Annotated in this window: 40 protein-coding genes and 1 riboswitch (1 of these 41 cut by a window edge); of the genes, 28 read left to right on the top strand and 12 right to left on the bottom strand. The window is 40.4% G+C overall.

The window, feature by feature from the left end; genetic code table 11:
* The first annotated feature begins 158 nt into the window (after positions 1–158).
* The 3 genes from ACFVSW_RS13890 to ACFVSW_RS13880 are packed head-to-tail and all read left to right on the top strand — an operon-like array spanning position 159 to position 3687.
* Positions 159–1493 carry a spore germination protein gene (locus ACFVSW_RS13890; protein ID WP_387316921.1) on the top strand — a complete coding sequence of 445 codons (1335 nt, stop codon included), beginning with the start codon at positions 159–161 and terminating at the stop codon, positions 1491–1493.
* A 23-nt stretch (positions 1494–1516) separates the two neighbouring features.
* A complete protein-coding gene (locus ACFVSW_RS13885) occupies positions 1517–2590 on the top strand; it encodes a GerAB/ArcD/ProY family transporter (RefSeq protein WP_387316919.1) in 1074 nt (357 codons plus the stop codon).
* A complete protein-coding gene (locus ACFVSW_RS13880; RefSeq protein ID WP_387316916.1) occupies positions 2587–3687 on the top strand; it encodes a Ger(x)C family spore germination protein in 1101 nt (366 codons plus the stop codon). The genes ACFVSW_RS13885 and ACFVSW_RS13880 overlap by 4 nt, the downstream gene beginning before the upstream one ends.
* 40 nt (positions 3688–3727) lie before the next feature.
* Here ACFVSW_RS13880 and ACFVSW_RS13875 read toward each other — a convergent pair whose 3' ends face one another.
* Positions 3728–4882, bottom strand: a complete 1155-nt coding sequence (locus tag ACFVSW_RS13875) for a TIGR04053 family radical SAM/SPASM domain-containing protein (protein WP_387316946.1) — start codon at positions 4880–4882, stop codon at positions 3728–3730.
* A gap of 513 nt (positions 4883–5395) precedes the next feature.
* Between ACFVSW_RS13875 and ACFVSW_RS13870 the strand changes: the two genes are divergently transcribed.
* The 6 genes from ACFVSW_RS13870 (at position 5396) to ACFVSW_RS13845 (ending at position 10008) form a co-directional block, all read left to right on the top strand.
* Positions 5396–6016, top strand: coding sequence for a TVP38/TMEM64 family protein (locus ACFVSW_RS13870; RefSeq protein ID WP_387316914.1), 621 nt, complete (start codon positions 5396–5398; stop codon positions 6014–6016).
* 350 nt (positions 6017–6366) lie between these two features.
* Positions 6367–7014 carry a PAQR family membrane homeostasis protein TrhA gene (gene trhA, locus ACFVSW_RS13865; RefSeq protein ID WP_387316912.1) on the top strand — a complete coding sequence of 216 codons (648 nt, stop codon included), beginning with the start codon at positions 6367–6369 and terminating at the stop codon, positions 7012–7014.
* Positions 7015–7271: 257 nt separating this feature from the next.
* On the top strand, positions 7272–8114 hold the full coding sequence (locus ACFVSW_RS13860) for an FAD binding domain-containing protein (RefSeq protein WP_387316911.1): 843 nt from the start codon (positions 7272–7274) through the stop codon (positions 8112–8114).
* Positions 8115–8151: 37 nt separating this feature from the next.
* Positions 8152–8607, top strand: a complete 456-nt coding sequence (locus ACFVSW_RS13855) for a (2Fe-2S)-binding protein (RefSeq protein ID WP_387316909.1) — start codon at positions 8152–8154, stop codon at positions 8605–8607.
* A gap of 290 nt (positions 8608–8897) precedes the next feature.
* On the top strand, positions 8898–9041 hold the full coding sequence (locus tag ACFVSW_RS13850) for a hypothetical protein (protein WP_387316906.1): 144 nt from the start codon (positions 8898–8900) through the stop codon (positions 9039–9041).
* A 574-nt stretch (positions 9042–9615) separates the two neighbouring features.
* Positions 9616–10008 (top strand): hypothetical protein, encoded by a 393-nt coding sequence (locus ACFVSW_RS13845; protein WP_387316903.1) that lies wholly within the window; start codon positions 9616–9618, stop codon positions 10006–10008.
* A 34-nt stretch (positions 10009–10042) separates the two neighbouring features.
* Here the strand turns inward: ACFVSW_RS13845 and ACFVSW_RS13840 are convergent, their stop codons facing one another.
* The 3 genes from ACFVSW_RS13840 to ACFVSW_RS13830 are packed head-to-tail and all read right to left on the bottom strand — an operon-like array spanning position 10043 to position 13703.
* Entirely contained in the window at positions 10043–10525 is a 483-nt protein-coding gene (locus tag ACFVSW_RS13840; RefSeq protein ID WP_387316902.1) for a (2Fe-2S)-binding protein, read from the bottom strand.
* Positions 10522–11361: an FAD binding domain-containing protein gene (locus ACFVSW_RS13835; protein WP_387316899.1), complete on the bottom strand. Its 840-nt coding sequence runs from the start codon at positions 11359–11361 to the stop codon at positions 10522–10524. Before ACFVSW_RS13835 ends, ACFVSW_RS13840 begins: the two co-directional genes overlap by 4 nt.
* Positions 11358–13703, bottom strand: a complete 2346-nt coding sequence (locus ACFVSW_RS13830; protein ID WP_387316896.1) for a xanthine dehydrogenase family protein molybdopterin-binding subunit — start codon at positions 13701–13703, stop codon at positions 11358–11360. Before ACFVSW_RS13830 ends, ACFVSW_RS13835 begins: the two co-directional genes overlap by 4 nt.
* Before the next feature lie 278 nt (positions 13704–13981).
* On the opposite strand from ACFVSW_RS13830, the gene ACFVSW_RS13825 reads away from it, so the two are divergent.
* The 8 genes from ACFVSW_RS13825 to pssA all read left to right on the top strand — a co-directional run bounded on the left by ACFVSW_RS13825 (position 13982) and on the right by pssA (position 22148).
* Entirely contained in the window at positions 13982–15505 is a 1524-nt protein-coding gene (locus ACFVSW_RS13825; protein WP_387316893.1) for a carboxypeptidase M32, read from the top strand.
* A 284-nt stretch (positions 15506–15789) separates the two neighbouring features.
* Positions 15790–16578: a TerC family protein gene (locus tag ACFVSW_RS13820; RefSeq protein ID WP_387316890.1), complete on the top strand. Its 789-nt coding sequence runs from the start codon at positions 15790–15792 to the stop codon at positions 16576–16578.
* A gap of 290 nt (positions 16579–16868) precedes the next feature.
* Positions 16869–18329, top strand: a complete 1461-nt coding sequence (locus ACFVSW_RS13815; protein ID WP_387316888.1) for a sensor histidine kinase — start codon at positions 16869–16871, stop codon at positions 18327–18329.
* Positions 18326–19009, top strand: coding sequence for a response regulator transcription factor (locus ACFVSW_RS13810; RefSeq protein ID WP_387316886.1), 684 nt, complete (start codon positions 18326–18328; stop codon positions 19007–19009). Before ACFVSW_RS13815 ends, ACFVSW_RS13810 begins: the two co-directional genes overlap by 4 nt.
* An 86-nt stretch (positions 19010–19095) precedes the next feature.
* Complete coding sequence (gene uptA / locus ACFVSW_RS13805) at positions 19096–19695, top strand: undecaprenyl phosphate transporter UptA (RefSeq protein WP_387316884.1); 600 nt, start codon at positions 19096–19098, stop codon at positions 19693–19695.
* Positions 19696–19788: 93 nt separating this feature from the next.
* Complete coding sequence (locus ACFVSW_RS13800; RefSeq protein ID WP_387316883.1) at positions 19789–20589, top strand: COG4705 family protein; 801 nt, start codon at positions 19789–19791, stop codon at positions 20587–20589.
* A 144-nt stretch (positions 20590–20733) separates the two neighbouring features.
* Positions 20734–21396 (top strand): phosphatase PAP2 family protein, encoded by a 663-nt coding sequence (locus tag ACFVSW_RS13795; RefSeq protein WP_387316881.1) that lies wholly within the window; start codon positions 20734–20736, stop codon positions 21394–21396.
* Positions 21397–21431: 35 nt separating this feature from the next.
* The gene (gene pssA / locus ACFVSW_RS13790) at positions 21432–22148 is read left to right on the top strand and encodes a CDP-diacylglycerol--serine O-phosphatidyltransferase (RefSeq protein WP_387316879.1); all 717 of its coding nucleotides are present in this window, start codon (positions 21432–21434) and stop codon (positions 22146–22148) included.
* A gap of 74 nt (positions 22149–22222) precedes the next feature.
* On the opposite strand, the gene ACFVSW_RS13785 is transcribed toward pssA, so the two are convergent.
* The 6 genes from ACFVSW_RS13785 to ACFVSW_RS13760 form a co-directional block, all read right to left on the bottom strand.
* Complete coding sequence (locus ACFVSW_RS13785; protein ID WP_387316876.1) at positions 22223–23620, bottom strand: sensor histidine kinase; 1398 nt, start codon at positions 23618–23620, stop codon at positions 22223–22225.
* Positions 23617–24291 carry a response regulator transcription factor gene (locus tag ACFVSW_RS13780; RefSeq protein ID WP_387316874.1) on the bottom strand — a complete coding sequence of 225 codons (675 nt, stop codon included), beginning with the start codon at positions 24289–24291 and terminating at the stop codon, positions 23617–23619. The genes ACFVSW_RS13785 and ACFVSW_RS13780 overlap by 4 nt, the downstream gene beginning before the upstream one ends.
* A 184-nt stretch (positions 24292–24475) precedes the next feature.
* The gene (locus tag ACFVSW_RS13775; protein WP_387316871.1) at positions 24476–24874 is read right to left on the bottom strand and encodes a PepSY domain-containing protein; all 399 of its coding nucleotides are present in this window, start codon (positions 24872–24874) and stop codon (positions 24476–24478) included.
* A 127-nt stretch (positions 24875–25001) separates the two neighbouring features.
* Positions 25002–25526, bottom strand: coding sequence for a hypothetical protein (locus ACFVSW_RS13770; RefSeq protein WP_387316870.1), 525 nt, complete (start codon positions 25524–25526; stop codon positions 25002–25004).
* Between the two features lies 1 nt (position 25527).
* Complete coding sequence (locus ACFVSW_RS13765) at positions 25528–26286, bottom strand: ABC transporter permease (protein ID WP_387316868.1); 759 nt, start codon at positions 26284–26286, stop codon at positions 25528–25530.
* Position 26287: 1 nt separating this feature from the next.
* Positions 26288–27043: an ABC transporter ATP-binding protein gene (locus ACFVSW_RS13760; RefSeq protein ID WP_387316865.1), complete on the bottom strand. Its 756-nt coding sequence runs from the start codon at positions 27041–27043 to the stop codon at positions 26288–26290.
* Positions 27044–27265: 222 nt separating this feature from the next.
* Between ACFVSW_RS13760 and ACFVSW_RS13755 the strand changes: the two genes are divergently transcribed.
* The 5 genes from ACFVSW_RS13755 (at position 27266) to ACFVSW_RS13735 (ending at position 33190) form a co-directional block, all read left to right on the top strand.
* Complete coding sequence (locus ACFVSW_RS13755; RefSeq protein WP_387316863.1) at positions 27266–27571, top strand: iron-sulfur cluster assembly accessory protein; 306 nt, start codon at positions 27266–27268, stop codon at positions 27569–27571.
* A gap of 135 nt (positions 27572–27706) precedes the next feature.
* Positions 27707–29422 (top strand): ABC transporter ATP-binding protein, encoded by a 1716-nt coding sequence (locus ACFVSW_RS13750; RefSeq protein ID WP_387316861.1) that lies wholly within the window; start codon positions 27707–27709, stop codon positions 29420–29422.
* Between the two features lie 225 nt (positions 29423–29647).
* On the top strand, positions 29648–31774 hold the full coding sequence (locus tag ACFVSW_RS13745; RefSeq protein WP_387316859.1) for a TerD family protein: 2127 nt from the start codon (positions 29648–29650) through the stop codon (positions 31772–31774).
* Positions 31775–32111: 337 nt separating this feature from the next.
* The gene (locus ACFVSW_RS13740; protein WP_387316857.1) at positions 32112–32867 is read left to right on the top strand and encodes a Cof-type HAD-IIB family hydrolase; all 756 of its coding nucleotides are present in this window, start codon (positions 32112–32114) and stop codon (positions 32865–32867) included.
* Positions 32868–32989: 122 nt separating this feature from the next.
* Complete coding sequence (locus ACFVSW_RS13735; RefSeq protein WP_066086058.1) at positions 32990–33190, top strand: cold-shock protein; 201 nt, start codon at positions 32990–32992, stop codon at positions 33188–33190.
* 43 nt (positions 33191–33233) lie between these two features.
* Here the strand turns inward: ACFVSW_RS13735 and ACFVSW_RS13730 are convergent, their stop codons facing one another.
* Together ACFVSW_RS13730 and ACFVSW_RS13725 are read right to left on the bottom strand one after the other, a co-directional pair.
* Positions 33234–33431: a YwbE family protein gene (locus ACFVSW_RS13730; RefSeq protein WP_387316855.1), complete on the bottom strand. Its 198-nt coding sequence runs from the start codon at positions 33429–33431 to the stop codon at positions 33234–33236.
* Entirely contained in the window at positions 33424–33627 is a 204-nt protein-coding gene (locus ACFVSW_RS13725) for a hypothetical protein (RefSeq protein ID WP_387316853.1), read from the bottom strand. Before ACFVSW_RS13725 ends, ACFVSW_RS13730 begins: the two co-directional genes overlap by 8 nt.
* A 272-nt stretch (positions 33628–33899) precedes the next feature.
* Here ACFVSW_RS13725 and katA point away from each other — a divergent pair, with 272 nt between their 5' ends.
* The 6 genes from katA to cbiB form a co-directional block, all read left to right on the top strand.
* Positions 33900–35363, top strand: coding sequence for a catalase KatA (katA, locus tag ACFVSW_RS13720; protein WP_387316851.1), 1464 nt, complete (start codon positions 33900–33902; stop codon positions 35361–35363).
* 159 nt (positions 35364–35522) lie between these two features.
* Complete coding sequence (locus ACFVSW_RS13715) at positions 35523–35993, top strand: GyrI-like domain-containing protein (RefSeq protein WP_387316849.1); 471 nt, start codon at positions 35523–35525, stop codon at positions 35991–35993.
* A 230-nt stretch (positions 35994–36223) separates the two neighbouring features.
* Positions 36224–36416: riboswitch (cobalamin riboswitch) on the top strand.
* Positions 36417–36589: 173 nt separating this feature from the next.
* Positions 36590–37552: an ABC transporter substrate-binding protein gene (locus tag ACFVSW_RS13710; protein WP_387316847.1), complete on the top strand. Its 963-nt coding sequence runs from the start codon at positions 36590–36592 to the stop codon at positions 37550–37552.
* Positions 37518–38579, top strand: coding sequence for a FecCD family ABC transporter permease (locus ACFVSW_RS13705; RefSeq protein ID WP_387316845.1), 1062 nt, complete (start codon positions 37518–37520; stop codon positions 38577–38579). Before ACFVSW_RS13710 ends, ACFVSW_RS13705 begins: the two co-directional genes overlap by 35 nt.
* A gap of 3 nt (positions 38580–38582) precedes the next feature.
* Positions 38583–40049, top strand: a complete 1467-nt coding sequence (locus ACFVSW_RS13700; protein WP_387316844.1) for an adenosylcobinamide amidohydrolase — start codon at positions 38583–38585, stop codon at positions 40047–40049.
* Positions 40046–40885, top strand: the 5' portion of a protein-coding gene (cbiB, locus tag ACFVSW_RS13695; RefSeq protein ID WP_387316842.1) for an adenosylcobinamide-phosphate synthase CbiB. It continues 126 nt past the right edge of the window; 840 of the gene's 966 nt are visible here — the first part of the coding sequence; its start codon is at positions 40046–40048; its stop codon lies beyond the right edge, outside the window. The genes ACFVSW_RS13700 and cbiB overlap by 4 nt, the downstream gene beginning before the upstream one ends.

Genomic DNA, 40885 nt, shown 5'->3' with positions numbered 1-40885 from the left:
CCGCAGGCGCTTTAGCGCCGAGGAGGCTCACCGCCCGCCCCGCGGAAAGCGAAGCGCCTGGAACGGAAATCAACATTCACTTTTAACAGAGCCTTAGAATAAAATACCAATCATTGAGGGAAATTAGGTTGAAAGTAGTTCGTTAAAGAGGTAGATAAATGGCAACTAATCAAGTCCAATTAATCAAAGACAGTCTCAAAAATAAAATTCGCCCGGCAGAAGATGTCGTATTTAAGGAATTTCATACGAAAGAAAAGTATATTGAAGCTTTATATATAAAAACGATTAGTGACGAAACGATTATTCAAGATAAATTGCTTAAACCTTTTTTTGAAATAACTAGTCCAGACTTATTTTTAGATTATCTTCAATCGAGCCCGCTAGTAATATCATTTGAAAGCGAACAGAAAACACTCGATGAGGTAATAAAAGGTACGGCGATTCTTTTTTTTCAGAATGCCATCTATCTATTTGATAGTAAAGTGGATCGTAATAACTCCGTTTTAGATACAACAGTGGAGACGACGATTCAAGGCCCGCAATCGGGGTTTAGTGAAAGTTTGTCGACAAACCTCGGGCTCATTCGCAAGCGTTATCCGCAAACTTCATTAAATGTCGAGTCAACAACGGTTGGAACCGTTTCAAAGACAGATGTGATGATTCTTCATGATACAATGCGCGTTGACCCGGATACATTAACTAGAATTAACGAATTTTTAGCTTCCATTGATGTGCATATGTTTCAAACTGGCGAGCAGCTATTAGATATTATTAAAAAAAGCAACAGGGCCCTCGTTCCCGTAATGCTTGTCACCGAAAGACCTGATAGGGTAGCGGTGAATTTAGCTGCCGGGAAAATCATTATCCTCGTCAGCGGCTCACCATTTGCGGTTGTTTTACCAACCGTCATGAAGGATTTTATGTCATCAATGGAAGATATCTATCAAACCTATTGGGTGACCAAATTCTTACAAATACTCAGGTATATCGGCTTTTTGACCAGCCTTGTCCTCCCAGGGTTATATGTAGCCGTCACCAGCTATAATCCGGAGTTATTCAGGGTTCAATTAGCCTTGAGCATTGCAGGCAGCCGGATGAGTGTTCCATATCCTTCTTTCATAGAGGTATTACTCATGTTGGTTATGATGGAAATGCTGACGGAAGCTAGTATACGCCTGCCAAAAGCCATCGGACCGACTGCAACGACTGTAGGGGGCTTGATTTTGGGACAAGCTGCAACGGAAGCCGGTCTGGTCAGTAATATTATGATTATCATTACATCGGCAGTTGCCATTTCTAATTTTGTCATTCCCATTAACGCATTCAGCTTTACGCTTAGGATCATGAAATACTTTGTCTTAGCACTAGGAACGCTATTCGGACTAGTTGGTGTTGTTGTTGGGTTCTTCATGCTGATCGCCTATATGGTTAAACTTGACAGCTTCGGCGAGCCATTTCTTACTTTAATTCAAAGTAAACCAAGTAAAGAATAGGAAACTGTTTGGAGGGGAGGGTATTGAATCGTTATTATATCTATTTGGTTTTATTGAACATGCTCGCTAATGTGGTTATTTTTGTGCCAAAAATTTTGATTGAATATCGCTATAAGGGTGCTGTAATGGGTATATTAATCGCCATTCCGATTGGGATTGTCCTTAATTATTTTTATACCAAGACCATTACCAGGTTCCCGGAACAAGGTTTGCCTGAGATCACAGCCGATTCTAAGCATAGATGGTTGAAAATACTCCACTTTGGCGGCATTCAAATCATCTGGTTCTCAGCCGGATTAATTACCCTGATTGGCTTTATCGATATTTTAAGCCGATTTGTAAATCCGGAAATGCCAAAGTTATCATTGCTTGCGATTTATTTGGCGGCAATTTTTCTCATCATTCAACTTCCAACAGATCGGGTCATGTATTTTCTTGAAATTGTCCTATTCCTCAATCTCCCATTAATTGGATTTATTATTTTTAAAGCATTTACAAATGAATTTCTAAACTGGGACTCAATACTAGAGGTTGGAACGCATATCTTTGAAAGACCAAGTCTCAAGTCTATCGCTGCTGCCACCTATTGTTTTTCTGGTTATACAAACTTGATTATTTTTAATCGCGTGATAAAGGGAAAATTAAAGATTTGGAATTTTATCGTTATCTTTTTTATTGGTTTATTAAATTTATTTACCACCTTCCTGATTCCAATTGGTTTTCATGGATCAGATGGAGCACAGCAATATCTTTATCCATGGATATCGACAGCTGATTCACTAAGGTTGACGTATAATCCAATCGAACGGGTCATCTTCTTATTTCTAATGTTCTACATGAGTATTACACTCATGAGTGTCGCAGTTTATTGGCATGTTGCTTTCGAATTATTGAAGGGAACGTTTAAGGAAAAAGTGAGCGTCAAAAAGAATTGGCTCGTCCTCGCATTCTTTGCTGGTTGTTCAATTGCCGGAGTTATTTTTCTAAATGCGCTGCTCTTAGATAAACTCACGGTTTATTGGATGATATTTCGTCTCGGGTTCGAAATCATTCTTGTCGGTTCATTCTTCTTTTGGGCTAGGAGGCGGGCTGCTTGAAATCATTCGGCAAATGGGGATGGATGGTCATTATTCTTCTCTCAATATTTTTTTTAAACGGCTGCGGCTTTAAAGACATCGATAAGCGATTTTTTGTTGTCAGTATTGGTGTGGATCTTGCGAAGGATAGTCCTAAGAAATACCTTGTCAGTCTAAAATTTGCTGTTCCAAGTCCATCAAAAGATAATCCAAATGAGTTCGCTATTGTCACAGAAAGTGCAGATTCCATGTCTGAAGCGGTAAGAATCATTAAAACAAAAGTGGATAAAGAGGTTGATTTCAGTCATGCAAAAGTCATTGTGTTAAGTGAAGAGGTCGTCAAAAAAAAGGGAAATGCAGGAATATACTATTGGTTTGCGAGAAGAAGAGATATTCAGGCGATTGCCTGGACAGCAATTGCAAAGCCAAGCGCGCTTGATGTTTTAAAAGTAAAGCCCAAAGGAGAGAGTATGCCATCAAATGCCTTACTTCTTGCATTAGGGAAAGAGGGGTCAGAAACGCCTTATGTCATCTCGGAATTCATGTTTGATATGAAATATAAATTAATCGAAAGGGGCATCGATCCAATCCTGCCAATTATTGAAGCGAAAAAGGATCATTTTGAAATTAATACGGTGGGACTTTTTAATAAAAGCCATATGATGTTGAAACTAAATCCAGAAGAAACCAAAATCCTTAATTTTTTAAGAGGACGGGAGGAAAAGAGTGCAAGTAAAGTTACTAAAGGAAACACAACGATCGTCATCGACACACACAAAGTAAAAACGAAATATAAAATTCATACTCCTAAAGGAAAAGCGCCATTTATTAAGGTAAAGGTTTCGGTGGAGGGCACAATGGAGGAAGCGACCCACCGTGTACCAAACGAAAAATTATCAACCTATGAGAAAGCCATTGAAAAGTCGTTAGATCGGGAAGTCGAGAAGGTACTTGTGAAAATTCAAAAAGCGAATCTCGACCCGATTGGCTTTGGCCTCCGCTACCGTTCCCGTCATTTCAATAATGATGATTGGGAACAATGGAAACGGATTTATCCTGCTATCACCTTTAAGGTCCAAACAAAAGTTCAAATTGCTGATACGGGGTTAATTGAATAAATAAGAAGGCATTCCACGGATGCATGGAATGCCTCTTTTATTAGACTGTTGGCGCCGTTTCTTTATTGCGCATTGCCTGCGGTATATAAACGCAAAAAGGTTCGCTTTCTAAATAGTCACCAGTTACCGCATAGGTTCTTGAGCGGGAACCTCCGCAAATTTTGTTATATTCGCAGATACCGCATTTGCCTTTGTAGTTGTCGGGCAGGCGCAGTTCTTTAAACACTTTTGCCTCACGATAAATTTCTGCGAGCGGAGTATCGCGAATATTCCCGCCAACAATTGGAAGCAACCCGCTTGGCAAAACATCTCCAATATGCGAAACGAAGGCAAAGCCGTTTCCATCGTTTACCCCTTTAGGAGCACGCTTCAAGCCGTCATGCATCGAGGCAAAATCAGTTGTTATTGTATCCTCGTAATGAATTTCACCTTTATCAATTAAATGGTCACGCGTTTTCTGCTGTAGTACGACTCTGCGGTAATGCTGTGCCGCCGTTGTTTTAATATCGTATGGAGCAGTTTTGCTTAGTTCATATAACCAGCGGAATACCTTTTCATGTTCGGCTGGCGTTATGCAGGCATCTAATTGCCCGCGGCCGGTCGGTACAAGCAGGAAGATGTACCACATGACGGCACCCAGCTCCCCAACCAATTTGGACATTTCTTCAAGGGAGTCATAATTATAACGAGAAATAACCGTATTAATTTGCAGCGGCATATCCAATTCGTTTAAATATTTTATTTTTTCAAGGGTTAACTCGAATGAACCTGGTGTTCCGCGGAAATGGTCATGGATTTCCGGAGTAGGACCGTCGAGGCTGAAGCCCCAGCGTGAAAGACCTACTTCTTTTGCCTGTTTCATTTTTTCTTTTGTTACGTTTGCGGTGGCACTTGGTGTCATCGAAACACGCATCCCTTTTTTGATTGCATAATCTGCTAGTTCAAAAAGGTCCTCCCGCATCATGCAATCTCCGCCTGTGAACACAAGCATTGGATTATCCATTTCATAGATTTGATCGATGAGATTGATTCCTTCATCGTGTGACAGCTCCCGTGGGTCTGGAGTCAGCTGTGCATCAGCCCGGCAGTGGACGCACTTAAGCTGACAAGCTCTTGTTACCTCCCAGATGACAATAAATGGGTTTACGTCATAATCAATGCCCTTACCCATTCCCTTTGCATGAGGGTGTCCCATAGCATGGGGATGGCCTTTTCCAATTCCTTGCATCTTCATCACCAAAATTCATTATTATTTTTAAAACCTTATAAAATGTTTCTATAGGTTAATTATAATTTTGTCAGATTCCAGTGGATGGGAGGTTTGTTACAATATTTCTACATTCTTAGCAAGAATTTTTGAACAAATAGAAGGGATAAATCGATAAAATTACTTTTTTGAAGGCTGTGTTAAAGCACATTGTTGATTTTGAGCACAATGTTGATTGGAGTGGAAGGCGCGAGACTCCTGCGGGAGCAGCAGGACAGGTGAGACCCCGCAGGCGCTTTAGCGCCGAGGAGGCTCACCGCCCGCCCCGCGGACCGCTCGCGCCTGGAACGGAAATCAACATTCATTTTTAACACAGCCTTTTTGAAAAATCAAAAAAATGTTTATGTATGATTGTTTTCCCGATATACTTAAATGGGTAATAATAGAATAGTGAAAATACTAACGGTTTAATTATTTAAATAATATTTTAGGGGCGTATCGATGTTTAAGAAATTTATAAGTATATCAATTGTGCTTTTAATAATTGCGATTGGTTTTTTTCAAAAGGATGAATTGATTGTTCTAATTAAACAAGGTGGAAGCTTATCCATTTTTCTCAGCATGCTATTAGTGGCGATTTGTGTCTTTTTTCCTATCATTCCGTTCCCCATTTTAGCGGGAATCATTGGTGCTGTTTTTGGTACGGCACAAGGAGCGGCTATTTCATTAGCTGGTGCTATGGCAGGTACAATGGGGTTCTTTTTTTTAAGCCGCTATGGTTTTCGGGATTATGCCCAGGAAAAATTAAAGAAATATCCGAAGGTCCAGGAATACGAAGGGTATTTGAATCGCCATTCCTTTTTGGCGATTTTGACCTGCAGGTTGATTCCGGTTATTCCTGCTCCGGTTGTCAATCTTATTTGCGGTTTAAGTAATGTTAGATGGCTCGCTTTTTTCACCGCGTCGACCATCGGGAAAATACCTAATATTCTTATTTTGTCCTTTGCGGGAGCGTCATTTAGCAGCAACAAAATGTTTTCGTTTGGATTATATGGACTATATTTACTCATCATTTTCTTGATTAACTTTGTCATTGTTTATCGAAGGGCACGAAAAAATTAGGTTGACTGAAATAAACTCATTTTGATGACTGGCGGCGCTCAGCAAAAAAAATTACCCGGCAGCATGTACCGGGCATTCAAACTAATCTATATTAAGGGGGGCGGAGGTTAAAGGTTCATCTGTGAACCTATTTCTATCTTAACGAAGAAATATGAACAAACTATGAAAGAAAGATTAATAGTTTAAGAAAGGTGACTAATTTAAATAATGAATTAGTCTTTTTTTAATGGATATGATAAACGTCCATTGTTTCCAACTCATCACCGTGTTATTTTCATGAATATCATTTAATTGATTTGGAAGTCTACCTTTTAGGAAGATTATTGCACTATTTGAAAGGGGAATTATCAGTGGCTGCGACACACACATTTTCTAAGCATGAGGAAATGGCTAATTCGATTACGCATGGAATTGGGGCAATACTGAGCATTTCTGCCTTAGTTATCTTAATTGTTTATTCATCCCTTTACGGGAACGCCTGGCATGTTGTCAGCTTCACGATTTTTGGGGGAACGATGTTTATTCTGTATATGTCCTCCACATTGCTACATAGCTTCCCAGAAGGCAGGGCGAAAGACGTTTTTGAAATTTTGGATCATTCGTCCATTTATTTTTTTATTGCCGGAACCTATACACCGTTTTTATTAGTAGTGATTAAGGGGACAATGGGCTGGACATTATTTGGCATTGTTTGGGGTCTGGCGTTTGCCGGCACTGTTTTTAAATGCTTCTTTGTCAAAAAGTTTCTTGTATCCTCAACAGCGCTCTATGTCGTTATGGGCTGGCTAATTGTTTTTGCCTGGAAACCGTTAGTAAATAATCTTTCTTCTGATGGGATGATATATTTAGTGATTGGCGGCGCCCTCTATACGCTCGGAGCCATTTTCTATGTTTGGCGGGGCTTTAAGTACCATCACGCAGTTTGGCACCTGTTTGTGATTGGCGGCAGCGCGGCACACTTCTTTTGTGTGTTATTTTATGTTTTGCCGATTAAATAAATGAAACAGCACTCATTTTTGGGGTGCTTTTTTTTCATTGAAAAGGAGTGTTTTCCTTTCTTCGACAGTTCCACTAAAAATAAATTAAGCATTCTAGGAATAGCATACGTCTTAATATAAATAAGGTAGGAATGTATGTGTCTGAAGTGTGGGAGGTTTGAACATTGGAGGTAATGTCAACAGCAGCTGGTGTTTCGCTTCATAATTTGCCGCTGATTCCAGAATTGATTTGGAAAGCAAAGGAGGCGAACAAGTGAATGCTTCCGTTTGATTTTGATTATTATAAACCGGAAACGCTGCAAGAGGCAGTCGAGCTCTATCAATATTTAGACGAACAGGGTAAACAGCCAATGTTTTTTTCCGGTGGGACCGAATTAATCACCCTTGGCAGAATAGATTTGGCCTATACCGAAGCGGTCATTGATATAAAGGAGATAGCTGAATGCAGGGTAATGCAGGTAAGCGGGAATCATCTACTGATTGGAAGCACGCTTACCCTCACTCAAATCGAAGAAGCAAATCTTTTTCCGTTATTAACAAAAACAGCAAGCGAAGTAGCTGACCATTCTGCTCGTGGAAAAATTACCTTGGGCGGCAATATATGTGCCCGTATTTTTTACCGTGAAGCCGTTCTGCCGTTTTTACTCGCAGATAGTCAAGTGGTCATCGCCGGACCTGATGGGGGAAAGGTGGCAGCAATCCATGATGTTTTTCAAGGTGAGTTGAAGCTTAAGAGTGGAGAATTTCTCGTTCAAACAGCGACGGAAAACCGATTTATCAGGGCGCCATTTTTTAGCGTCAAACGGCGCCAGCAATGGGATACCGGCTATCCGTTAATTACAGTTGCCGCGTTAAAAATAGATCAAGAGGTACGTGTGGCTGTCAGTGGCTTATGTCCGTTCCCATTTCGTTCTAGAGAAGTCGAGGCCTCCCTAAACAAAAGCGGTCAATCGGCCGCGGCAAGGGTAGACGGGGCGCTTGCGGTTCTGCCAAAGCCTATCCTCAATGATGTCGAAGGGTCGGCGGAATACCGTTTATTTGTCTTAAGGAATTTGTTATTAGATGTATTGGCAGCCTTGGATGGTGTGAGGTTTAGATAGTTTTGCAGTTTGTTTTTTTTAGGGGGGAGGAAGAAACTTGCAATCCCACACAATTACGTTAAATATTAATGGAGAAAGCCATATTGTCACAGTCAGGGCGGCTGATATTCTTTTGAATACCATAAGAAGTAAACTGGGGCTGACAGGTGCCAAGCCCGGCTGTTTAAATGGTGACTGCGGGGCATGCACAGTGAATGTTGATGGCTGGCCGATGAAGTCGTGTTTGATGCTTGCAGTAGAGGCGGTTGGGAAAAAAGTTACCACGATTGAGGGACTGAAGAATGCTCCTATCCAACAAGCTTTTATCGAAAACTTTGCCTTTCAATGCGGCTATTGCACACCAGGTTTTATTATGAACTGTCATTCGTTAATCGAGCAGCATCCGGATGCCGACGATCAAACAATTAAAGAGTGGCTTGAGTCGAATATTTGCCGCTGCACGAGCTATATTGAGATAGAGAAGGCTGTGAAATCAGTGTTAAAAAAGAAATGACCAACGTCCGGTAGAATATATTGGGCGTTTTTTCTTCCTAATTAATTGAAGATAGGCACCCCAACCCCCAACACGCACCCATTCAATCATGTTATATATTTTTATCCTTTTTGTCCTCATGACCTCTTCATTAAGACAGAATTCATGGAAGCTTCGCGAGAAAAATTGACAAAAGGGTTACCAATGAGGGGTATTGGTGACCACATTCCCAGAAAAATTAAGAAGATGGTCACCAATGAGGGTTATTGGTGACCACTTCACCAGAAAAATTAATAAGATGATGGTCACCAATGAGAGCTATTGGTGACCGGTTCATAAGAGCGATTCATAAAGCCTTTTCGAAGGAAGTCAGGTCGAAACGGTTCATAAGAGCGATTCATAAAGCCCTTTTCGAAGGAAGCCAGGTCGAAACGGTTCATAAGAGCGGTTCATAAAGCCCTTTTCGAAGGAAGGTAGGTCGAAACGGGTCATAAGAGCGGTTCATAAAGCCCTTTTCGAAGGAAACCAGGTTGTAACGGTTCATAAGAGCGACTCATAAAGCCCGTTTTGTAGGAAACCAGGTTGTAACGGTTCATAAGAGCGACTCATAAAGCCCGTTTTGTAGGAAACCAGGTTGTAACGGTTCATAAGATCGATTCATAAAGCCCTTTTCTTTCCAAATCTCTTTTGAAGTTTTCTTCATATACAATTTAGACAAAGCATAATCGCAAAATAAGGACGGAGAATAGTAAAAACACACTAAAGAAAAGTAAATTCAATCGAAAGGGGAAATGGGTTTTTTTCTTTTTTTATTGTTCCAACGTGTTTCCACATCCTTTTTACCATCACATTCGTTCCGTTTATTAGGCCTTAATTCGGTAGTAGTACAACAAATATTGGAAATTTATTTTAGAATATAGACAATAGTCTAAAAAAACAGTCCATTTCTAATTGGATAGAAATACGTTATTTTATCAAAACTAAAGTGCAGGCAATATAGTTTTATTCGTAGAGAAAGGAGGAGGTCAAATGGAAATGCAAAACCAACAACAAATGGAATCACAAAGTTTTCAACAACAACAGATGCAGCAGCAGGAAATAGAGCAGCAGCAAAATCAGCCAATGTTGGAGCAGCAATTTCAGACCGGGAAGCAGCAAGCGCTCCAATCGCTGCAGCAGGCAGCAACTGCCATTCAACAAAGCAGCTCGATGGAAAATCCACAGGCGCTGCAACAGGCTGCGCAGCAGCTTGGACAGGCAGCAGGCCAGCTAAATCAAATGCAGGGGCTTGCGGTTACCCAATCGCAAACGGCACAGCAGCAACAATTAGAACAGATTCAGCAGCAAATTGAACAGGCTGCGCAAACACTTAGCCTGGTTGAATCTTTAAATCAGGGAAATTACAGCTTCAAAAAAGGGTAAAAGGTATCTCCCCAGTCTTTCCAAGTCTGGGGCATCATATTGTGTTTGTCTTTTCTTGTAAAACAGTCTTTACCGCTTCTTTAATTTCCTGGTAGCCTGTGCAGCGGCAAAGATTGGACTGCATCCACTCTTCGATTACTTCATCCGTTGCGTTCGGGTCTGTTTCTGCTAGTGCATGGCAATTTAAGATAAAACCTGGTGTACAATAGCCGCATTGAATCGCCCATTTTTCGACAAAGATTTTTTGAATCGGAGAATTCATTAAACCTTCAATGGTCGTGATTGGCTGGTTGATGGCTTCGATGGACAGTGACAAACAGGAATGCATTGGTTCGCCATTTACTAGGACTGTACAGGCGCCGCAATCGCCATTTTCACAAGCCCGCTTAGCACCGCTTAAACCGAGCTGTTCTCTTAATGTATAAAGGAGCGTGTCAGCGGAGCGAATGGTTACCTCATGACTATCTCCATTTACATGTAATTTTACAACTGATTTAGTTGTACCATTTTTGATCATGAAATCGCCCCTTTCAAAGCGTCCATCGTATCGTTTAGTGCATTAATTAACACAAATTTGCGGTAATCGCTAGATGCCTGAATATCATCAATAATCGGTGCGGGAAGGCAGCTGACTGAATGGTCAATCCGCTTTTCGATTGGAAAGGAAGAATCATTTAACGCCGCCTCCATTCGAGTGGACCTAAAGGGATACGCACAGACACCGCTAAATGCCGCTCGGATCTGATTGTCTTTTGCGATTGCTGCAAGGGAGACGACTGGATACCCCACTTTAGAAGCTTTAGTTTTCTTTAGGCTGACATACTGATAGGCGCTATAGGCTTTTTCTACTAAAATTTGCACAAGGAACTGCCCTGATTCCAATTTCATTTCTTGCTGAAAAATATCTTTCAATTCAACCAGTTGTTCCCCATCTTTGCCGGCAATCTTTACTTGAGCATCCGCCAAAAGCAGCGGAAGTACCCCTTCGCGATAGATTAACCGGCTATGGAGATTCCCGCCTATTGTAATCTTGTTTCTCGATGTATGATCGGCTATTTGTTTGACGGCTTGACCGAGAAGCGGAAATAAATTGGATTGGGTAATTTTATTTAATGAAATGGCAGAACCGAAAACCAGCATCTCTCCCAGGGATCCTAATACTTGGCATTCAGGAATCCCTTTCAGATCAATAACGGCGTCAGCACTCAGTTTATTTATTCGCGAAAAAGTAATAAATTCTGTCCCTCCGCTATAATAGATGACCTTTTTCCCCTGACTCTCAATATCCTGAAACGTCTGAATCGCCTCAGTAATGGTATCTGGTTTGTAATATTCAAAGTCAAACGGAATCATTTCAAGTGCTCCTTCTTTGTCTTCCAGATTAACTCAGGAATTAATGGCAAATGATTCAATTCTACTTGTACAGCCGTGGAAAGACTGTTGGCAAGTGCCCCCGCCATGCCAATTACCCCATATTCGCCGATTCCGCGCGCCCCGTATGGCCCGTCAGCGGCAGGGGATTCAATAAATTCAACTAGGTATTCCATGGGCTGTTCGCCAAATCTGATAATTTGATATGTCCGTAATTGCGGGTTTTGAACAATTCCTTCTTCATCAAATAGAAACGCTTCGCTGCTGGCAAAGCTAAGACCTAAATACATTCCGCCTCTCATTTGCTGGGTTGCGGTTGCCGGGTTAATGATGGTGCCGCCGTCAAGCACAGTTACAGCTTTTAAAATTTTGTACGTATAATCCCTTGTATCCCATTCAACTTCAATTGCTTGTGTTCCTACAGACCACCACGGTCCAGGTTTACCAAAACCGGTTTCCTTATCCATTGGAGTTAAATGCCTTTGAATGTATTTTCCGTGACCAACTACTTGACCTTCCACCGCATGCCCATTTGGGTATTGATAACCTAAAGCGATATCCTTTATTTGGACACCATATTCGGGATTTGGTTTTAAATAAACGCGGTCGCCGCCAACTTCTAAGTCCTCCTCAGAACATTTTAATGCGATTGCGGCGGTTCTTTTTAGCTGCGAAATCGCATCATCGCAGGCGGCCAAAACGGCTCTTCCTGCTAAAAAGGTTGTACTGCTGGCAACCGTCCGCCATTGATGCGGGTCATAGGAGGAATTGACTTCCATCATTATATGAATCTTATTCATTTCCATTTTTAATCTTTCAGCGATGATTTGCGCTAAAATGGTTTTGGTTCCTTGTCCTAATTCAATTGCCGCGCAGATTAAATTGACACTGCCGTCTGCTTCAAACTTTAGAATCGCACCTGACTGAGCATTCGTGGCTGTTGTTGATGTTTTCCAAAATGTACTGATACCCTTTGCTCTTATTTTATTCTTGCTGATTTCGAGCCGCTGCCCCGCATCCCATTGGATGAGGTCCTTTGCCCTTTCTAGGCATTTCAAGGTATCACCAATATTATTTGCGGTAATGACAGACTGTGTTGGTGAAGTGTCCCCAGGTTGAATCACATTCATTTTTCGGAGCACGATAGGATCAATCGATAATTTTTTGGCAAGCTGGTCCATGGTCCGCTCGACGGCAAAGGTAAGTTCCGGATGGGCGTATCCCCTGAAAGAGGTAGCATAGGGGTGATTGGTATACATACAGTACGAATCACACCAAACATTCGGGACATTATAGGGTCCTGTGCAATCAAGGGCCATTGCTCGCGTAATTCCAGCTGCTTGGTCCGTGTAGGCACCTGAATCAATCAAGAACGTGTATTGCCCTGCGATGATTTTTCCATCTTGATTGGTTCCAAGCGAAATCGTCGCTTCTACGCCAATATGACAGGGAGCAGTAATCAGATCTTCTTCGCGCTCATAATCCAATTTCACCATTTTTCCGCCAACTGCTTTTGACGCCAAATAGGCGAGTGGTTCTAGCTGGACTGTGCCTTTCCCTCCAAATGCACCACCGACAATTGTCGTATGGACAATGATATTGCCCAGTTCAATATTAAAGAATTGATTCATGACTTTTTTTATCGTAAAAGGTGATTGCGTCGTCGTATGAATAATCACCTTGCCGGAAGATTTTATTTCTACCCTAGTACTTCTCGTCTCAAGGGCTACATGATCGGAAAGGTTAAAAGAGTAGGTTTCTTTCACCTTTGTCGTGCAGGCTTCCCACGTCTTGATGAAATCACCCTTGCGAATCTTAATATGGCTGCCAATGTTCGTTCCCTGAACGGGGTAGACGTTGCTAATAATTTTCATGTATTGGCCAGAGTTTTCATGGACTAAGGGAGCTCCAGTTTGAAAGGCATCCCGTACGGAATTGACTACCGGTAATGGTTCGTAGTCGACCTTAACGAGGGCGGCAGCTCTTTTTGCTTGATATTCATGGTCAGCAACAACGATGGCAACCGGTTCGCCGTAATAGCGGACCTTTTCAATCGCCAAGGGCGGCCGGTCTGCGAGGATCGGGCCAATATGAAACGGAAACATTTTTCCTGTGATAATCGCACGCACTCCAGGTACCTTCCATGCCTCTGTTGAGTCAATCGCGTTAATCTTGGCATGGGCATGGCTGGACTTAACTAGCTTCGCGTAGGCCAAGCCGGGTAACGTATAGTCGTCTATGTATCGAACTGTTCCTGCTGCTTTTTCAACGGCATCAATTCTTTGTATCGGCTTTCCAACTGCCGTCCCTGTTCTGTCCTGCATAAAATAACGGCCTCCTAAATACGTTATCTACTAAGCAAAAGAGATTTTCCTGCATTAGAGCTTAGTTTTTACTTTAATATGTTAAATTTATACAGGTTTGAATCTTAAGATGATTCGTTAACAAGTGGAATTCCTTATCCATAATGAATTTTTTGTCAATGAAAAAGTTATCTAATTTTTTCCCTTATTTGAATTTTTGAATTATAATAAAAAAGGATGTTGCTGTTTATGTAACTATCATTCTTTAAGAAAAAGAATTATGTTTAGGGGGTCTACATATGGAACAGAAAGTGATGGATCAAGAGTTACAGACCGCATTTGAACAATTTAGGGTATTAGATGAAAAAATTACTCATTTTTCAAGTATTATTGGTCTAGCTGACTGGGATTCAAAGGTTATGGCTCCGAAAAAAGGGCGAAATGTGTTTGCGAAAGCTTCCGGGACATTACGGACGGAAGTGTTTAAACTTTCCGTTTCAGAGGAAATGGGCCATTTGTTAGCAATATTATCAGCTGCAAGTGATTTGGATGCTGTGACAAAAGCAAAGGTTAGAGAATATAAAGAGTACTATCAAAAATCGAAAAGCATCCCAGCTGACCTTTTTCAGGAATACAGCATCTTAACTGGGCAAGCAAATGATGCCTGGGAGGAAGCGAGAGCCAACAATGATTTTGCCCACTATCTTCCTTATTTAGAGAAAATAGTTCAATTTAGACGGAAGTTTGCGGAAATTTATGGCTATGAAGAGCATCCGTACGATGCACTCCTCGACGAATTTGAACCAGGTTTAACGGTGAAAAGACTAGACCCTTTGTTTGCTAAACTAAGAGAATCAAGCGTTAAACTGCTAGAGCGGATTCAAAAACATGGAAAGCCTACATCTGTCGAGGTTTTTGATCAATCATTTGATATTGAGACACAAAAAGCATTTAATCGCTATATTTTGCCGATTATTGGCTTTGATATGGATGCCGGCAGACTGGATGAAACTGTTCATCCCTTCGCGCAAACGGTTACGATTGGCGATGTCCGCTTAACAACCCGCTACCTAGAAAAAAATGTCCGTTCCGCCCTTTTCGGGACAATTCATGAAGCAGGGCATGGCATCTATGAGCAGCATGTGAATCCTGAATATGAGGAGTCTGTTCTTCAGAGCGGGGCATCCTTTGGAATTCATGAATCGCAATCAAGATTTTTAGAAAATATGGTAGGACGCAGCAGAGAATTCTGGTATTATTTTTACCCGCAGCTTCAAACCCATTTTCCTGAACAGCTTGAAAATGTTAGTGTCGATGAATTCTATCGTGCTGTTAACACTGTCCAGCCGTCGTTTATTCGTGTGGAAGCAGATGAATTAACGTATAATCTGCATATAATGCTGCGTTATGAAATTGAAAAAGACCTCATTGCGGGGGTAATTGAAGCGAAGGACCTGCCTGGTATTTGGAACCAGAAAATGCAGGATTACCTTGGGGTTACACCAAGTACGGACACAGAGGGCGTCCTTCAGGATGTTCATTGGTCCTTTGGCGGAATTGGCTATTTCCCATCCTATTCATTAGGAAATCTTTATGCAGCGCAAATTCTTCGGGCTATCAAAAAAGACTTGCCGGATTTCTATAACCTAATTGAAAATGGGCGCTTTGACCTGCTTCAAGAATGGTTAAAGGAAAACATCCATCAATACGGAAAGCTTTATACACCGAATGAATTGATTGTAAAAGTAACCGGTGAGGAATTGAATGCCGACTATCTTGTCGAATATCTTGAGCAAAAATACTCTGAGGTATATGGTTTGTAATCGTTCCACAGCTTCACATTGACAACTGCTTTAAAGTATACTATATTAATAGTAATAAAATATTTCCTTTTTAAAGGGGAGTAGCTGCTACAATAAAGTCGTCACTTCGAGAAAACCTTCTCCGGCTTTATTGGCAACATGGACGTTGTTAGCAAGACCTTTACTTTACGGTAAAGGTCTTTTTCTGTTTTCTTTAGGCCTTTACTGGGATCAGTAAAGGTCTATTTTTATTGGCGAGAGGGAACAATTTTAGAAAGAAACTTACTTTAGAGGAGGCACAATTCATGGATTTTAGTTTGGTACTGGAGTACAGCTGGGTGTTACTAATTTTGGTGGGATTGGAAGGGCTTTTAGCAGCAGATAATGCATTAGTCCTTGCGATTATGGTAAAAGATCTTCCTGAAGAAAAGCGAAAAAAGGCCTTATTTTATGGGTTGGCGGGAGCGTTTGTGTTCCGTTTCGCTTCACTATTTGCGATTTCGTTCCTTGTAGATGTGTGGCAGGTCCAAGCGATTGGCGCGCTATATCTATTATTTATGGCGGGGAATCATATTTTCCGCAAGGTTGCGAAAGGGAAAGCGGACCAGCCTGATAAACAGGAGGTTTCCAAAAAAAGCAGCAGTTTCTGGGTCACGGTTTTGAAGGTTGAATTAGCGGATATTGCCTTTGCTGTTGACTCGATTCTTGCCGCTGTGGCAATGGCGGTTGTCCTCCCAGATACTCCGCTGCCAAATATCGGCGGCCTTGACGGAGGTAAATTCTTGGTTATATTTGCCGGTGGAATAATCGGGTTAGTGATTATGCGCTTTGCTGCTAATCAGTTTGTTAAGTTGTTAGAAAGAAGACCAGGTTTGGAAATTGCTGCCTTCGCGATTGTTGGCTGGGTAGGGGTAAAGCTTGCTTTCTACACACTTTCACATCCGGCGTTAGCGATTCTTAGCGAGGAATTTGCCCATTCAACTGAATGGAAAGTAAGTTTTTACGCAGTGTTAGTTGGGATTGCCGCTGCAGGGTGGTTTTTCTCTAAAGATAAAACCAATGAATCAGTGAAAAAGAAGCCGAAAGTTTCATAATGTAAATGTAAAGCTTAAGCAATTCTTTCTATATGAGAGGATTGCTTTTTCAATGAAATTTTTTTACCAAAAGATACCGATTTAAGAAATTATTAATATTTCATTAATAGTGTGTTTAGCTTGGTCGTTTATTCTTATCATGTAACAACACTATGCACCGAAGGAGGAAGAGAATTGAATAGGAAATTTTCGGCAAAACGATTTATCTTTTATCCTTTTGTGCATTATTCTTCACACTAGGCTACTATAGGTTTAGTAAAAAGGAATTTAATTTAGAAGGTAGTGTTTAGATGTCGATTCGTTTAAGACTTTTATTATCCAATCTCGCAATGATTCTTGTGCCCATCTTTTTCGTTGTTTTATCCGCACTTTTAGTGGCTTTACTATTTAGAGGGGATATTAAAGAATTACGAAACATCTACCTGCCGCCGGAGCATTACCACCATATTTCTCAAAAAGATCAATTATTTATTGATTTACACAAGGAAACATTGAGAAACCCTGGAAAATTTTTAGATCAAACCTATTTAAAGAAGATGGACAGTCAATTAAATAATACAGGTGGCACCTCATTAGTGGTGAGAAAAGGAGAAACCATCTCTTACTTACCTGCTAAATTAAACGGGTTGGATACGGAGGAACTTCCGCCGTTTGGTTTATTTGGTGAAGTGGATCCAGTTGAACAAGTTGATCATCAATTTATTTCGATAAAAAAACTTGATTTTTTCTATCCTGATGGGTCAGAAGGATCCTTGTTTTTTGTAACAGATGCCAGCAGTTTTGCTAAATTTGTTCGTTCTTCTTTTCCGATTTTATTTATTATATTAATCCTAATCTTAATCTTAACGAATGGATTGCTGACTTACTATGTGTCAAGAAGTATCATCCGCCCGATTCGAAGATTACAGAAAGCTGCTGAGCAAATAAAAGAAGGAAACCTTAATCAACCGATTCCGGTTAAATCCAAGGATGAAATCGGACAACTTGCCCAAGGGTTTGAGGAAATGAGGGTTAGGTTAAAAGAATCGATTGAAAAGCAGTTAGCTTATGAGGAAAATCGCAAAGAGTTAATCGCCAATATTTCTCATGATCTAAAAACACCGATTACGACCATTAAAGGGTATGTGGAAGGAATTCGCGATGGCGTGGCCAACAGCCCCGAAAAAATCGAACGCTACATTCAAACGATTCATTCAAAATCAATCGATTTGGATCATATGATTGATGAACTGTTTTTATATTCAAAATTAGACTTACAGCGCCTTCCTTTTCATTTTGAAAACATTCAGTTTGATCACTACCTTCAGGACTTTGTTGAAGAGCTGCGGTTTGATTTGGAGGAAAAGAAAGTTGGAATCAGTCTAAATATAGAAAAAAATGGTGATTATCTCATCGTCGCTGACCGTGAGCACCTGAAACGGGTCATAACCAATATTGTCGATAATTCTTTGAAGTATATCGATAAACCGGTCAAGGAGCTTACCTTTCATTTATCTACAGTAGATTCTTATGTTCTTTTCAAAATGACTGACAACGGTCCAGGGATTGAGGAAGAGAAATTACCGATGATTTTTGACCGCTTTTACCGTGTCGATATGGCACGAGGAACGGAAAAAGGCGGTAGTGGACTGGGTTTATCAATTGCGAAGCGAATCATCGAAGAACATCATGGTTCAATCTGGGCAGAAAGCCAAAAAGGGCACGGAACAACGATTTCTTTTACGTTAGAAAAAGCAGGTGAAGATAAATGAAACGGATCTTAATTATTGAAGATGACAAAAGCATTGCCGAGCTGGAACGAGATTACTTAGAAATAGATGGGTTTTCGGTTGAGATTGCGTTAACAGGTGATGAGGGCTTACAAATGGCTTTAGATGAGAATGTCGATTTGGTACTGCTCGATCTTATGCTCCCAGGGGTTGATGGCTTCCAGATTTGTAAAGCTATTCGAACCGAAAAGGATATCCCCATCCTGATGGTCTCTGCCAAAAAAGAAGACATTGATAAAATCCGTGGTTTGGGATTGGGTGCCGATGATTATATTGTCAAGCCCTTTAGTCCGAGTGAGCTGGTTGCAAGGGTTAAGGCGCATCTATCTCGTTATCAAAGACTAATTGGAAGGGAACCGGAAAATGATAGTATTATGGTGCGCGGACTTCGAATTGATCAAGCTCCCAGACGGGTTTATGTCAATAATCAAGAAGTTGCTGTTACCACAAAGGAGTTTGATGTGCTAACCTTTTTTGCACTCCATCCAAACCATGTCTTTAGCAAAGAACAATTATTCGAAAAGTTATGGGGTCTTGATTCGCTCGGTGACATTTCAACTGTCACCGTGCACATCCGGAAAATACGAGAAAAGATTGAAACCGACCCTTCTAATCCACAATATATTGAGACTGTATGGGGTGCGGGGTACCGGTTTAAATGAAGCGAGGGGACGGTTCGTTTGCTTCTTCAAGTAGCGCGGGACTAACTCCTAAATAAGAGAAATTCTTTAAAAAGGGTAGGTAGAGTATGTCACATTTCATTCAATCCATCTTTGATTTGCTTTCAAGCCTTGGATATTTAGGAATTACCCTTGGCTTAATGGTAGAGGTCATCCCAAGTGAAATCGTATTAGCATATGGTGGATATTTAGTTTCCATCGGAAAAATTTCATTCCTAGGTGCAGTGGTTGCTGGGACAATAGGAGGGATTATTGCTCAGTGGTTCCTATATTGGTTAGGAAGATATGGGGGAAGACCAATCCTTGATAAATATGGAAGGTATTTGTTGATTAAACCACATCATATTGATCATGCCCAACATTGGTTCAGCAAATATGGGTCTGGCGTTATTTTTACGGCACGCTTTATCCCTGTTGTGAGACATGCCATTTCCATTCCTGCAGGTATTGCCCGGATGTCATTTACGAAATTTAGCCTCTATACCATTGTTGCGATTATTCCATGGACCATTCTATTTCTTTATCTCGGGATGACATTGGGAACGAACTGGGATCAAATTAATCAGGCTGCAAAACCGTATGTTACTCCAGCGATCATAACAGCCATCATTTTTACACTATGTTACCTCGTTTTTAAATGGAAAAATAAAAAAATCGAAACAAAATAGTTAATTTATCAGAGGACATTCATGAATATTAATTCAGATTAGTGAAAAGCTTAAATAAACATATCGATTAGTGGAAATTAGGAGGATTACCAAATGGAGTATTCTGAGGGCAAATATGGTAATGAAAGTATTGGACGGAAGATGTTGAACAAGGTTCCGGAAGTCACGATTTTCTTCTGGATTATCAAGATCATGGCCACAACTGTGGGCGAAACGGCCGCAGACTTCCTGAATATTAATTTAAAATGGGGCTTAACTAATACAACGATCGTCATGGCCTGTCTTTTAGTCATTATCCTGTTCTTCCAGTTCCGGTCGAGGAAATACGTGCCAAGTATCTACTGGCTTGCAGTCGTGATGATTAGCGTCGTCGGAACGCTTATAACTGATAATTTGGTGGATAACCTGGGCGTATCTCTAGTGACGACAACCGTCATCTTCAGTCTCGCTCTGGCGGCGGCATTTGCAGCCTGGTATGCGAGTGAGAAAACTCTTTCCATTCACTCTATCTACACCACCAAGCGGGAGGCGTTCTACTGGCTGGCTATTTTGTTCACCTTTGCATTAGGAACGGCTGCAGGCGATCTCATCGCGGAGGGTCTTAACCTTGGGTACTGGAAGTCAGCGCTGATGTTCGCTGTTCTGATTGGTATCGTTACTATCGCATTTTACCGATTTAAATTGAATGGAGTGCTGTCCTTCTGGATCGCCTACATCCTGACCCGTCCTCTCGGTGCTTCTCTTGGCGATTACCTGTCACAGCCTCGCAAAGATGGCGGTCTAGGTCTAGGAACAGTGGGAACGAGCGCAATCTTCCTTGTAACGATTTTATGCTTGGTCATCTACTTAACTAAGACGAGAAGAGACGAGCTTCCTCATTCAACTAATGAATAATATGATGGTTTAAATATAAAACTAATAGAGCTCGCCAATCGGCGAGTTTTCTTTCATGAGATGGTAGTGATATTTTAGTTATTTCATGGTACTATATGGTAAGTATTTTACGTCGGTGAAAATACATAATGAAAGGATCTTGTCATGAATCTTAAAGTACATTTAATTATTGCTTTCATCATAAGTTTATTCTGCGTTCTCGGCTTCAGTTTAATCTCTTTGTTGATAAGTGACCATAAAATTATCGATTTTGATAACGATGTAATAGCAGCTATTCAAGGTCTCGAATCGCCATTTTTAACAAAAGTGATGAAATTTTTTACCTTAATTGGTTCAACTCCAGTAGTTATCATCCTTTGTATCTTTTTAATATTTTTCCTTTATAAAGTATTGCATCATCGGTTAGAATTAATATTATTTATATTTGCTATTCTCGGCTCAGCAGTATTAAATCAAATTCTGAAACATTTTTTTCACCGGGTTCGTCCCAATTTCCATCGCTTAATTGAGATTTCAGGGTACAGTTTTCCAAGTGGCCATGCGATGAATGCCTTCACGGTTTATGCCATTCTGTCCTTTCTACTCTGGCGCCATATCCCTAGTAGATGGGGAAGGAGTGTCCTGATTATTTTCAGTGTTTTCATGGTTTTGGCGATTGGAGTCAGTCGGATCTATTTAGGTGTCCATTATCCAAGTGATATTATCGGGGGATACCTTGCAAGCGGATTTTGGTTAACTGTTGCGATTTGGTTTTTCCAATTTTACCAAGAAAAGCGTTATAATAAGAAATATAAAAGTGGAACATAATGTTTGGTGATTTTTTAAACTGAAATGTTTTGCTATTGAAAATTGGAGTGATACATATTATAAGAAATAGTATTCCTAACTTATTTACATTGGCGAACTTATTTTTTGGCTTTTTATCCATTATGTATTCAGCGCAAGGGGATTATAAGAATGCCGCCATCCTGATATTAATTGGAATGATGCTTGACAGTATGGATGGAAGGATTGCTAGAATGCTCCGCGTGGAAAGTGAACTTGGTAAAGAACTTGATTCATTGGCGGATGTTGTTACCTTTGGTGTTGCACCTGCGATGATGGCCTATTATGCCTATTTTTCTTCCTTTGGCGTTATCGGAATGGCAGTTGCCGGTCTTTTCCCATTATTCGGTGCGTATCGATTAGCTAGGTTCAACATTAACGCTGTGAAATCTTCCCTACAGTACTTTACAGGGGTACCGATTACTGCGGCGGGCGGCTTATTAACACTTTTGACCTTGTTTCATGGTAAAATGCTGGGTTACATTTTCGTAATTGCCTTTTTCCTTTTATGTTATTTGATGGTAAGCACAATTAAAATTCCTAGTCTAAAGGATGTTCCGCTGCCAAAATACGGTATTATCATAACGTTATTCCTTGGCTGTGCAATTTATATTGTTTTTAAAAAAGAACATCATCGATTCCCTTATTTTATTTATGTAGCAATACCATTATATATTGCATTTATTAGTTACCAATTAGTCAAGATAAAAAAGAATAGCCAAAAAAAGAATTAATTAGTATTTACTTGAACTATAGAAACGAAGCGGCACAAACCATTAATGGTTCGTGCCGCTTTGAATTTTAAAAATTAATTTGAAACTAGCCTTAAAATAACAGTCGTTCCTTCATTCACTTCACTTTCAATGATGAGGGAGCCATTGTATTTTTCCATTAAACGTTTTGCAATCGCTAACCCTAAGCCGTAGCCTCCTTGTTTTCTACTTCTTGCTTTATCTACGCGGTAAAAGCGATTCAAAACCATAGGAATATCTTGTTTAGGAATACCTATACCTTTATCCTCTATTTCAATTTGCACGAAATGTTCCTTTTTCTGAATCGAGCATTTGATCCATTTCCGATCTTTAGAATACTTGACGGCATTATCCAATAATATGACCAATATTTGCTCCAAGTGTCTAGGTTGAATGGCGATTAAACCACCTTCTAAATTCTTCATGTCGAGAATAAACTCAAAATCGTTATGGAGGTTTTTGAAATTTCTAATAACATTTTCGAACACTGGTATCGGATTAATCCATTCAATTTGTTCTTTTTGTTTTTCGGATTCCGCCCTAGAAAGTTCTAAAAGCTCTGAAACAAGATCACTCAAATATTTGACTTCCTCTAGAGTTGAATCTAGTGATTCATCAAGTAGTTTAGGGTCGTTTTTCCCCCAGCGTCTTAACATGGTAAGATTCCCTCGAATAATGGCAATCGGTGTGCGAAGCTCGTGAGACGCGTCTTCGACAAATTGTTTTTGCTGCAAAAATGATTCTTCAAGCTTATCCATTGTCTGGTTGAATAATTCGCCTATTTCTGTAATTTCATCCTTTATCCCATTGGAAGGTACTCTTTCGTGTAATCCAGTTTTCTGAATTTTTTTCATCGTCTGGAGGATGTTTTTTACCGATTTTAATAATTGTTTTGCGATAATAACCCCACCAAAGCCGCTTAAAACAATGGATCCCAAACCAGCTAAAAGCATGACAATGATAAATTTATTTAGGAGTCCATCAAAAATCTCCATGCTTTGAATAATCTCGATTGTTCCCGATCCGTTATTCATTAATAAAGGGCTGCGTAGAACGAGAAACCGATTGTCATTTGTTTTTATTTGGTCAAACTCTTCCGTTTGGACAATTTTTGAAGGAATGTTTTCATCAGGAACATCTTGAGATGCCGAAATGATCGTTTTCCCCTTGGAATTTAGAATACGGATCATTTGATGATTTCCACTTAGTCTTTCAATGTAATCACTGCTTGAATAAATATCCTGTTCTGTTAGTGAATTGGTTTTCGAACGTTCGTGATAATAGGCTTTTGTTTCTTTCATCTTTTGCTCAATGACATTGTTTTCTTCCGTAAGCATCCAACTATTTAAAACAGAATATTGAAGGATATTGTATAAGACAAATAAAATAAATAACAGAAGGGAAGACCATAAGACGAGTTTATATTTGATTGGAAGCGAGGAAACTTTTCTCATTTTCGAATCACATATCCAATTCCTCTCACGGTTTCAATATATTGCTCACCATTTGAGTTGTGGAGTTTGTTTCTTAAATAACTAACGTAAACATCTACAACATTGGTTTCAACTTCAACATTGTACCCCCATACTTTTTCTAATAACATTTCCCTCGTAAGCACAAGACCAATATTCTGAAGAAAAATGATCAGTAAATCATATTCTTTTTTGGTCAATTCAATTTCATCTTTGCCACGTTTTACAATTCGAGCCATTGTGTCAACTTCTAAATCATGAAAGGTGAGTGTGGAGTGTTGTTGCTTGTTCCTTTCAGCACGGCGGAAGATGACACGTATCCGTGCTAACAATTCCTCTGTTGCGAATGGCTTAGGAATATAATCATCTGCACCACTATCTAGGCCGGATACTCGATCCATAACGCTGTCTCTGGCTGTTAACATAATAATAGGTGTATCTTTTGCAGCACGTATTCTCCGGCACACCTCTATCCCATTTAGCCCTGGAAGCATAAGATCTAATAAGATTAGGTCCCAATTTGATTGCAAGGCTATCTCTAGACCTTCTCTGCCATCATTAGAAACCGTCACTGAAAATCCTTCATATTGCAGCTCTAGAACAATAAATTTAGCTAATTTTTCTTCATCTTCTATTAATAAAATTTTCTTCACTTGAATCGCTCCTACGTGCGTGTTTGTGAGTCATGTAATAAAATTAGTTTATCCCAACAATTGGAATTAAATCTGAAAATCAGGACTCTTGTTAGTAGAAAGGAAACTCCCTTTCACAGAATGTAAAAGGGAGTTCAGTTTCAACTTCTCGTATAGGTATGCAAATCTTCATAACTAGGAAGGATTAATCGTTTTCGTTTTCTTTCCCGTTATCTTGTTCATCCTTACTATCATCTTCTGATTTCGTAACCTTGCCTGTTTTTGCATCAACTTTTACATCATAGCTTTTACCGTCCTTGGCTGTTACATGAACACCATAAACGACAGTGCCATCTTCATCTTCTAATTCTACTTCCTTAACGGTACCATCTGTATATTTTTGCAATACAGTGTTAGTTGCTTGTTCTTTTGTTATGGCAGCTTCTTTTTGCAATTTTGCTTGTTCATTTGGATCTTGTTTTTCTTCTTTAGCCTTTTCTTGTTGGCTTACGGCAGCAGCAGGTTTAACTAAATTGGTTCCAACTGCTCCTCCTCCAATAACGCCTAATGCTAATACAGATGCCAATATTTTTGTACCAATCATTTTTTGTTTCCTCCTTATTTATAAAAGCATGTCTTACAATCTCTATATTAACCCTGTTTAATTATGTTCTTATTTGAAATCAGTTAAAATCAGGTAATAAATATATTAGAAATTTCTAATGGATCGATTATTTTTTTCTTTTAATAGCAATGAGTAACAAAGTTAATAGTAGCAACGGCATTACAATGGAAACGATTTGTACTTGAAGTGGCACAATCTTGGTATTGCCAATTATTTTCACTGGTATGGCATCACTTGAAGTAATCACATGATTCTCTTTAGAAACAACCGTTGTATATAAGTAATAATCAGCGGTATAGACCAACTGAATAGGAAGATTGATAATTTTTTCTTCATGCGGCTTCATCGTTCCGATTGTAACCGGTTGGTCGGAACTATAGTCCTCTAAATTTACCGTCCAGTTCTTTGATAAATTTGCCATCGTAATGTAAGTAAAAACATCTTTAATTTCTTTATCAGTAGCATTGGTAATTTTAACTTTTATCTTCAACTCTTTCCCAGGATACTCAGCTACTTTCGTAGGGGAGAGGATTTCAATAGTAAAATTTGAATTGCTTTGTGCGCTGGCCATTCCAGTATTGAAAATTAATAGAATCGAAAGTAAAAGTAAGATAGTCATATATTTTTTCATGTTATTCACCCCTTAAAAAATCCACTTTCTTCGCAATCAGTAATGCGATAAATAACGTTAAAAGGAAGAAAATGAACACAGGTATTAGTTCGATCAATACTTGGGAAGAAGCAAGCTTGTTGATAAAGATATCTTTCATTGCTTTCATACTTGCGGAGACCGGACTATTTTCACTAATGACCTTTGCCAAGCCAGATTTTTTCATCGTTGTTGATAAAAACATCGGAATAGCTGTTATTAAGAATGACATGATCGCCAAAATCATCGCATTTTTAGTCGAGACCAAGATGGTTGAAAGAATCAACGCAATGGATGAGAAAGATATAATCAAAACGGTTCCAATCCCATATAAATAAAGGAGGATAGTAGGGAATAAGTTAGCTTGATACGCCAATACAAATAAATAAGGTAAAGACACCAATGTAACAATCAACCAAAAAATGAGAATCGCAGAAAGCTTTGCTAGGATGATGTTTCTCTTGGTTAAGGGCGTTAACAACAAGCTTTCTAATGTACCTTTTTCTTTTTCGCCAGCAATCATTGTTGAGCCAATGACCATTGAAATCAATATATTAATTCCAAGTAAAAGTTTTAGCATAGTCATGACAACAGTAGGTTGATCTAATAGACTTAATTCTTTCACACTAATGAAACTAAACGATAGGATACTCATCAATAGAGAGACAACGAATAAAAAACCGATTCCTTTTCGTGAGAAAATATGTTCTTTTGTTTCTTTTTTTACTAACGCAGAAAACATATTATTGTTCCCCCATAACATCTGACGTGAGATGGAAAAATACATCTTCCAATGAAAGGTCGTCTTTATGAATTTCTTTTTTATACTTGTCCATCAACCCTATAACAGAACCTTCTTCTATGAGGGTTCCCGCCTTGACAACCGCCACCCGATTACAAATCTTTTCAATATCTTTTAACAAATGTGAGGTGATGAAAATGGTAACGCCGTTTACTTGATTTAAATGGAGAAGGATATTTTCAATATCCTTTTGTCCCTGTGGGTCTAGCCCCAAGGTAGGTTCGTCTAAAAAAATAATTTCAGGGTCATGAATAAGTGTGCGGGCAATGCCCAATCGTTGTCTCATCCCTCTTGAATATTGAGAAATCCTTACATCAGCTTTTGCTGACAAACTCACTAATTCCAAGAGTTCAGCAACCTTTTCCTTTCTTTTCTTTTTATTAATATTGTGCAGGGCTGAAAAGAATAGAAGATACTCCTCACCAGTCATCCACTCATAGTACCCGTGTGATTCCGGCAAAACACCGATGTGTTTTTTGATTTCTTCACTATTCTTTTTTACATTTAAGTTACTCACATCGAGGTCTCCACTAGTTGGTTCGATCAAACCAATCAGCATGCGAATGGTTGTCGTTTTACCTGCACCATTAGGACCAAGAAACCCGTAAATATCACCTTTGTTTACATTTAAACTGAGGTTTTTTACAGCTTCAAAACCATTATCATAAACTTTTCGTAATTGATTTGTTTTTATCATATAAACCCACCTCTTTTTTAAAGATTTACTCTAGTAATCGTAACTTCTATCATTTAAGCAAGCTTTAGTGGAGGTTAAAATTTTCGTTAGAAAATGATTAAAGAATTCTAATAATCCGTAGATGGTCAAAATTCGAAGTTGACGATCCTTCACTTTAAATTGTCTATTTTATACAAACCGTGGGATAATGATAATGATTACATAGAAAGAGGAGAGCAGAAAATGAAAGTCAAAATTAACCGTCATGCGGCAAAAGCGCTGCACAAAATGTTGGAACAGGAAGAAGCACAAGGGAAAATGTTCCGAGTTTATGTTACAAGTATTCACGGAGATCATGCACACTATGATTTGATGCTCGATACGCCAACAGAAAATGATGTGGTCGTCAAAAGCGATCGAGAAATTGATTTTATTCTCGATAAAAATGACGAAAATTTGGATAGTATTTGGATTCAATATTTCCACTTACCGAAAGAGGAATGGCTGATCACCAATCCTACAAAAGGCAGCCACCATCATCATCATTAAATAATAGAGCGCTTGGCATATTTTTTTCAAAGCCGAGCGTTTTTTTGAATGTAATATTTTCAAAAAACTTGAAATTGTCCGCCTCTTTCACATATAATCCTAGTATTGCTAACTTAGAGAAAAAGGGGATTACCTATGATTCGGCGTTTCTTTTCTTATTATCGACCGCATAAGCGGCTATTTATTTTGGATTTTATCAGCGCAGTCATCGTGGCCTTGTTGGAATTAGCCTTTCCGCTTGCGGTTCAATGGTTTATTGATGAACTGCTTCCTGGTGGCGATTGGCATGCGATTGTCACAGTCAGCATTGGACTCTTAATGGTTTATTTATTGAGTACCTTCTTACAATTTATTGTGAACTTTTGGGGTCATAAGCTCGGGATTAATATTGAAACAGATATGCGACAAGAGCTGTTCGAGCATGTCCAAAAACAATCATTCCGGTTTTTCGACAATACGAAAACGGGGCATATTATGAGCAGAATAACCAATGATCTGTTTGACCTTGGTGAGCTTGCCCATCATGGACCCGAGGATGTATTCATTGCGCTGATGACTTTTATCGGTGCTTTCTGGATTATGCTAACGATAAACGTAAAGTTAGCACTTGTAGCAGTAGTGATTCTGCCTTTTTTAATCCTATTGGTTGTCGTTTGCAATTTAAAAATGAACAAGGCATGGAGCCGAATGTATTCCAGCATTGCAGATGTAAACGCCCGGGTGGAGGACAGTGTTTCCGGCAGCCGTGTCGTTCAATCGTTTACAAACGAAGAATTCGAGATTGCTAGATTTAAAAAGAATAATCAGAGATACCGCGGCGCTAAGCTTGGCGGTTATCGGGTAATGTCCTATAGTCTTTCCGGTATTTATATGATGACGCGACTGATCACCATTGTCGTTCTTGTTTACGGTGCCTGGCTGAGCTTCTCCGGTCATTTGTCTAACGGGGAACTTGTCGGTTTTGTTCTTTATGTCAATGTTCTTTTTAAACCGATTGATAAAATCAGCGCGATTATGGAATTGTATCCAAAAGGAATGGCAGGGTTTAAACGGTTTATTGACCTGATAGATTCTGATCCTGAGGTGCAGGATACAGAGGATGCGGTTGAAGTAGGGTTACTTAAAGGGAATATCGTCTTTGATGAAGTGTCTTTTCGCTATGATAACCATAAATCCGTTTTGGAAAATATTAATTTGGATATCCGTGCCGGTGAGACGGTTGCTTTTGTAGGGCCGTCGGGGGCAGGCAAGACGACGATTTGCTCGTTGATTCCAAGGTTTTACGATGTGAACGGCGGCGGGATTTATATTGATGGTCTCGATATTCGCGACATGACGAAAAAATCGCTGCGTTCCCAAATCGGCATCGTTCAACAGGATGTGTTTCTGTTCACAGGGACACTTCGTGAAAATATCGCCTATGGAAAGCGGGATGCTACGGATGAGGAAATTGCTGAGGCAGCAAACCGTGCACATCTTGAAAAATTTATTGCTTCTTTGCCGGATGGTTACGCGACGCAGATTGGCGAAAGAGGTCTCAAGCTTTCCGGCGGTCAGAAGCAGCGGCTGGCAATTGCAAGGATGTTTCTAAAAAATCCACCTATCTTGATATTGGATGAAGCGACATCCGCGCTCGATACCGAAACAGAAATGGTGATTCAGGAAGCATTGACAGAGCTCGCCCAAAACAGAACCACACTTATTATTGCCCACAGACTGGCAACAATCCGCAATGCCGACCGGATTATCGTTGTGACAGAGGACGGGATTGCTGAGGAAGGCCGACATGATGAGCTGATTGAACAAGGCGGTATTTTTGCCAATCTTCACCGCGTCCAATTTCAGCGATAATTTTATTTTTAATTCTTGTACTATGGTATACTTAGATTATCAGGCTATGATACTTCTTCCTTCTTCATCTGTTTAAGGGATATTTAGAGGTATCGCTTTCCTGAATCAACGAAAAAAATCAGGCTATGATGTTTCTTCCTTCTAACTCATCTATTAATGAAATTAGAGACATCGCTTTCCTGATTTTTTTTTGCTCAAAAATAACTAGAGTAGGAATGATGTGTGATGAAAATTTCAATTCTATTACGTAGAAAAAATAAGCTCATTCTTACAAACGGGCACAGTGTGCTTCCCAATCATTATTTAGCGACTGCGCTGAAAAATATTGAAAATTTAGGTTACACGTTCTCAATAGAGTTAATCGAGGCAGTCCGGACGATGTCTGATGCTGACTTTATCGATTTTTATAAAGGATTGGTCCAGGACCTGAAAGAAATGGTTGGTGCACATCGGACATTTCAGCCCATGTATCCGAATTTTCCGTCCCAGATGATGGAAATCGAGAATGTCGACCTTTACCTAAATGCAATTATTCACTATGGTTCTGCTTTAGTTCATGATATAACAGGGAAACGCTTTCAGAATGAAGGACTTCCTATATACAAAGTGGAAGAACGATTCCCGCTAATCGAAGAACCAGATTTGAAGGTAATTGGACTTGCCGCAGAGGAAGAATTCCTGGAAATCATTCGACAATTGATAGCTGCAAAAACGAGCATCTCAGTAGTAGATAAGGGTGATATTGCCTGGGCTATTGAAAATATCACTGACGTAAGTTTGATTTTGCCAGGTGAAATTCCGTTAAAAGAGAATGTTGGCTTTGTAGTGTCGCAACTTTTGAAAAATGAAAAAGCGGATGCCGCTGTCATTTCTCGTTATTTTAAGACAGCAACGGATGTGCTTCGTTTAGCTGTTGCCCTTTCAGACGGTGATGTTAGTTTAGCGGGCAGCACCCGTTTTAAGAATATCAAACGGCCGGAACGGCGGCTGCTCCTTAACCTTTTAGAGGGGTGCGGCAATCTAACCGAAGACATGCTTCGCTTTAAGGAAATGTGGAAGCGGCTTGGTGAAATGCTCCATCCTGCCGAGTATCATAACCGCTATAAAAATGTTAACCGAGCATTTGACATTATCCGTAATAATATTCCGTTTGCAACCTTCGGCGGAAGGGTGGAAGGAGCATTGCTGGATAGGGATGTAACTACTGCTGTTTCCCTGCTTAAAACACGCCCAGGTGAGTTTGCGAGAAGACTGGATCATCTCCTAAGGATTTCCGATGATGCAGAGGCGGTTATCAATGAGTTCGGTGCTGTAGTGAACGCTGTAGCAACACCAGTCCTTTTGCAAGTCCTTGCACATTTTAAACATCGCAGTATGCCAACCGACATCCGGGTCTTCTTCCCAAAAGGCAATGTACAGAAAGCGGTTGCGATAAATAATGAACTAGATGTACTCGAGGAATCGGTTTGTGAACAAATCGCTGCCTTGATTGAAACCACACTGATCAGCCGATTCTCCGAGCTTCCGGGACTTGGAAAAATTGTTCTAGATAAGGAATTGCGAAATTATCTCGTCCCAGTTTCACAGCGTTCTGCTTCGAAGGCACTGCGCACACTCGTCCGCGGCAGCAAATTGGATATGCCGATAGGCGATACCATCCGTTTCTTTCTTTGGTGGAAAGAAGGAATGATTAAGGGCGTACCTACCGGCCGGGTGGATATTGATTTGTCAGCAGTCATATTTGATGAGAATTGGCAGTATCTTGAGCATATTTCCTACACCAATCTTCGTTCTGCCAAGTACAAGGCTGTCCACTCCGGTGATATCACAAGTGCTCCAGATGGTGCCTGCGAGTTCATTGATTTAGACATCCCAAGTGTTCTGGCTAACGGCGGCAGGTATGCAGTGATGGATATCATCTCCTATACCGAACATGCTTTTTGTGATATGCCTGAATGCTTTGCCGGCTGGATGAGTCGTGTGGAGCCGAATTTAGGTGAAATTTTTGAACCAAAAACAGTTGTCGATAAAATTGATGTTGCCGCCGATACTACATTTTGTATACCAGTCATTTTAGATCTTGCGGAACGAAAAGTAATCTGGACAGACCTGGCACTTCGAAGCCATCCGGATTACTTCAACAATATTGAAGGCAATTTAACCGGAATCGTCGCCACGGGCAAGGCAATGACTTCACTAGCGAAACCAAATCTATATCAGTTGTTCGAGCTTCATGCACGTGCCCGAGGCGAATTGATTGAAGAGCTAGAAGAGGCGGATACGATTTTTTCTGTTATGGAAGGGATTACCCCATTCGATATCGAAAAAATTATCGCTGAATTTTTAATCTGAAAAGGAAGGCAGCGAATTTATTGCAGTCTTTTTTTTAGTTTGGCTGTGTTAAAGCATATTGTTGATTGTGAGCACAATGTTGATTGGAGTGGAAGGCGCGAGACTCATGCGGGAGCAGCGGGACAGGTGAGACCCCGCAGGCGCTTTAGCGCCGAGGAGGCTCACCGCCCGCCCCGCGAACCGCACGCGCCTGGAACGGAAATCAACATTCACTTTTAACACAGCCTTTAGTTTAAATATAAATATATTATGTAAACTCGAAACTGCCTTTTTGATATTTAACAATAGAAAGTGTTAACCTAGATAGGAAAAGTAAGAAAGGAGCAAGTTGCTGCAGATGGAAAGAGACAAAATGGAGAAACCAATTAAGCTCATTGCCCTCGATATGGATGGCACACTGTTAAATAACAAAGGACAGATAACGGAGGCGAACCGTCAAGCAATTAAGGCCGCACAGGATAGGGAAATATTTGTTGTGCTTAGCACAGGAAGATCATTGCTTACTTGCCGGGAGCACGCCGATGCACTTCAACTTAGTTCCTATTTGGTAACCGTTAATGGCAGTGAAATCTGGGATGATAAACGGGAGCTAGTCGAGAGGAATTTGGTGAAATCGGAGCTTGTGGAATGGATGTGGAATCTATCCTGCGAGCATAAGACGAAATTTTGGGCGATAAGCACTGAGCAAAATTGGCATGATAAAATGCCGGAGGATATACATACGCTCGAATGGTTGAAATTTGGGTTTAATATTGATGATGATGAAACGAGGGAACTAATTTTACGGGAGCTAGAGGTTAAAGGTGAATTTGAACTAAGTAATTCAACTTTGAAGAACATCGAGGTAAATCCTGCTGGAATTAACAAAGCAAATGGATTGAAAATTGTTTGTAACCGGCTTGGAATCGCGATGGAAAATGTCATGGCCGTTGGTGACAGTCTAAATGATCTGGCGATGATTAAGGAAGCTGGATTTGGTGTAGCGATGGGAAATGCACAAGAGAAGGTGAAGAAGGCAGCAGACTGGGTTACCACAACAAACGAAGAAGATGGCGTTGCAAACGCAATCCACAGATGGGTTATTCAATCATAAAAATTTTTTCATGTTATTTTCCAATTTGCTGTGTATATGTGGTTAATGGATTGGTAAAAATAATTGAGCAAGAATAATTTGCAAAATCATGTAATTGTTACATGCTAGGAGGCTACAAAGGAATGGAACATGGTAAAGTAAAATGGTTTAACAGTGAAAAGGGTTTTGGGTTCATTGAGCGTGAAGGCGGCGAGGATGTATTCGTCCACTTCTCGGCAATTCAAGGCGAAGGATATAAATCCTTGGACGAGGGTCAAGAGGTAACGTTTGAAATCGAAAACGGCCAACGCGGACCACAAGCGGTAAACGTCCATAAAGCATAATTACCAAAACAGACTCCAAATGAATTTGGAGTCTGTTTTTTTGTTAATTATTAATTTCCTTGACTCTGCCAACCTGTCCATCTGTCAGTCTTACTTTAATGCCATGTGGGTGAGAGCTGGACTTGGTTAATATGTCCTTAACGACCCCAGCTGTAAGTTTGCCACTTCTTTGATCTGCTTTTAGAACGATTTTGACAGAAGCACCCGGGAGAATATCATTTCTATTTTTCCCGCTAGACACCCATTTTTCTCCGAGAGTTACTCACTTTTTTCGTCTGCTGGCTTTGCAGCTTTTTGGTTGCCTGTGAGCCATTTGCGTTTGAATTTCCGGCTGCTGATTTGTTTTTCTTATTTTCAAGCTGCTGTTTCATCGCTTCTTGTAAGCTAATTTTCTTCTTTGGCGCTTCATTTTGCTGTGATTGATTAGATTCACTCATAAAAAATCCTCCTATAAACAGTATTATGACCAGTATAAACTATTTTTTAATTTATTAAAAATCCATCTTCCCAATTTATACGAAAATTTTAGGATGTTATTCGGTAATTTTGGAATAACATCCTTATTTTTTAATACTTATGTAGTAGTGGGTACATGTTATCTGGTTAATAGTTAATACTTTATAACATTAATTATAAATAAGTATTGATTATTATTATGTTTAAATTATAATGTAGTTAATCATTAAAAAATAGTTTACGAGGTGAGGTAATGAGTAAAGAAAACAAGCAGTTAACAACAGGAACCGGAGCTCCTGTCGGTGACAACCAAAATTCAATGACCGCAGGAATGCGAGGGCCAACATTGATTCAAGACGTTCATTTAATTGAGAAATTGGCACACTTTAACCGCGAACGTGTACCTGAGCGTGTTGTTCATGCCAAAGGTGCCGGTGCCCATGGTTACTTTGAAGTAACAAATGACATGTCAACCTACACTAAGGCCAAATTATTCAATGGGGTTGGAAAGCGGACACCCATGTTTATTCGCTTCTCAACTGTAGCGGGTGAACTGGGCTCGGCAGATACTGTCCGAGATCCACGCGGATTTTCAGTGAAGTTTTATACAGAAGAAGGAAACTATGATCTTGTCGGAAATAACACCCCGATTTTCTTTATTCGTGATGCGATTAAATTTCCTGATTTCATTCATACGCAAAAAAGAGATCCAAAATCACATCTGAAAAATCCGAATGCCATTTGGGATTTCTGGTCCTTATCACCTGAATCGTTACACCAGGTTACATACTTAATGGGTGACCGCGGAATTCCTGCTTCCCTTCGTCATATGAATGGCTATGGAAGCCATACCTTTAAATGGGTGAATGAGGACGGGGAAGCCGTGTGGGTGAAATATCACTTTAAAACGGAACAGGGCGTCCAAAACATGACGAATGAGGTTGCAGGCAAATTGGCCGGTGAAAACCCGGATTACCATACTGAAGATTTGTTTAATGCGATTGAAAAGGGTGATTTCCCGGCGTGGAGGCTGCATGTGCAAATCATGCCATTTGAAGATGCCGAAACGTATCGTTTTGATCCATTTGATGTCACAAAGGTCTGGTCACATAAAGATTATCCGTTAATAGAGGTAGGCCGGATGGTGCTAAATCGCAACCCTGAGAACTACTTTGCAGAAGTGGAGCAGGCAACATTCTCCCCAGGAACCATGGTCCCTGGTGTTGAAGCTTCGCCGGATAAGATGCTCCAAGGCCGTATTTTCGCTTATTCTGATGCACATCGTTATCGTGTCGGACCGAACCATAATTTGCTCCCGATTAACCGGCCAAAAGTGGAAGTAAATAACTATCAACGTGACGGTTCGATGCGTTCTGATAATAATGGCGCCGGTTCCGTTTACTATGAACCAAACAGCTATGGCGGACCTAAGGAAGCACCTGAGTATAAACAGACAGCCTTCCAGATTACAGGTGCGGCTGAACAGGTTCCATATGATGAACACGACCATTACACACAAGCGGGCGACCTTTACCGTTTAATGTCAGAAGAAGAACGGGCACGGTTGGTGGAAACTGTCGTCGGAGCGATGAAGCCGGTTGAGAGAGATGACATCAAGCTTCGACAAATTCAGCATTTTTATAAAGCGGACCCAGAGTATGGCGAGCAGGTGGCAAAAGGCTTAAATTTGGCTCTTCCACAAAGTATTTTAAAATAATTACTACACAGGCAGCTTATTGAGATAGGCTGCTTGTTTTTTCCATTTTATTATTTAAAAATTATAAAGTTAATTTTTTCGTCGAATTTTCTTTGCAGGATTTTTCGGGATATTATTAGAATTATAGGAATAAGATACATATAAAAGGGGGGGATTTGCTTGGCTATCCAAGTAATTGAAAAAGAAGAGATGAACGTAGTAGGAATTTCCTGGAATGGTACTTACTCGCAAGTGGAAAAGATTCCAAGTCTTTTTACTAAATTGAGGGGACGACTCGAAGAGGTACCCTATCAAAAGAAAGAAGAAGTGTTGATTGCTCCATTTCATATTAGGGAAACTGAGATTACCTATTATGTTACAACTCCTGTTGATGTAATTGATGAAATTCCGGATGGTATGGTTGGCTTTACGATTCCCAGGAAAAATTATGTCTTCGGCGTTCATAAAGGCAGGATAGAGGATGTTGAAAATACATATCATCGAATGTACAAATGGATGGAAGAATACGGCTATGACCAAGATCACCAAGCATTAGGTCTTGAAATCTTTAAAGAAGAGCATAAATATCAAAATTTAGCAGGGGACCTTCACTTTGATATCTATTTGCCAGTAAAGACTTATAAAAAATAGAATGAATGGAAATTAATTTTAGGAGGAGCTTCAGCTTCTCCTTTAATAATTCCTTCGTGGTCAGGTGAAGTTCCTAACTGGCGGTGATGAAACAATGCTTCTTAAAATTTATGCAGAAATATCGAACAGTAAGCAAGCTTTTTTTTTTACGGATAAGGGATCGATAAAAAATATTATCGTATAAAAACATATACAAATCATTCCACTTCTTTATATAATAGATATAACAAAAAATATATTTCAAATTAGGTGCTGAAATCTTTTTGAAAGATTTTAAGCTTAAAAGGGAAGTTTGGTTAAAAGCCAACGCGGTCCCGCCACTGTACATGGGAGCAACCTATAGGATGTCACTGTCGAATCGATGGGAAGGCATAGGAAGCGATGATCATGAGCCAGGAAACCTGCCTAATTCTTGTACGCCAATAAACCTACGCGGATAGGGAGGTGTTGAAGGCTAGACTCCTTTTACTTAATACTGTAATTTGAATCTACTCATCCCAACATCTTCATGTCATATGAAGATGTTTTTTTGTTGGGCGCAAGTTGAGCTATTTTTTTGTTGCATAAAGTTTATTACACAGAAAGCAGGGAGAAAAATGAAGAAATTGTATGCGATACTGTTAGTAGTATTATTAACAGTAGGAGCTTTAGCCGGTTGTGCTGAAAAAAAGGAGCAAGTGAAAGATGAAAGCAAAGCGGGTGTCGAAAAGAAAACAGAAGTCGCTTTTCCGGTTACCGTAAAAGATGCTTTAGGTAAAGAGGTTGTTTTAGAGAAGAAGCCTGAAAAGATTGTTTCGCTGATCCCAAGCAATACGGAAATTGCCTATTCGTTAGGTCTTGGAAAAGAAGTTGTCGGCGTTTCCGATTTCGATAATTACCCAGAAGAAGTAACGAAAAAAGAGAAAATCGGCGCGCAGGAAATAAACTTAGAAAAAATCATTTCCTTAAATCCGGATATAGTGTTAGCCCATGCGTCTTCGGCTCATAATACTGAAGCAGGCCTGCAGCAGTTAAGAGATGCGGGAATTCCAGTCCTCGTTGTCAATGATGCCCAAAATATTGACCAAGTGTATGATTCCATTAGTATGATTGGGAAAGCTGCGGGTGCAACAAACAAGGCTGATGAGATCATCAAAGGGATGAAGGACAAATTAACGGAGATTAAAGCGAAGACGAAAGACATCAAAGAAAAGAAAAAGGTATTTGTGGAAGTATCGCCAGCTCCAGACATTTATACACCTGGTAATAAAACATTTATGAATGAAATGATTGGTTTGATTAATGCGGAAAACATTGCTAATAATCAAGACGGCTGGATCAAAATTGACCAAGAAGCGATGATTAAACAAAATCCTGATGTCATCATCACTACATACGGATACTATGTAAAAAATCCGGTTGAGCAAGTTTTAAGCAGAAAAGGCTGGGAAACGGTCAACGCTGTAAAAAATAAGCAGGTAATCGATGTAGACTCTGATCGTGTTACCCGCTCAGGACCTAGGATTGTTGAAGGAGTAGAAGATCTTGCAAAGGCTGTCTATCCTGAAGTTTTTAAATAATAAGTATTTAGCCTTTTGTCTAGCGGGGACTTTTCTGGTCCTCTCGATTTTATTAGGGATTTCAGTTGGAACGGTTGCGGTTCCGATGGAAACAATAATTCAAATTATCATTGCCAAGGTATTTGGGGCAAATGCCCTCGCGTTAATTGACCCGATGTATTCAAGTATCGTCTTGAATATTCGCTTGCCTAGAGTGATTTTAGCTGGCCTTGTAGGGGCGGCTCTTGCCATTGCAGGAGCGGCCTTTCAAGGGCTGCTAAGAAACCCGTTAGCGGATCCGTATACCTTAGGTGTTTCTTCAGGGGCGTCAGTAGGTGCGGTTCTAACCCTGTTTTTTCATCTCTCGATCCCGTTTGTAGGTATCTTTACATTACCATTGCTTAGCATCCTATTTTCCTTATTAACCATCTTTTTAGTCCTTACTTTTGCCCGGAAAATTGAGCGCTCGATGAGAGTAGAAACAATTATCTTAACGGGGATTATTTTCAGCTCCTTTTTAGGGGCATTTATTTCCCTTATGATTGCCCTGACCGGTGATGAGCTAAGGCAAATTATTGGCTGGTTGTTAGGTAGTGTATCGATGAGGGGCTGGGAATACATAAAAATCATTTTGCCATTTTTTATTATCGGTTCAGCGATACTGATTTTTAATGCCAAAGAATTAAATGCGATGTCGTTTGGGGAAGAACGGGCCCAGCATTTAGGGGTCAATGTTCAAAAAAGAAAGCTGATTATCCTAACGGCCGGATCGATTTTAACAGGGGCCGCGGTTGCGGTGTCAGGCACCATTGGTTTTGTTGGTTTAGTCATTCCGCATCTTGCTAGAATATTATGGGGACCTGACCATCGGAATCTCCTCCCGCTCTCGATTTTAACCGGAAGCGGATTCTTAATTCTTGCGGACCTTCTGTCGCGCACGATTATTTCTCCAACCGAATTACCGATTGGGGTGATTACTGCCTTAATTGGGGCGCCAGTATTCGCCATAATCCTGCTCCAGAGAAAAAGGATGGAAAGAAGGGGCTAGAAAGTGCTTAGCGTTCAACATGTTTCAGGTGGATACTCGGATGAAATTGTATTAAAGAACATTTCCTTTGACGTGGAACAAGGGGAATTGTTCGGGATTTTAGGACCAAATGGAAGCGGAAAAACAACACTGTTAAAAATGATTAGCGGTATCTTGCCGATAAAACAAGGCGAGATTTTAATTAGTGGAAATCGGCTTCAGGAATACGGAATCAAACAGCTGGCGCAGCTTGTTGCGGTTCTATCACAGCATTCCTCACAATCCTTTTCCTATACAGTTAAAGAAACCGTTTCACTTGGAAGATATGCCCATCAAAAAGGCTGGTTTCAAACTTGGTCTAAAGAGGATGAGACAATCGTGCAACGGGTCATGGACCAGACCGGGATTGCCTCATTTCAACATAAAAATATTCAGGAGCTGTCCGGCGGTGAAAAACAGAGGGTATTTCTTGCTCAAGCTCTGGCGCAGGAGCCGGAAATTCTGTTGCTGGATGAACCGACAAATCACTTGGACTTATCGTATCAGAAAGAATTGCTTGACCTTTTAAAACAATGGACGGCAGAAAAAGGATTAACGGTTATCTCGATTTTCCATGATTTAAATCTGGCAGGACTGTATTGCGATCGCTTGCTCCTGCTTGAAAAGGGAACGATCAATATCCATCATATTCCCAATGAGGTGCTTAGAGAGGATCGAATAAGAGACGTTTATCAGACAAAAGTTCAGAAACATCCTCATCCAAAGGTGGCAGCGCCGCAGCTGGTGTTACTGCCGGAAGTGCAGCGGCCAGCAAAAATGATTGAAATTAATGAAGCGATGTTACGTGTTTCGAATGAGTTCATCGACCTAAAATCGCCGGCTCCATTACGAACCATGTCTTCGGGTGTAGTTGGCTCGGGAACAGGCTGGCATCATACATTTGTTAATCGACATGTCAGCAAGGACTATAACTGTGACGACCACCGGGTGGAAATGGCTTCTTTTTTAACATCTAAGGGGTTTGAACCATCTGAAACCGTGGGCATGATGACAGCAGTACGGCCCGAGGATATGGTCTCTGGGCGGTTCGAACAGGGCGACTTCTCGGTCTTTGTTGTTGTCACCGCGGGGGTTGGAAACGCGATCGATGCTTCGAAAAGTGAGCACCATTCCTATCAAATGACTCCCGGCACAATCAATACATGGATTTTTGTTAACGGCGAGTTAACGGAGGAAGCTTTTATTCAAAGCATTATGACCGCAACTGAAGCAAAGGTGAAGGCGCTGCATGACCTAATGGTGGTGGATGAAGTCACCGGAACCATTGCGACGGGTACCTCAACGGATAGTATCTTGATTGCTGCCACCCAAACCGGGAAAGTATTAGAATTTGCCGGGACGATTACTCCTTTAGGAAAGCTAATCAGTAAAGCGGTATATATGTGTACGACAGAAGCGATAGAAAAATCCCAAAAGAGGAAATATAGATGATTTTCTATCATCTAATCTCAATTTCAATTGCCTATATTATTGATATCCTTATCGGAGATCCTCCTCATTGGCCGCATCCTGTTAGATGGATTGGAACGATGATCGCATTTTTTGAAAAACGGTGGAATCATGGAGGACTTAAAAAATGGAAAGGGGTGGCGATGCTCCTTTTTATTTTACTGTTTGTTTTTTCTGTCGTATTGCTTGTGATATTAATCGGATATATGATTCATCCTTTTGTTGGGATTTTGGTGGAAAGTATCGTAATTTCTACAACAATCGCCCAAAAAAGCTTGAGGGAGGCATCTTTAGAGGTCTATCATCCATTAAGGTCGCGGGATTTGGTTGAAGCAAGAAAGAAACTATCCTATATTGTTGGCCGTGATACTGATTCTTTGGATGAAAGTGAAATTGCCCGTGGAACGATTGAAACGGTTGCCGAAAATACAAGTGACGGCGTGACAGCTCCCTTATTTTGGGCGCTCATCGGTGGAGCACCGCTTGCAATGGTTTACCGGGCAACGAATACATGTGATTCGATGGTGGGGCATTTGAATGATAGATATAAAGAGTTTGGCTGGGCTTCGGCAAAATGGGATGATGTGATGAACTGGATTCCAAGCCGGTTAACAGGCATCATTATGCTGATCGGAAAACGTCCTGTAAGCAGGGGTTATCGAAATGGATGGTCGATTTTGTTCCGTGATGCTAAAAAGCACCCGAGCCCAAACAGCGGCTGGGGTGAAGCGGCCGTTGCTGCGATTTTAGGGATTCAGCTGGGCGGCCGGAATTATTACAAGGGGATAGTCTCGAACCGGGCAAAAATGGGTGATCCT

This window comes from Neobacillus sp. NPDC058068 (assembly GCF_042885335.1).
Taxonomy (GTDB): Bacteria; Bacillota; Bacilli; order Bacillales; family Cytobacillaceae; genus Neobacillus.
This window is presented reverse-complemented; position numbering and strand designations above follow the sequence as displayed.

Excerpts from the sequence above, each read along its gene's own strand:
- ACFVSW_RS13890 (WP_387316921.1), top strand. The coding sequence starts at position 159 with ATGGCAACTAATCAAGTCCAATTAATCAAAGACAGTCTCAAAAATAAA.
- ACFVSW_RS13875 (WP_387316946.1), bottom strand. The coding sequence starts at position 4,882 with ATGGGACACCCTCATGCAAAGGGAATGGGTAAGGGCATTGATTATGAC.
- ACFVSW_RS13870 (WP_387316914.1), top strand. The coding sequence starts at position 5,396 with ATGTTTAAGAAATTTATAAGTATATCAATTGTGCTTTTAATAATTGCG.
- ACFVSW_RS13860 (WP_387316911.1), top strand. The coding sequence starts at position 7,272 with ATGCTTCCGTTTGATTTTGATTATTATAAACCGGAAACGCTGCAAGAG.
- ACFVSW_RS13850 (WP_387316906.1), top strand. The coding sequence starts at position 8,898 with ATGAGAGCTATTGGTGACCGGTTCATAAGAGCGATTCATAAAGCCTTT.
- ACFVSW_RS13845 (WP_387316903.1), top strand. The coding sequence starts at position 9,616 with ATGGAAATGCAAAACCAACAACAAATGGAATCACAAAGTTTTCAACAA.
- ACFVSW_RS13840 (WP_387316902.1), bottom strand. The coding sequence starts at position 10,525 with ATGATCAAAAATGGTACAACTAAATCAGTTGTAAAATTACATGTAAAT.
- ACFVSW_RS13835 (WP_387316899.1), bottom strand. The coding sequence starts at position 11,361 with ATGATTCCGTTTGACTTTGAATATTACAAACCAGATACCATTACTGAG.
- ACFVSW_RS13830 (WP_387316896.1), bottom strand. The coding sequence starts at position 13,703 with ATGCAGGACAGAACAGGGACGGCAGTTGGAAAGCCGATACAAAGAATT.
- ACFVSW_RS13825 (WP_387316893.1), top strand. The coding sequence starts at position 13,982 with ATGGAACAGAAAGTGATGGATCAAGAGTTACAGACCGCATTTGAACAA.
- ACFVSW_RS13820 (WP_387316890.1), top strand. The coding sequence starts at position 15,790 with ATGGATTTTAGTTTGGTACTGGAGTACAGCTGGGTGTTACTAATTTTG.
- ACFVSW_RS13815 (WP_387316888.1), top strand. The coding sequence starts at position 16,869 with ATGTCGATTCGTTTAAGACTTTTATTATCCAATCTCGCAATGATTCTT.
- ACFVSW_RS13810 (WP_387316886.1), top strand. The coding sequence starts at position 18,326 with ATGAAACGGATCTTAATTATTGAAGATGACAAAAGCATTGCCGAGCTG.
- uptA (WP_387316884.1), top strand. The coding sequence starts at position 19,096 with ATGTCACATTTCATTCAATCCATCTTTGATTTGCTTTCAAGCCTTGGA.
- ACFVSW_RS13800 (WP_387316883.1), top strand. The coding sequence starts at position 19,789 with ATGGAGTATTCTGAGGGCAAATATGGTAATGAAAGTATTGGACGGAAG.
- ACFVSW_RS13795 (WP_387316881.1), top strand. The coding sequence starts at position 20,734 with ATGAATCTTAAAGTACATTTAATTATTGCTTTCATCATAAGTTTATTC.
- ACFVSW_RS13785 (WP_387316876.1), bottom strand. The coding sequence starts at position 23,620 with ATGAGAAAAGTTTCCTCGCTTCCAATCAAATATAAACTCGTCTTATGG.
- ACFVSW_RS13775 (WP_387316871.1), bottom strand. The coding sequence starts at position 24,874 with ATGATTGGTACAAAAATATTGGCATCTGTATTAGCATTAGGCGTTATT.
- ACFVSW_RS13770 (WP_387316870.1), bottom strand. The coding sequence starts at position 25,526 with ATGAAAAAATATATGACTATCTTACTTTTACTTTCGATTCTATTAATT.
- ACFVSW_RS13765 (WP_387316868.1), bottom strand. The coding sequence starts at position 26,286 with ATGTTTTCTGCGTTAGTAAAAAAAGAAACAAAAGAACATATTTTCTCA.
- ACFVSW_RS13760 (WP_387316865.1), bottom strand. The coding sequence starts at position 27,043 with ATGATAAAAACAAATCAATTACGAAAAGTTTATGATAATGGTTTTGAA.
- ACFVSW_RS13755 (WP_387316863.1), top strand. The coding sequence starts at position 27,266 with ATGAAAGTCAAAATTAACCGTCATGCGGCAAAAGCGCTGCACAAAATG.
- ACFVSW_RS13750 (WP_387316861.1), top strand. The coding sequence starts at position 27,707 with ATGATTCGGCGTTTCTTTTCTTATTATCGACCGCATAAGCGGCTATTT.
- ACFVSW_RS13745 (WP_387316859.1), top strand. The coding sequence starts at position 29,648 with ATGAAAATTTCAATTCTATTACGTAGAAAAAATAAGCTCATTCTTACA.
- ACFVSW_RS13740 (WP_387316857.1), top strand. The coding sequence starts at position 32,112 with ATGGAAAGAGACAAAATGGAGAAACCAATTAAGCTCATTGCCCTCGAT.
- ACFVSW_RS13735 (WP_066086058.1), top strand. The coding sequence starts at position 32,990 with ATGGAACATGGTAAAGTAAAATGGTTTAACAGTGAAAAGGGTTTTGGG.
- ACFVSW_RS13725 (WP_387316853.1), bottom strand. The coding sequence starts at position 33,627 with ATGAGTGAATCTAATCAATCACAGCAAAATGAAGCGCCAAAGAAGAAA.
- katA (WP_387316851.1), top strand. The coding sequence starts at position 33,900 with ATGAGTAAAGAAAACAAGCAGTTAACAACAGGAACCGGAGCTCCTGTC.
- ACFVSW_RS13710 (WP_387316847.1), top strand. The coding sequence starts at position 36,590 with ATGAAGAAATTGTATGCGATACTGTTAGTAGTATTATTAACAGTAGGA.